The organism is Ensifer sp. 22521, from assembly GCF_052044795.1.
Classification (GTDB): domain Bacteria; phylum Pseudomonadota; class Alphaproteobacteria; order Rhizobiales; family Rhizobiaceae; genus Ensifer.
The window spans coordinates 52,814-106,112 of the sequence record NZ_JBQENM010000008.1 but is presented as its reverse complement, the minus strand read 5'-3'; the positions used below and the strand labels follow the sequence as shown (position 1 = coordinate 106,112).

The window sequence follows — 53,299 nt, the reverse complement described above, 5'->3', positions numbered from 1 at the left end:
CGATTGCCAGACGTTCCCCAGCGACGCAGTAACGCTGAAGTCCTTCGAGCGCGGGTTCGGTGAGCGGGTCGCGCATCACGCGGACATGCACGCGCGTGGCATCCTCTTCGCCTTCGTCGTGAAATGGATTGGATGCCGCGAGCTTCAGCCAACCGGCACCGGAACGAACAATGATGTCGACATGCCGACCGAATGTCTCGGAGAAGGCCTTCTCAAGCGGCGATTCTAAGTCGCCGATGGACGTTTGTCCGGTCTCGAACACGAGATTGCCTGTCGCAACCAGGGTTCGCGGCGAGCGATAGCCGAGGCCTTCGGCCATCTCTCTGAGATCGACCATCACGACACGTCGCCCGGCACCAAGAACAATGCTGTAAAGCAAGGCAACGTAGCTGTTCATCCACCCTCCCTTCAGGCTCGCCAGAAATCGGCAGCGCCTGCCGGAAGCCGGGCAAGAACCCGGTCGAGCTTCACCTCATCGAGGTTGCGACGCAAGGCGCCAGCCACGTCGGCAATGGCGCTGTCGGGGGAAATATTGTGATCCGGCCGCAGCGACTGCACCTCGCGGGTCATGGCGATGCGGCCCGAAAACGGGACCCTCGGTTCTTCGAGGTCCCATTCAGCCACGAAGATCGCGCGTAGCACCGGCGGCAAGACATCCGCGAACAGGATGGCATCCTCCAGCTCCAGCCGCCGGCGAAACGTCTGCAGCACGGCCTGCACCATCGTGTAGGCCTGGTTCGTCGTCTGCAGCCCGGCAAGGTCGCGCGCGTCGACGATGAAACGCTCGAAATCCGCGGAGGCCTGACGGTATTCCATCGGCATGGTCATGGGGGTCATCCAGCCTTCGGCCGCGGCCGCCAGTAGCGCCACGGCGCGTACCAGGTCAGGCGAGCTTCAAGCCGCTCCGGCACCGGATCGAAGCCGTGCGTCCCGCCCGGGCCGCAGCGCGCCACGCGAAACAGCGTCATCCACCCTCCGGCCCAGAAGCCATGGCGGGCGATTGCCTCATAGCCGTATTCCGAACAGGTCGGCAGGTGCCGGCACGAATTGCCGATGAAGCTCGAAAGCGTGAGCTGATAGACGCGGATCAGCGTCATCCCGATCAGCCGCCCTGGCGTCTTGCGAAACGGACCATCCCAGTTTCGGCCACGCACTGCAGGCTTCGCACCGTTGTCCGGCGTATGCCGACAATTCGGTTCGCCGCACATGTCAGACGGCCGCGAGCAGTCGCTTGGCCTCGATCTGCTCGATGGCATCGACGACGGCATCAAAGGTCAGCATCGTCGACGCGTGACGCGCCTTGTAATCCTTCACCGGACGCAGGAAGCGCATATCCTCGAAGCGCCCGGATGGGCCCTCGCCGTCCGCCTTCAACATGGCAAGCATGTCCGCGCGCGCCTGTCGGATTTCTTCCGCGCCGGCGCCGACGACATGGCGCGCCATGATCGAGGACGAGGCTTGGCCGAGCGCGCAGGCCTTCACGTCATGGGCAAAATCGGTGACCACGTCGCCGTCCATCTTCAGCCAGATATGCACTTTCGAACCACAGAGCTTCGAGTGCGCGGTCGCGTCCGCGTCGGCGTCGGCAATCGTTCCGATGCGCGGAATATTGCCGGCAAATTCGAGAATTCGGCTGTTGTAGATGTCATCCATCATTTGACGCGATCCGGCTGATTTTTCGCGGTTTTGAGTGATCGACGCATGATTTTCTCCGGTAGGCAGGAAAAAAGCACGACGCGACACGCTCCGCCTCTTTCATCTCTGTGGCACCATACTATATGCTATGTCGTGTTGGGGCGACAGTTCCGCAAGAGGAACAATGTCGCCTGTTGTTTGGGAAACCGTGCCGGAAGGTCCAGTGCACTGCTAAGCCAGGACCGGAAAGCCCCGGAGCCCGCCGACGGAACCCAAGCCTGCAGGGTTAGGCGAATGGCCAGTGGCGAGTTGTCCGAAAGATAAAACGTCAAGCAATCCCGTATTGCTAAAAGAGGCCATTATGGACGCCATAGTGAAGAATTTTCCCGTGCTCGACGATGCGAGCGGCCGCCCGACCCAGAAGGAGGCCGAGGAAGCCGTGCGCGTTCTCCTGCGCTGGGCCGGTGAAGACCCGGAACGCGAAGGGCTGCTGGACACGCCGGCGCGCGTCGCCAAGTCCTACCGCGAGCTTTTCAGCGGCTATGATCTCGCTGCCGAAGACGTACTCGGACGGACCTTCGAGGAAGTCGCCGGCTACGACGACATGGTACTCGTCAAGGACATCCCGTTCTATTCGCATTGCGAGCATCACATGGTGCCGATCATCGGCAAGGCGCATGTCGCCTATCTGCCGAATGGCCGCGTGCTCGGCCTTTCCAAGATCGCCCGGGTGGTCGATATCTATGGCCGCCGGCTGCAGACGCAGGAATCGATGACGGCGCAGATCGCCAAGGCGATCGACGAAACGCTTGCCCCGCGCGGCGTCGCGGTGATGATCGAAGCCGAACATATGTGCATGGCGATGCGTGGCGTGCAGAAGCAAGGCTCGACAACGCTAACCACCACATTTACGGGTACGTTCCAGACGGAACCGGCTGAACAGGCCCGGTTCATGACGATGCTCAGGGGCTTCAAGTAAGGCTCCGACAGACGGAGCCTTTCCATGACGCTCACCTTCGACGCTCCCTCCTCCAACAAGGCTGAACTGGAAACCGGTCCGGCCTTCACCCCGCGCTTCGATGAAAAGGGGCTGATCACGGCTGTCGTCACGGATGCGCGGGACGGTGAGCTTTTGATGGTCGCCCACATGAACGCCGAGGCCCTGGCTTTGACGATCGAGACGGGTGTCGCGCACTATTACAGCCGTTCGCGCAAGAGCCTCTGGAAGAAGGGCGAAAGCTCCGGCAACCTGCAGACGGTCAAGGAGATCCGCACCGATTGCGACCAGGATGCGATCTGGTTGAAAGTGTCCGTCGCCGGTCACGACGCCACCTGCCATACCGGCCGCCGGTCCTGCTTCTACCGCATGGTCGGCGCCGAAAACGGCAAGGCCATGGTCGAAATCACCGACGACCATAGGCACTTCGACCCCGCAGAAATCTATGATAAAAATTAAGCATCGCGCATCTTTTTGGTGCGGGCACATGCTATATTTATCTTTTGGAAACCAAGCGAGCGCCTAATCCTTTGGCAAGGATGCGGCGCTACGAGGGAACGGCAACGTTCCCGGCTGTATTGCAAACTGTATCCAATGTTTATCGATCCTGCCGCAATCGGCGACGGGATCGGTGATATACCTAAGAACGGTGCCAGTCTTTCAGCAATGGACAGGACGAGGCCGGCACCTGCGCCGGCTTGGCGGAGCCTCCCCAGGACGCGTGCAAGAAATTGCGTTCCTTCAGGATCGAATCCGATCCCTGAAAGTTAAGTCAGTCGTGAATTACCACAGCGACCTTCGCGCATCTTCATCGACGTGTCGCGCTGCGGAGTATTCGGCGGTGTTGGAGGTGCCGGATGTTGAATTGGACTTTTACGCGTAGCAACCAGATTGCAGATCTGTCCGGCCCGGACGGCACATCGATTTCAACAACACCACCAGAACCTGCGACACCTCCGCAGAGACCGAAGATCGCAATTGCCCTTGGGGGCGGCGCCGCGCGCGGCTGGGCCCATATCGGCGTGCTGCGAGCGCTCGACGAAGAAGGCATCGAAGTTGGCATGATTGCGGGCACCTCGATCGGCGCGCTCGTCGGCGGTTGCTATCTTGCCGGCAAGCTCGACGAACTCGAGACCTTCGCACGCTCCCTCACCGTCCGGCGGATTGCGGGACTGCTCGATTTCGCTATTGGCGGCGGCGGTCTCTTTGGCGGACTGAGGCTGACCAAGCGCATGCAGGAGCATCTGCAGGGACTTAGCATCGAAAGCCTCGACAGGCCATTCATTGCCGTTGCGACCGAAGTGCATAGTGGGCATGAGGTTTGGCTCGAAAAAGGATCGCTCATCACCGCGATCCGCGCTTCCTACGCCTTGCCCGGCATCTTCGAGCCGATCAAGGCGAACGGACGCACGCTCATCGACGGCGCGCTCGTCAACCCCGTCCCGGTCTCTGTCTGCCGCGCTCACGAGCAGCAGCTCGTCGTCGCCGTGAACCTCAACTACGAGCTCTATGGCCGCTCAGCCGTCGTCAAACACAGCGCCGGCATGGGGACGCCGGATGCCCCGGCGCAGGAAAAGGAAGCGACCCTTCACTCCCGCCTCGGCATGACCGGCGTGATGGTTCAGGCCTTCAACATCATCCAGGATCGTATTTCCCGTGCTCGTCTTGCCGGCGACCCTCCGGACCTGGCTTTGCACCCCAAGCTCAACGATATCGGCCTATCGGAGTTTCACCGTGCAGGTGAGGCGATCGACCGAGGCTACCACGAAGCGAAGGCCAAGCTCGTGGAGATCCGCCGGATGCAGGACGCCCTCGTGCGCTGACGAGCGATCTTCCGTCGATCTGTTGCGGGCTATCCGCGCAGCGATTGTGCGCGGGGTCGTTGTCCCATTACGGGGAATGCGTCGCGAACCGCAAGCAGGCCGCATCGCGCCATAAGACCTTGCCGCCCGATCGCTACAGCGCCGCGCGCCTTATCAGACACGCAAAGGTCGCTGCAGCACTTTGATTTTCTGCATGTCTTTGTCCTTAAATCGAGGTCGATTTAAGGAGACATGCAGTAGGCACGAACAGGGCAAAGTACCTGAGGTGGATAAGGGGGCGGCGCAGGCTGCCTTCCCATTTAGCCGGCGATATAGGCCTTGATCTGCTCGGTCTCGTGCTCGATCGCACGGATGTGGTGTTTGATCACGTCGCCGATCGAAACAATGCCGGCGAGCTGGCCATTTTTTTCGACCGGCAGGTGGCGGGCCCTGAGCTTGCTCATCATTTCCATCAGGGCCTGAACGGACATTTCCTCGGTGCAGCAGTAGACATTTTGCCACATGACGGCCGCGACCGACCTTTCGAGACAGGTCGCTCCCTGCTTGGCGATCGCTGCGACGATGTCGCGCTCGGTGAGGATGCCTGCGATCTGATCATCCGCATCGACGATGATGACCGCACCGATATGATTGTCACGCAAGAGAATGGCAGCCTGTTGGACTGTCATCTGCGGGCCGACCGTTACGACGTTGCGACCCTTTTCATCGAGTATTGCTTTTACTGACATGCGCACATCTCCCGTTGCGACAACTCCGGGTCGGCAGGGCAAGGTCCAGCCGTCTCTCGTGCGGTACGGTCGGGCGATGGAACCTGTACCCTGGCCGCTTATGATCGCCTGCCCGCGTGCTCCTCAGACGCGGACGGGCTTTCTATACCCGGCCTTCACGGGCCGCCTAGCCTTTCGACAATCGGCGACCGTAACAAATGGTGCGCCAGCGCTCCGGGGAAATCAAGCGCTCACAAGCGCCGTCCGCCGATCTTTCGACGTCGTCAGTCGCGGGGGTCGAAAAGGCCGAAGAGAAGGAAGCCGAAGAGGAAGCCGCCGATATGCGCTTCCCAGGCGATGCTACCCGCCCCCTCAGGCGTGAACATGCCGAGCCCGATCAGAAAGTTGGTGAGGAACCAGATCCCGGCGAACATCACGACAGAGCGATTTGCCAGCGCCTCACTGACGGGCAGCCGCCGGTTGAGATGGGCAAATTGCCGGCTGATCCGCCCGCTTGGCGAAAAGACGAAGCGCGCCGCCGCGCCCATGAAACCGGAAACGACGCCCGAGGCACCGACGACCACGATCATCTCGCCCCAGTGAAATGCCGTGTGCAGCGCAACTGCGGCCGCAGCCGAAAGGCACCAGAATACCGCAAGCCGTCCCATGCCGATGCGGCGCACGAACGGCGCACCGAAAGCGACCATCCAGAAGATATTGAAGATCAGGTGCTCCCAGCTGCCATGCAGGAACGAATAGGTAATGGGGCTCCAGAGCCAGGCGAGCCCCTGCTCGGCCAGGGGATGATCGTAGCGCGCCGGCAGAAAGGCGAAGTTGAAGATGATCTCCTGATCGATCGCAGGCGGCAGAACATAGGTGCGCAAGGCATGAATGGCGATCAGAAACAGCAGAATGCCGGTAAGTCCGGCCGGCAGATTGAAGGCAGGCTCACGTGACGGACTGGCGGCGCTGTCCCGGTCCGTCTCCGGTGGCGTTGCCGTCTGATCTCGTTCCATGGTTGCTGCTTTCTCCATCGATTGGCCCGTTCGATCGCATTCGATCGAGGCGATGGCATGACATCGCGGGATTCGGACCGGACTGGGGCGACCAGCCATAAGCAAACAAAAAAAGACCGTCCAGTAAAAACTGAACGGTCGCCAAGCTCAGATCCGAGCTCCAGTTCAAGTGCCGAAGCCAACGCTTCGTGAAGTCATGTCTTTCAGTGCCAGTCGCAGTGCTCCAGCGCAATCGAAACCATTCGTTAACCTTAATTTCGAGCTGGCATGCTTTTCGCTCCATTGATCTCAAGACCGCAATGATCGGCCAAACATGTGCCAGACCGGCACAAGCGGGCCGCAGAAATGGAATGAACGCAAGATGCGCAGCAAGACGACCATGGAGCTTTTCCGATACTGGAACACCATTCGCGGCAAGCGCGACCTTCCCTGTCGGGACGAACTCGAGCCGGGGGACATCCGCGCACTGTTGCCCAACCTGTTCATTCTCGAGCGTGATCGCAACGGCATCTCGTTTCGTCTTGGGGGAACCCATGTCTGCGCACTCTTCGGCCTTGAACTGCGCGGGCGACAATTCGGCATGCTGTGGCTGAACTCGCAGGCTGCCAAGACGCAGCGCATCGCCGGCCAGGTGATGACGCACCGGGTGCCTGTGATGCTGTCCGCCAAGGGGCGCACAGCCGATGCGCGCGAGGTCGAGGTCGAAATGCTGCTGTTGCCGCTCGCCTCAACCGAGGGTGCAAGCGACCGAATCCTTGGCGCGCTCTCGCCACTTTCCCGCCCGTACTGGTTGCATGCGACATCGGTGGAAGGCCTCGACGTCACCGGCATGAAAATCCTCGACCCCGACCGCACAGCCGTGTTTCGCGAAGAGCCGGCGGTGGAACACGTCTCCCCGCGTGCAGAATCCCGCGCTGGCGAAGGGTTTTTGGGAGAGTCCCGTCGCGTCGGACATCTTCGCATTCTGGAGGGCGGACGACGCGAATGATCGCTGCTGCTGTCCCGGGTTGGCCACGCGGACCAACCGCAGGACGAACATTCTATTAACCCGAACGTTCTAAACTCTGCCTGCCAAAATACGTCATGCAGAGTCACCATGTTCTCATTCCAGCACGCTCAGAATACCGCTCCGAAGCCGCATCACGAAGGTGCGTTCCAGCGCGTTTCCGTGAACCTTGCTGGACGGCTGATGCTGGCCAATCGCGACGAATATGATTGCACCGCCGTCGACATGTCGCCGGGTGACGTGCTGCTTTCCTCCCCGGCACGGCCGCGGGCGGGTGAGCGCATCATCGCCTATATCGACCATGTCGGCCGCCTTGAAGGCACCGTGTCGCGCATCGCCGACGATGCCTTCGTGATTCAGCTCAACGCCACCGAACGCAAGCGCGAGAAGTTGGCTGCGCAGCTCACCTGGATCGCCAACAAACACGAACTCGGTCTGCCCGAGGATCGGCGCCACGACCGCCTTGCGCCGCGCAAGACGTCAACCGAGCTGACGCTGGACACCGGCGAAAAATTCCCTTGCCGCATCATCGACCTCTCGCTCTCCGGCGCGGCCGTCGATATCGAGAACCGCCCGCCGATCGGCACCCCGGTCCTGCTCGGCAACATGAAGGGCAAGATCGTTCGCCATTTCCAGGAAGGCTGCGCCATCGAGTTCTCGGGCGTACAGTCGCGCGAAGCATTGACGGAATTCCTCTAAGGGCGTGTCCGCGCGACCCTCACTGGCCTACCCCGATCAAGATCGTTGCCTTGTCACCCCGATCGCGCACCAGCCCCCTGAGGCTCCGCGCCACTTCTTACGCGTGATTGCGGGCCGCCCCGATATGCGCAACGACAGACCAGCCAATCGCTGGCCCGATCCTGCGGCACGAAACCAACCTTGGCTTTCACAGTAGACCTGCCCCACGGGCCGCGACGACGCTGTCCGCGCGGACTGGGCGACCGGCATCGCCTCGCTGACGACGACTGCTTCATTTCGGAACATCTCGATCCGACCGCGACTTCTGACCGCAAATATTTTTTCGAACAAATTCAAGGCGCGACGCTTATTTGAAGTCGAAAAGCGACGACAAGATCGACGTCATCCGCCCCTGGCGCGACGCATCGCGACCGCGATTTTCCGGCAGCCACTGCTCCTGTCGCTCTGCGGATCGGCATAGGTCTATTGATTACAATCGCTTACATCGTCAAGGAAACATGAATGGAAGATCGCTCCGTCGAGAAATCGATAAAATTTGACTCAAATTCGATTTAAATAAAAATCAAATTCTATTCTTGTTTTATTCTTATACGACTTTCATTTGTACTTGTTTTTAGTTCGCAAGTTCGCGAGCGATAAAAACGTCTGTGCCATTGTCGAACCACAACGGGGAGACAATCATGCTCAAGACAATCACCAAGATGATCGCGGTTGCGGTCCTTTTCACCGGCGGTCTGATCGAAACGGCGCTGGCGCTTCCGGCCAACATGGTCGTCACCGGTGCAACCAACCCGCCGATCGGTCACTACGAGTTCTGCAAGATCTATCCGTCGGAGTGCACCTCCAACGGTAAGGACCGCGGCCCGATGATGCTGACGCGCGAAGGCTGGCAGAAGATTCTCGAGGTCAACTACGACGTCAATCAGGCGGTCACCCCGATGACCGACATGGAAATTCATGGCGTCGAGGAGAAGTGGTCCTATCCGGACACGGTTGGCGACTGTGAAGACTATGTCCTCTTGAAGCGCCGCAAACTGATCGAGAACGGTTTCTCTCCGTCGGACCTCCTGATCACCGTCGTTCTGCAACCGAACGGTGATGGCCATGCCGTTCTCACCGTGCGCACTGACCGTGGCGACTTCATTCTCGACAACATGCGCAACAAGGTGCTGCTGTGGTCGGACACCGAATACACCTACCTCAAGCGCCAATCGACCGAACACTCCGGTCGCTGGGTCAAGCTCCAGGACGGCCGCACCGTCGCCGTCGGCAGCGTACGGACGCAGTAAGCACAGAAGACATCGGAGGCGGCGCGCCTTTCGCAGCAGCCTCCACCATTCCAGGGCACCGGTCATAAACATCCCCGTCCAGACCGAGCCTCGGCCGGTTCCGCGTCCCTCGGAACCGGCCGTTTTTATGACCGGCATTCCCGGCGCTAAACCGTGTCGCGATCTTTCTTTAAGTTTTTGATGTTTCGCAGCTCGAGGGGGAATTCACAGAAAATTAACCATCCTCGACCAGCGTCGGGCAAGCGACGTCGTCCATCCTACGATGCGCGGGAATGCGTGAGCCGAACAACGGACCGCCGGGGTTCGGCCATCGCGACGGGACAGCCCAACGATGAGCAGCTCTTCAAACGACATTCACGAACCGGAGCTCCGACCGCTGCTGTCGCCCGGCTTCGTCTACCGGGTGATGGCAGCGGTCGCGGTGCTTGCGGCGCTGACCGCTGCCATCTCATTTGCAGGGCGCTGGTTCGGCGAAAACCTCGCCCTTGCCGGCCACACCGCGAGCAACGAGCTTTTCGACATCTTCATCGGCCAGGATCACTTGCGCCTGCCGGCCAACATGATCCGCTTCGAGGCACAACGAGCCACCTCGATCGTCGAGCGCGTCGATCTCTACCTGACCTGGCCGGGGCTCGAAGGTTACAGCGCCCGGAGCCGGGCACTCTTCAACAATGTTGACGCACCCGAAAGCCTCCTTTTCCTGCAGATTTCCCAAAGCACGATGTCGCGCGACATGTCCGGGCGGCTGGAGCCGATCTATTCGCAGGTCTTCGACGGCGCGCCCACGGCTGGCCCGGCCGGGCTGACGGAGCACGCAGTCAAGCCGACATCCAGCTATGCGGGCGAAGTGTTCTTTACCGCTGAGACGAGCACCCAGGCGCCCTACGTGGTGCGCTGCCTCGGCCCACAATCCATCTCGACCAGCGCCGATTGCCAGCGCGACATTCACGCCGGAAAGGACCTCGCCGTGCTCTACAGATTCTCCAACAAACTGCTGCCGCAGTGGCGCGAAATCGACCAAGCGATCACCGCCTTCGTCAAAAACCGTCTCGTGCCCTGATTTCGTCTAACTGGTGTGGTGCAGGCAGCCTGCCGCACCATTGCGCTACACCGGCATCGCCCTTGTACAAATGCGTTCGATTCCGGAAACCAATCATTCATCATAAACCGATTGGTAACGCTATGCCGATACTGTCTCGAGAACGGTCGTTCCCGGAGGCGGCGTCCGGACAACCCCATGACATGAGAATAAAGAGTAGCGTAGTGTCCCAATCCGGTTTTTTTGATCTCGCGAAGCGCCCGTTCGGTGCTCTTTCAAAGATGGTAGGACGGGTCGTCCTTGCGGGCGCCATTGCATCGGCCGCCTTTGCCGCACCGGCCTTCGCCGCCTCGAACTATGCCAATCCGAAATATTCGGGCATCGTCGTCGATGCCAAGACCGGCAAGATTCTTTACGGCGAGGATGCCGACGAACTGCGCTATCCCGCGTCTCTCACCAAGATGATGACGCTCTATCTGACCTTCGAAGCGCTCGAAGCCGGTCGGATCACGAAGTCCACCTCCATCCCCTTTTCGAAAAACGCTTCCGCCGAGCCGCCATCGAAGCTTGGTGTGCGTGCCGGACAGTCGATCACCGTCGAACAGGCGATCCTTTCGCTCGTCACCCGCTCGGCCAACGATGCGTCGACGGCGCTCGGTGAATATCTCGGCGGTTCGGAGCAGCGTTTTGCCCGCATGATGACGAACAAGGCCCGGGCGCTCGGCATGACGCGCACGACCTATCGCAATGCCAACGGCCTGCCCGACCCGGAACAGCGCACGACCGCGCGCGACCAGGCTCGTCTCGGCCTCGCGCTTCGCCAGCATTTTCCGCAGTATTACGATTACTTCTCCACCCGCAGCTTCCGTTTCGGCAAGCAGACGATCGGCAATCACAACCGCCTGCTCGGCAATGTCCGCGGCGTGGATGGCATCAAGACCGGTTACACCCGCGCGTCGGGCTTCAATCTCGTGACCTCGGCTCAGCTCGAGGGTCGCAGCATCGTCGCCGTCGTCATGGGCGGCAGCTCCGGCGCCAGCCGTGATGCGCAGATGCGCCGGCTCGTCGCCAAGTACATGCCGTCGGCATCGCGGCGTGGCGACGGCAATCTGATTGCCGAGACCAAGCCTACTCCCGTTCCGGCTGAAGAGACCCAGGTTGCAGAGGCGGCTCCCGTTGCGGATACGCCTGTCGTCGCGGCCGCGGCCAGCGGTCACGACCTGCCCAACACCGGACCGGTTCCTGGCATCCGCTATAACGGCGAAAGCGCGAGCAGCGTACAGATGGCCTATGCCGGCAACAAGCGCGCGTCGGACAACCCCGTTCTTTCCCCGAAGATCGTTCCCAACACGCTCGACGCACAGAGCCTGAAACTCCGTCAGCCTGTCGCCGCCGGCATGGTTGACACCCAGATCACCAATTCCGTTCCGAAGAAGGCCGACGCGGTTGCGAAGGCCGAACCGGCCGAAGCCGCAAAAGCCGAACCGATGCCGGCGCAGCCGCAGGGCTGGGTCATCCAGATCGGCGCAACGCCGGACAAGGATCAGGCCATGACCCTTCTCGGCAACGCCAAGGACAAGGGCGGCAAGGCACTTCGCGATGCAAAACCCTTCACTGTCGCTTTCGGCCAGGTCTATCGCGCCCGTTTCGGCGGCTTCGACGACCAGAATGCAGCGGTCAATGCCTGCAAGGCCCTGAAGAAGAAAGGCATCTCCTGCTGGGCGAGCCAGCAGTAAGGTCAAAAGATTTGGCGGCCGGATGTGTTTGTTTTCCGGCCTCCTTCCTCGGATTTGTACAGCGTAACGAGGTTAATCATGGCGATGAACGAAAACGTTCCGGGTGTCACCCCGCTGCCGGGACGGCGCGCCAAGCCGTCGCGCATCAACCTGCATCCCCTGCACGAGGCGGCCATGCGCATTGCCGATCTCGGGCTGAACCGATCGAAGGCGAAGACGCGCGATCTGGTCGGGATGCTCCTGACGCACGGCGCCCGCGCCTGGCGGTCGACGCAGCCGCGTGCCGGCATTCATCTTCACGTGACGGGGCCGAACCGGCGCCATCCCCTGAAAATGCGGATCACCTGAACGTTCATGAAATTCCGAAAGGCGGCCTGTGCCGCCTTTTTTCTTGTTGCGACACCGCCGCAACCATGCGCGTGCCAGCATCGCAACCTGCCCTGTGATGGGTCGTCAGGTCATCCATATTGAAGATTAGAGAAGTCCGAGTTCCGCCAATTCGCGGCGCAGCTCGAGCGGCATCTCGGCACCGCCACCGGAAAGCGACGCAAGGTCGCGCGGCGCATCCTTGTCGGTGAGATAGCGCCAGCCCTGGAAGGCACGCCGCGGCTGCAACTCCGTCTCGACCACTTCAGGGCCAAGCAGCAGATTGCAGCGGCCGATACCCTCGCCATCCGTGAAGGTTTCGATACCGATCAAGGACTGTCGCGCCTGCACGGTCCCCTTGATCACCCAGTAGAGCGAACCGCCGCTCAGCAGTTCCTCCACCCGTTTCGGCACCATGCGGGTCGTGTGGAAGGAATGGGGCTCGAGGCCAGCGGCCATGGCGGCCATAGCCTTGCGCGAAACCCATTCGCGCAGGTCCTCGATCGATTCCGCTCCGACGCAGAGCTTTATGAGATGCAGAGACATAGCTGTTTTGAACACCCGTCCGGCCGTTGCGGTCAAGCGGCCAGACGCTGTTCATCCACAATCACCGTGGCGGCTCAACATTCGACGACGTTGACCGCGAGACCGCCGGTCGATGTTTCCTTGTACTTCTCGTTCATGTCGACGCCGGTTTGGCGCATCGTCTCGATGCAGGCATCGAGCGGCACAAAATGCTTACCGTCGCCCTTGAGCGCCAGCGAGGCTGCCGTCACCGCCTTGACCGCACCGAGCGCGTTGCGCTCGATGCACGGAACCTGAACCAGGCCGGCGACCGGATCACAGGTCATGCCGAGGTGGTGCTCGAGTGCGATCTCGGCGGCATTTTCGATCTGCTCGGGCGTACCGCCCATGACGGCAGCAAGGCCGGCAGCGGCCATGGCGGACGCTGAGCCGACCTCACCCTGACAGCCGACCTCGGCACCGGAGATCGAGGCGTTGTGCTTGATGATGCCACCGATTGCGGCAGCCGTCAGCAGATAGTCGCGGATGCCCTCCTGATCCGCGTCGTCATGGAAATGCATGTAGTAGCGGATAGTGGCGGGGACGACGCCTGCTGCACCGTTGGTCGGCGACGTGACGACGCGGCCGCCGGCGGCATTCTCTTCATTGACCGCCATCGCGTAGACGCTCAGCCAGTCGTTGGCGAGCAGCGGGTTGGTCTTGTTGGAGCGCCATTCTTCCTGCAGCTTGTCGTGGATCGAGCGTGCGCGGCGGCGGACCTTCAAGCCACCGGGCATGATGCCCTCCTGGCTCAGCCCACGGTCGATACAGTTGCTCATCGCGCCCCAGATGCGGTCGAGCCCGGCATTCAGCTCATCCGGCGACATGGTCGCTTCTTCGTTCGCCCGTTTCATCTGGGCGATCGTCATCCCGGAGCGGGCCGCCATGTCCAGCATCTCCTGGGCCGACGAGAACGGGAATGGCACCTTGACGCCGGCCGCCTTGTTCTTCGAGGCACGCATCGCCTCGAGTTCCGTATCGGTCACGACGAAGCCGCCGCCGATCGAATAATAGATCCGCTTCAGCAGCAGCCGGCCGTCGCGGTCGAACGCGGAGAAGGACATGCCGTTGGCATGGCCGGGCAGCGGCACCTTCTTGTCGAAGACCAGGTCCGTCTTCGGCTGGAATTCATAGGACGGATGTCCCGGCGGCGAAATGCGGCCGCTGCGCTCGACCTCGTCGATCAAGCCGTCCATGCGATCAGGATCGACCAGGTCGGGGCGTTCGCCGACGAGACCAAGGACAACCGCCCTGCCCGTGCCGTGGCCGATACCGGTATGGGCCAGCGAACCGTGCAGGCTGACCTTGATCGCCGCAACGGCAGCATGGGACGGGCGCGGCCAGTCGTCGGAAAGAATGAGTTCGAGAAAGCGGTTGGCGGCCGACATCGGCCCCATCGTATGCGAGCTCGAAGGCCCGATACCGATCTTGAACACGTCGAAGACGGAAAGAAACATAAGTTTGCCTGCCCCGGAGACTGACTCGCGGCGCACCGGCATGATTGCCCGAGCACCGCATTCACGATTGCCTCGATATCACGCTTCACGGTCTGTGCGAACCGGCGCGCTATCCTCATATTTACTGCGCGATTTTATCCTCAGATCGGCACCGATTTAAGGAAATCCGCAACAAATATAGGAACGAAGCCTAAGCGATCCCATAGCAGACGGTCAGGCGGTCAACCGACATTCGATCCCATCCGTGCGACATTGTCATCCCGCAAAGGCTCCGGGGTGTCGAGATTGGCTGCCTGGAATCAAAAACGGCGCGGCTTTTGGGAAGCCGCGCCGTCAATCAGTGGTCTTTTCTAGATACCAGATATCAAAGGCCGCCGAAAAGATAAGCAAGAACAAGAACGCCAGCGAAACCAGCCACGGCGCGTGCAGTTACGCCCCAGCAAGATTTCTGAATTGTATTGTCCATGATGTCTCCGAAAACACTCTCAACGGCCGCGAGCAGCACATTGGGTGCCCGCGTCTGGGGCCTTGCATATTGAAGAAAGTGTTACTGCGCAATGGGGAAATATGGCGGAAAGGTGTCAGGCCCTCGCCGCTCAGTACACTAAGCTGGTGAAAACCGCGCAATTGGCCGGCGGGAGCGGAGAAAAATTCCGCCGCAATTTCATCACAGTAGTTGACGCGCCGTCGATTCCCGCGCCGCCGCGCCCACCTTGCATTTTCCAAAAGCCATGCCAAAAACACGTGTATGACCTTCGAAGATTACATAGCGCTTGTCGTGTTTATCCTGCTTTGGGCGGGTTTCAGCTGGGCGACCGACGGCACGCGCGGCTTCAAGCGGGTGAGTCTCACCCGCCTCATGAACGAGCATCGTGGCCGCTGGATCCGCAATTCGCTCAACCGCGATCTGAAGATGATCGATACGCAGATCATCGCGGGGCTGCAGGCCGGCACCGCCTTCTTTGCCTCGACGACGATCTTCGCCCTCGGTGGCTGCTTCGCTCTGCTCGGCGCAACCGAACAGGTGCAAGTGATCTTCGCGGACATGCCCTATGTCTTCCATGGCGGTCGGACCGCGTTCGAGCTGAAGGTCGGTGGCCTCACCTGTCTCTTCGGCTATTCCTTCTTCAAGTTCGGCTGGTCCTACCGGCTGTTCAACTATTGCTCGATCCTGATGGGCGGCATTCCAATGACCGCCGACATGCAACGCGACCTGCAGGCGGCGGAGAAGGCAGCCGAACGGGCGATCCGCATGAACGTGCTGGCCGCCAAGCACTTCAACGCCGGGCTTCGGGCGATTTTCCTGTCGATCGGATATCTCGGCTGGTTCATCAGCCCCTATGTCTTCGTCGGGCTCACCGTCTTCGTCATCTTTGTGCTGACCCGCAGGCAGTTCTTCTCGGAGGCACGCGCGGCGCTGCTGCCGGACGCAACGCCCTGACAGCATGCGCGCCCATCGCGCTGAACGGAAACAGACCAGGCCTGACCACTTCCACCATCAGCCAACGACGCGTGTTTGGCACAAGCCAAACATGGCACTCTTCTTCACGCCCACAGGATGGCGAATGCCCATGTCCGACAGCAATGTGACTTCACCGACGACACCGATACCGGCTCAATCTGCCGCACGGGGGCGGCTCGCCTTCATCGACGTCGCGCGCGGCGTGGCACTGCTCGCCATGGCTACCTATCATTTCGTCTGGGATCTCGAGTTCTTCGGCTACGTCGCCGCGGGAACCGCCGGCACCGGCGGCTGGAAGATCTTTGCCCGGCTCATCGCCAGCAGCTTCCTGTTTCTCGCCGGGTACAGCCTTGTGCTCGGACAATGGCCGAAGCTTCGCCTCGACGCGTTCATGCGGCGCTTTGCCAAAATCGCCGGTGCGGCAGCGCTGATCACGACCGCGACCTATTTCGCGTTCCCGGACACCTTCATCTTCTTCGGCATCCTGCATGCGATCGCCGCGGCAAGCGTGATCGGCCTTGTCTTCCTGCGGCTTCCCGCCGTCGTTTCCCTTGTTGCGGCGGCAGCAGCCATCGCGGCACCCTTCTATTTGCGCTCGCCGGCCTTCGATGCACCCTGGCTCTGGTGGGTCGGACTGTCGGAAACCTTCGCGCGCTCCAACGACTATGTGCCGCTGCTGCCGTGGCTCGGGCCTTTCCTCTTCGGCCTTGCCGCAGCCAAGCTCTTCCATGCGCGGCTCGTCGCGGTCCTCGCAAACCGTCCGTCCACAGGTGGCAAGGGCAAGCTGTGGATGAGCCCGCTCGTCTTCGGCGGCCGTCACAGTCTGGCCATATACCTCATTCACCAGCCCGTGCTCATCGGACTGGTCTATCTCTTCTCGCTGATTTCACCGCCGACATTGCCGGATCCCAAGCAAGCCTACCGCAGCAATTGCGTCGCGGCCTGCAACCAGGGGAACCCGGCCGTGCCGTGCGAGGCCTTCTGCGGCTGTACGCTCGACCTTCTGGTACAACAGAACCTGTTCGATAGCCTGAACAGGGGAGAGATCAACGTCAGCACCGATGAACGCATTGCGCGAATCGCGCGACAGTGCACAATGGACGTGCAATCAGGGGACTAGGACATGAATGCCTATCGTGCCAAGCCGCTGAATTTCCCGTGGCCCGCCCTGCTCTACGGCGTCGCCACGCTCGCGGCCCTTGTTCTGGCGCGATATTCCCCCATCCCCGTCGCACACGGACACAGCTGGTTTCCCTGGATCAGCGGCGGCACACTGATCATCGTCGCCATCTGGCTGGATCTCTGGGCAGTCAAGACCTTGCTCGACCGGCACACGGCCGTCATGCCCTACCGGTCGGCGACCTGCCTCGTCACCTACGGCCCCTTCCGCTTCACACGCAACCCGATCTATCTCGGCTACACCCTGATGATGGTCGGCTTCGGTCTGGCGACGCTCAATCCTTGGTTCTTCATCACGGCGATCGCAGCGGTGATGCTGACGACCGTCTTTGCCATTCGCAACGAAGAGCGGCATCTGCTGTCGCGCTTCGGCTTCGAGTTCGAGCGTTATTGCCGGCACACCAGCCGCTGGATCTGACCAAAAGACCGCACAGCCCAAAACCAAAAAGGGCAGCGCGGACGCCACCCTTCGAAACTTTCGCTTTTAAGAATACGCCCGCCTGCTCAGGTACCGACGCCGATCTCCGCGAGACGCGTCAGGCAAGCCTCCTCGACATTGTCGAGCTCTGCCAGCGTGTCTTCGATATCCTTGCGCTTCTGCCGAAGCTCCTCGCGCTTTTCCTCGACACGGTTCATCAAGAGCCGAAGCTGGCCCATCTCGCCGGGTGGATCCTTGTAGACCTGGATGATTTCGCGGATTTCGGCAATCGTGAAGCCGATGCGCCGGCCACGCAGAATTTCCTGGATCAGCCGCCGATCCGCAGGCCGGAACAGGCGCGTGCGTCCACGGCGTTCAGGATGAATGAGGCCCTCGTCCTCATAGAACCGCAGCGTTCGGGTGGAAATGCCGAATTCCCGCGTCAATTCGGTGATGCTATAATATTTATTCACGCTGCCATTCCATGATTTACTGCATCGTTCCTAAAATCGGTATCGATTTAAGGTCAAAATTATGCAGCAGGTCAAAGTGTTACAGCGATCTCAGCGTGTCATGGAAGACGCGCGCGCTGTAATGCGTATACACTATCGTTGACCTTGACGTAAAAGTCAAACAACGGCGTTCACCTCACGTAACGTGAAACCACCACGTGGCGATGCCGAGAAAACTGAAGAAACCGGTTATGTCGGTGATGGCCGTCACGAAAACGGCAGAAGACACGGCCGGATCGGCACCGAAGCGGTCCAGGCAGAGCGGGACGAGGATGCCGCCAAGTGCTGCGGCCATCATATTGATCAGCATGGCCGTGGCGATGATACCGCCGATGTTCGGGTCCTGAAACCAGAGACCGGCGAGCAGGCCGATTAGCGTGCCGAAGATCATGCCGTTCAACAGCCCCACGCCCGCTTCGCGCCGGATAATGCGCGGCGCGTTGTGAATGTCGAGGCCGCGGGTCGCAAGCGCGCGGACGGTAACGGTCATGGTCTGCGAGCCGGCATTGCCGCCCATTCCGGCGACAATCGGCATCAGAATGGCGAGCGCCACGATCTGCTGAATGGTCGCATCGAACAGACCGATGACCGAGGCGGACATGCACGCCGTCATCGAATTGATGAACAGCCACGGCACGCGCGAGCGCGATGCCTCGGCAACCGAGTCCGAGAGCTCTTCATCGCCGACACCGCTCAAGCGCAAGAGGTCTTCTTCCGCTTCTTCCTGAATGACGTCAACGACGTCATCGATGGTGAGCACGCCGACGAGCCTTCCATTGTCATCGACGACCGCCGCGGAGAGAAGGTCATATTGCTCAAACAGTTGCGCTGCCTCTTCCTGGTCCATCTCGGCCGGAATCGCATGGCTCGTGTCATGCATGATCGCGTCGACCTTGACCGAGCGCTTGGTCCTGAGGATGCGGTCGAGGTCCATGGCACCGAGCAGCTTGAAGGTCGGGTCGATGACAAAGATCTGCGTGAAGCTCTCGGGCAGGTCCTCGTCTTCGCGCATGTAGTCGATCGTCTGGCCAACGGTCCAGAATGGCGGCACCGCCACGAACTCGGTCTGCATGCGCCGGCCGGCGGTGCTCTCCGGATAATCGAGCGAGCGGCGAAGGCGAACCCGTTCCGTAAAGGGAAGCTTCGCCAGGATCTCGTCCTGATCTTCCTGGTCGAGGTCCTCGAGAATGTAGACGGCGTCGTCGGAGTCCATTTCGCCGATAGCCTCGGCGATCTGCTCGTTCGGCAGATGCTCGACGATATCGAGACGGATGGCCTCGTCGACCTCCGTCAGCGCCGAAAGGTCGAATTCCTTGCCGAGCAGTGAGACCAGCGCCAGGCGCTGGTCAGGCTGGATCGCTTCAAGCAGGTCGCCGAGTTCCGACGAATGCAGGCCGGCGACGTGCTGGCGCAGATAGATCGTATCGCGATCGGCGATCGCGGCCCCGACATGCATGAGGAAATCGGAACGGACCGAACCGTCGTCGGCATAGATGTCCGAGCCGTCAAAGGTCTTGACGTCTTCGATACCGCTGTCGTCGTCGCCGATATTGCTCATGGGCGCCCTCGAAACGATTGCTGCTTTCCGGTGCTCCATCATACGGACCGGAAAGAATGCGTCACTGACGGTTGGTGCCTCTTCCGCTGCCGTGCTCCGGAAGTTGGGTCCTACAGCCCTGCTAGCGCAAAGCCCCGCCGAGGTCCACAGCACAGATAGCACCCTGTGCGCGGCGATAACAGATTTATTCAAGCTGTTGCAAATACATGAGAAACCGGCTGCATCTCGATACTGTCGACATCGATCGCGCGATCGGCTAGCACTTCTCTTCGTTCCCTGGAACCGGAATCGATATCAGAGAACGAAACAGCAGCCCAAGGTTTACGGCGCCCCTTGCGCTCCTCAACGGGACGCACGGCGCCGCAAACGCTGCAGCCGAGGAACATCTGATGGCGATCCGTCCCATTGTCCGTTTTCCCAGTCCCTTACTGAGCCAGAAGGCGGACACCGTTACCCACTTTGATGCGGCGCTCGAAGCCCTTGCGGACGACCTGCTCGACACGATGCGAGCGGCACCGGGTATCGGCATCACCGCTCCGCATGTCGGTGTCCTGCAAAGGGTGACGGTGATCGAGCTCGACCGGGAGAGCGGCGTCAGGATTTACATCAATCCAGAGATTGTCTGGAACTCCGCCGAAGTCATGAAACATTCTGAAGGCAGTGTATCGATGCCTGGGGTTTCGGAGGACATCGAGCGACCGCAGACCGTCCGTGTTCGCTATCAAACCCTTTCAGGCGAAGAGGTCGAAGAGGAAGCCGAAGGGCTGATGGCCATTTGCCTGCAACACGAGATCGACCAGCTCGACGGTATTTTCTGGACCCAACGCCTCTCGCGCCTGAAACGCGATCGGGCGATCAAGAAATTCGAAAAGCTGACAAGGGAACAAACGCGCGTCTAGGACTTCCCGCCGACAGCATCAAATGCCTCCCAGTTTCACCAAGGATCGAACAATGAAGCCAACATATCTTGCAGTCATCGGCCTCCTGGCCCTCGCCGGTTGCAACAGTGCCCAACAGAGTCTTGAGCCCCTGCCCGAGAGCCTGACCTACGGCGAAAACGCCAGCAAAAGAAAGACGCAGGCCGCTCCCGGCACCATGGTTCAGCACCGTTTCATGTATGAAGGGCAGATGGTCTACGAAACCTATGAGGTTCAGCCCGATCACAGCTTCAAGCTTATCCGCCGCCGCATGGACCAGAGCGGACCGCAAGGCAACAGCTGACGACGTGGACGCAGGGCGGGGCAAGCGCGCGGCGCGCGGTGCAAGCGACCCAGGCTTGGCGTGTGCAATCAAATGTTTCGGCCGACTACCTTGGAAAGGCGGAGTAGACCGCCGTTTCGAAGTCAAGGTAGCCCCCGATCGAGGCCGGGTCGACGAAGGGCAATATCTGCGTCGCCCAGAGGCCGCCGAGACCATTTTGGCGGTCTATCCAGTAATAGAGGTTTGCAAGCCCAGCCCAGGCCAGCGCGCCGGCCGGTCGGCCTGTCGGCGCGGCTTCATCATTGATCATGAAGCTAAGCCCCCAGGATTTCGGCATTCCGGGGAAAAATTCGACGTCGTGCGAAAGGCTCGGTATCACCCCGGGAAGCTTTTTGATCTTCTTTTCTCCGAGGCCATTCTTTTCCGCCATTTCGACGGTTTCGGGTTTCAGCACGCGGCCGCCGGGTGCCACCCCGTCGTTGAGCCACATGCGAATAAATTTTGAGTAATCGGTAGCTGTCGAGTAGAGGCCATGCCCACCCATTTGGACCTCGGGTTCCTGGGGGAACCGGAAATCGGGCACCGGCTGCAATCGCCCTGCATCGTCCCGCTGATGCAGCGTGACCACGCGTGAGGCCATCGCTGGGGTCAATGCAAAACCGGTATCGTCCATGCCGAGCGGCTGAAGGATTCGCTCGGTCATCACCTCGCCCAATCGCTTACCGGCTATGCCCTCCACCACCTGTCCGGCCCAGTCCAGGTTGCTTCCATATTCCCAGTCATCGCCTGGGTCGAACAGCAATGGGGTGCGGATGGACGCATAGGAGCTCGTGATCACGCTCGGCTGCCCATGCTGCCGGGCCAACCTGGCGTAGGTCTCATTGAAGAAGTCGTATCCAAAGCCAGCCGTATGCAAAAGCAGCATGCGCGTCGTGATATCCCGCTTGGGCGGGCGGAGCTTCGGGTTCCCGGAGGAATCAAAGCCATCGATCACCTGCAGCTTGCCGATCTCGGGAGCGTATCGCCTGGCTGGAGCATCGAGATCGAGCCTGCCCTCTTCGACCAGTTGCAGGCAGGCAGTGCCGGTGATCGCTTTCGTCATCGAGAAGAGCCCGAAGACGCTGTCGGCGGTCATGTCCGCATCGCCACCCAATGCTCGCTTTCCGGCTGCACCGGTGTAGATATCGCCCCGTCTATCGGTGGCAATCGCGACGACGCCGGGCACGCCATCCGCGGCGCTGACGACGGTATTGAGGATTGCATCGGCAACAGCCCTGAGATCGCCGCCCAAAGGAACCTCCCAAGCAAACAGGCTTCGTCATTGGTGCAGGTCGCCCAGCCACCGCCGCGCCCAGAAAACTGCTCCAGCCCGGCCCTCGTTCTGGAATACCGCGCCAAGGTTAGCACCAAATAACATTCCAAGCCATTTCGCCTGCAACGTGGCGGTGCTCGTTCACTCTTTTTCCGCGGCGGCAAGCGCTATGCACGCCGAAGTGCGGTCGGAAGATGTATTGAGGTTTGCGGGCTTGCAGCTTCGGCCCGAGGCTGAGCCGCGCGGTGGGCACAAGACCTAAGCGTTGGAGATAAAAACGAAAAAACCGGCCGAAGCCGGTTTTGGTGCGGTCGAGAAGACTCGAACTTCCACGGGTTGCCCCACAGCGACCTCAACGCTGCGCGTCTACCAATTCCGCCACGACCGCATCGTGGTAGATGCCGACCTGCGCCAGCGGGGGTGCATGTAGCAAAAGCCCCCGCAGTGCACAAGAGATGGCTGTGCACAATTCGGGCGATCATGACAGAACTCAGCGGCCCGTCGCATTGCGAGCGAACCGGCCAGGTCGCCTTTCCGCGCATCAAGCGCGCGCACCTTGTCGGCCACCGCGCCGAGACCGATTGTTGGGCGCGGGATCCCGTTCGTCTTCGGCCATTCGCCAGCAAAGAGAGCGCGCTCCTTCCCACCGTGCCAAACGCCTACGCTTGATTGGAAACGTCCAGAAAAGGGATGTGTCAGCGACGCGATTCCGCGCAGCTCGCGTGTTCGCTAGGCAGGATAAAAACAAAAAACCCGGCCAAAGCCGGGTTTTTTTGGTGCGGTCGAGAAGACTCGAACTTCCACGGGTTGCCCCACAGCGACCTCAACGCTGCGCGTCTACCAATTCCGCCACGACCGCATCGTGGTAGGTGTCGACCTGCGTCGACGGGGCTGCATGTAGCAAAAGCCCCTGGGGGGCACAAGGGGATGACGACAGAAATTTGACGGGAAATGAAACTATTTCAACAGCCCGCTGGGGAAGCGTTGGAAACGCTGGACTCTTGTCACGCGCCATCCCATTTACAAGCTCTGAAAACAGGAATGCAGACCGAATGCAGCGTGAGAATCTGAGCCAGACCATGTTCGCCCCCCCGGAATCACCCCCGGTTCGCTGGCGGATTGCCTCTGATCTGGTGGATTATCCACAGGCAGTCGAACTGATGGAACAGGAAGCTGCCGCGATCGCCGCCGGCACCGCGGACGAACTCGTCTGGCTGGTCGAACATCCGCCGCTATACACAGCCGGTACCAGCGCCGATGTTGCTGATCTGGTGATGCCGGATCGCTTTCCGGTGTTCTCGACGGGTCGCGGCGGTGAATACACCTATCACGGGCCGGGCCAGCGCGTCGTTTACGTTATGCTCGACCTCAAGCGCCGAAAGCAGGACGTGCGCGCCTTCGTCGCTGCGCTGGAAAGCGTCGTGATCTCCACGCTCGATTCGATGAATGTGAGAGGTGAGCGCCGCGAAGATCGGGTCGGCGTCTGGGTTCGCCGCCCGGAAAAGCCCGCCCTGCCCGATGGTTCGGTGGCGGAAGACAAGATTGCCGCGATCGGCATTCGCCTGCGCAAATGGGTAAGCTTCCACGGCTTCGCACTGAACGTCGATCCGGATCTCGACCATTTCGGCGGCATCGTGCCCTGCGGTATTCGCGGCTACGGCGTAACAAGCCTCGTCGACCTCGGCCTGCCGGTGATGATGCCGGATGTCGATATCCGGCTGCGCGAGGCCTTCGAGACGGTGTTCGGCCCGACAAAGACCGACGGAGCCTGAGCCCATTCAGCTTGCAGCTCGGCGTCCCGCCTGCCGCTCGCGCCAGATAATAAAGAGGCCCGAGCCGACGATTATGGCGATGCCAAGCCATTTGGAGAGCGACGGGAAGTCTCCGAAGATGAGATAGCCGAGCGCCGTCGCCGTGACGATCTCGAAATAGTGGAATGGCGCCAGCAGGGAAACGGGTGCCGCTCTGAAGGCTTTGACGACCAGCAGATGGCCGTAGCCGGAGAGCGCGCCGAGGATAACCACCAGCGTCCAGCCAAGCGGCGACTTGGGCAAGGACGGCACAAAGTCGGGGCTGCCCATGCCGTTGCCGATCAGGATCACCATCGCCATCATCAATGTGCCGCCGATACCAGCGATGGTCTGCATTGTCAGCGGCGAGTCGCCCGTACCGACCGCTCGATTGAGAAGCAGATAGCAGGCAAAGACGAAGGCGCAGGCCACCGGCAGCAAAGCCGTCACGCCGAAAGCCGCGAAACTCGGCTGGATGACGATCATCGCCCCACCGAAGCCGACGACGATGGCAAGCCAGCGCCGCCAGCCGACGCTTTCCTTCAGGAACACCGCCGAAAGGCAGGTCAGGATGAAGGGCTCGACGAAATAGATGGCAAAGGTATCTGCCAGCGGCATGTACTTCACGGAAATGAAAAAGAACAAGGCCGCGGTCGCCAGCAGCACGCCGCGCAGCAGATTGGCCCACGGACGCTTCGGCTTCAGCGCCCGCAGGCCGCCGGCGCCAAGCAGCATCGGCAACGTCGCCACCAGCTGGAAGAAGAACCGGTAGAAGGTCACCTGGCCGGGCGACATGCCTTCGTAGACGGCCATATACTTCGCGATCACGTCCATGCCGGGCAGGATGACCATCGCAAAAAGCATGATGGCGACACCTTGCATGACGGTATCGGCAGGCTCGGCAGCCGCAGTTCGGGCGTCGGACATGGGGCAAGCTCCGGTTGGCCGCCGCAGATTAGAGCCTAGGCTACGGTTTTCAACGGCCGAGGATACTCCGGAGGCCGAACTATCCGCGCCTTAGCCGCAATTGACGGTGTTTTTGGCGCTTCGGGGTGGTCCCTCGCTGGCCGAATGCCTATAAGCTCAGGACCATCTTCCGCCCCGGAAGTCAAAAGCGGCTTCCTGCCGTCTCTCCGGGACCTTTGAACGTAACCGTGGCAAAGGAGATATCCATGCGCTTGTCCACCGAAACGATGATTGCCCGCCTGCGCGACACCAGCGACGGTGATACGCTGGGAGGACGCATCTGGAGGGCGCGCGACGCCGCCAACATCAGCACCAAGGACCTGGCAGACCAACTCGGAGTCCGCGCTGAAACGGTCGCCGCCTGGGAGCGCGACCGCGCCGAACCCCGGACGAACCGGCTCTTCATGCTGGCCGGCGTGCTGGGCGTTACCCCGGCCTGGCTGATCGCCGGCCTCGGCAAGGCGCCGGATTCGGACGCGGTCGATGACGAGCGCGACGGCCTTCGCGAGCAGCTTGCCCTGGTCAAGAAACTGCACGAACAGACCGGCAAGGCCATCGCCGCACTTGAGATGGAACTCAATCGCGTTCAACAGAACATTCGTTAGCTTATTGTCGATTCCAACGGGCCGCCGCCCTGGCGGCCCGAAGCCATTTTTGTCCAAGGGAGAAATTAGATGGATGTACGCGCCGCCGTTGCCGTTCAGGCAGGCAAGCCGCTTGAGGTCATGACGGTTCAACTCGAAGGCCCAAAGGCCGGCGAAGTGCTGATCGAGGTCAAGGCCACCGGCATCTGCCACACGGACGACTTCACGCTGTCCGGCGCCGATCCGGAAGGCCTGTTCCCGGCGATCCTCGGCCATGAGGGTGCCGGCATCGTCGTCGACGTCGGCCCGGGGGTCACCTCGGTGAAGAAGGGCGATCACGTCATTCCGCTCTACACGCCCGAGTGCCGCTCCTGCCCGTCGTGCCTGTCGCGCAAGACCAACCTGTGCACCGCGATCCGCTCGACGCAAGGGCAAGGCCTGATGCCGGACGGGACCTCGCGCTTCTCGATCGGCAAGGACAAGATCCACCACTACATGGGCTGCTCGACCTTCGCCAACTACACGGTGCTGCCCGAGATCGCCGTTGCCAAGGTCAACCCGGACGCACCCTTCGACAAGATCTGCTACATCGGCTGTGGCGTCACCACCGGCATCGGTGCAGTCATCAACACAGCCAAGGTGGAGATGGGCGCGACCGCGATCGTCTTCGGTCTCGGCGGCATCGGCCTCAACGTCATCCAGGGCCTGCGTCTCGCCGGCGCCGACATGATCATCGGCGTCGACCTCAACAACGACAAGAAGGCCTGGGGTGAGCGCTTCGGCATGACCCACTTCGTCAATCCGAAGGAGGTCGGCGACGACATCGTGCCCTACCTCGTCAACATGACCAAGCGTGGCGCCGACCAGATCGGCGGCGCCGACTACACCTTCGACTGCACCGGCAACACCAAGGTGATGCGCCAGGCGCTCGAGGCCTCGCATCGCGGCTGGGGCAAGTCGGTCGTCATCGGCGTCGCCGGCGCCGGCCAGGAGATCTCCACCCGGCCGTTCCAGCTCGTCACCGGCCGCAGCTGGATGGGCACGGCCTTCGGCGGCGCGCGTGGCCGCACCGACGTGCCGAAGATCGTCGACTGGTACATGGAGGGCAAGATCGAGATCGATCCGATGATCACCCACACCATGGCCCTCGAAGACATCAACAAGGGCTTCGAGCTGATGCATTCCGGCGAAAGCATCCGTTCGGTCGTTCTTTACTAAGCTAAGCTGGCAATGGCGCAATTCCGGGAAAATCGCTTCGCACTTTTCCTGGAATTGCTTCACAATCCGATTCAGAACGGCGTCGGAGTCGATTGATTTCCGGCGCCTTTTCAGTCCCGTTGAGAAACTGATTCAAGATGATCTATGTCGATGCCGATGCCTGCCCGGTGAAGGCGGAAATCCTGAAGGTGGCCGAACGCCATAGAATAGAGGTGACTTTCGTCGCCAATTCCGGCCTGCGCCCCTCGCGCGACCCGATGGTACACAACGTCATCGTCTCGGCGGGTTTCGATGCGGCCGACAACTGGATCGCGGAACGGGCGCAGGAGGGCGATGTTGTCGTCACCGCCGATGTACCGCTGGCCGTGCGTTGCGTTGCCGCCGGCGCGTTGGTTACCGGCCCTTCCGGACGCATCTTCGACAAGGGCAATATCGGCATGGCTTCGGCGATGCGCGATCTTGGGCAGCATTTGCGTGAAACCGGCGAGAGCAAGGGCTACAACGCCGCCTTCACGCCGCGCGATCGATCCGCCTTCCTCGAAACGCTTGACCGACTCGCACGGCAGGCGAAAAAGTGACGGTGCGGCAGCCGCTTCCGCTGCAGATCGCAGGGGTATCTGGATGACAGCGACGACGACGAAGCTCAGGCACTGGCCCTTCTACACCGCCATTCTATGCGCGCTCGCAAGCGTGCCCGTCCTCTGGTTCGTTGCGCGACGCTTCGCACTTGAAGGCGCTGCGATCACCTTCTTCTGCGTCTATCTCGTCATGTGCTGGCGGCGATTGCGGATGATGACCGGGCGGCACCTGAAGACCCATGCCAGAAACACCGACGAGCCCGAGTTCGTTATCCTCCTCGTGACATTCGGTGCGGCTGCGAGCTCGCTCATCTCGCTGTTCTTTGCGCTCAACGCCCAGCAAACAGGATCCGCACTCGCGCTCGGCCTCGCCTTTGCCTCGGTCGTGCTCGGCTGGGCGACGATCCATATGATGGCCGCGATGCATTATGCGCACATATACTGGGTGCCTTCCGCGGATGCGCAAACGCCGGAGCCGGCACGCGGCCTCGACTTTCCCGAGACACCCGAGCCCGGCGGTTTTGATTTCCTCTACTTTTCCTTCGTCATCGGCATGACCGCGCAGACCTCGGATGTCGCCATCACCACAACAGCTATGCGGCGCATCAATCTGATGCACGCCATCGTTTCTTTCTTCTTCAACACCGTGCTCGTCGCCGCCGCCGTCAACGCGGCCGTGCAGCTTGCCGGTTGAGCAGCATTATCCAAGGAGCAGTCCATGAAAGTCCTTTCGCAGAACACCGCGTTCGGCGGCATGCAGGGCGTCTTTTCGCACGAGTCCGAGGCTTGCAAGGGCGAGATGACCTTTGCCGTCTTCGTGCCGCCGCAGGCGATCAAGGAACCGAAACCAGTGCTCTGGTACTTGTCCGGCCTCACCTGCACGCACGCGAACGTCATGGAGAAAGGCGAATACCGGCGCATGGCCGCCGAGCTCGGGCTTATCATCGTTTGCCCCGACACGAGCCCGCGCGGCGCCGACGTGCCGGACGAACTGACAAACTGGCAGATGGGCAAAGGCGCGGGTTTCTATGTCGACGCCACCGAGAAGCCCTGGGCCGAGCACTACCAGATGTACAGCTACATCACCGAAGAACTGCCCGCTTTCGTCAGCCAGCACTTCCGCATGGACATGAGCCGCCAGGGCATTTTCGGCCATTCCATGGGCGGCCACGGCGCCATGACCATTGCGCTCAAACACCCGGATCGCTTCAAGAGCTGCTCGGCTTTCGCGCCGATCGTCGAGCCCTCGACCGCCGACTGGTCGGTCGGCGCCTTCGAAAAGTATCTCGGCACAGACCGCGCCGCCTGGCGCCAATATGATGCCTGCGCCCTCGTCAAGGACGGTGCGCGCTTCCCGGAATTTCTGATCGACCAGGGCAAGGCGGACAGCTTTCTCGAAAACGGCCTGCGCCCGTGGCTGTTCGAGGATGCGGTCAAGGGAACCGGCATCGATCTGACGCTCCGCATGCATGAGCGCTACGACCACTCCTACTACTTCATCTCCACCTTCATGGACGATCACCTGAAGTGGCATGCCGAACGGCTGGCCTAGGCCGATTTTGTCCCGGAGCGACTGATGACCCACCTCCTTCTCGTTGGAGCCGGCGGCGCGATCGGCTCGATCTTGCGCTACCTTGTCGGCCTCTGGACCGTCCATCGCTTCGGGGCGGGCTTCCCGTGGGGCACACTCGGCGTCAATATCACCGGCTCGTTCCTGATCGGCGTGCTGGCAGAGGTGATCATGCGCAAGTTCGGCGCATCGCCGGAAATGCGCGTGTTCCTCATTACCGGGGTTCTCGGCGGCTACACCACCTTTTCCGCCTTTTCGCTGGATGCGATCACGCTCTTCGAGCGTGGTGATGTCATGCTTTCCGTCATCTATGTCGTTGCCAGCGTCGCGCTTTCGCTCCTTGCGGTCTTCAGCGGGCTGGCTCTGATGCGCGCAATAGTCTAAAGGCTGCTTCTACGAGCGCTGCGTAGCCTGAGGGAAACGCGGTGCGTTGCTGCATTGCTCTTCAACCGTCATCGCTTCAGGGGCATTGTCATGCAGCCGTTAAAGGATTGCGGCAGCCCTTGCGCACCTGAAGCGTTTTCTTGCGTCCATCCCAACGTAAGAGCTTCAGATTGACGCGCGCCGCTGCAGGAACAGAAAGCAGGTTCGCTCAAATGGCAGGCATAGAACACAGGCAAGTGGACGGTGACGAGGCAGGCATGCGCCTTGACCGCTGGTTCAAAGTGCATTTTCCGGGGCTGGGTTTCGGTCCGCTGCAGAAGCTTTTGCGTTCGGGCCAGATCCGTGTCGACGGCGGCCGCGTCAAGTCCGACACGCGCCTACAGCCGGGCCAGACGGTGCGTGTCCCTCCCCTTGGCGTCGATGCGAAGGAGACGAAGACGGGCCCGATTGCCGGTCGCGACCTTCGCCACTCGCCCGATGGCGAATTGCTGTCGCGCATGGTGCTGCACGAGGACGCCAAGGTCATCGTGATCAACAAGCCGGCCGGTCTCGCCGTACAGGGCGGTTCCGGCGTCAACCGTCACATCGACAAGATGCTCGAGGCCTGGACCAACCAGCGTGGTGAAAAGCCCCGCCTGGTGCACCGCCTCGACCGCGATACCTCGGGTGTTCTGGTCATCGCCCGCACACGTGGCGCCGCGCAGAAGCTGACGGCCGCCTTCCGCGAGCGCGACACCAAGAAGACCTACTGGGCGCTGGTGAAGGGTGTGCCGCGCAAGCGCGAAGACCGGATCTCGACCTGGCTGGTCAAGGAACAGACGCCGGACGGCGACCGCATGCGCATTGCCAAGCATGGCGAGGACGGCGCTGACCACGCGATTTCCTACTACCGTATTCGCGAACAGGCCGCACAGAACCTCGCCTGGCTTGAGATGGAGCCCTATACCGGGCGCACCCATCAGCTGCGCGTGCATGCGCTGCACATCGGCCACCCGATCCTCGGCGACCCAAAGTATTTCGACGCCGATATCAACTGGAGCCTGCCCGGCGGCATGCAGAACCGTCTGCATCTGCACGCGCGCCATATCGATATCCCCCATCCGGATGGCGGTCGCCTGCGCGTGACCGCGCCGTTGCCGCCGCATATGGTCCAGAGCTGGAACCTACTGGGCTTTGAAGAGAACGAGCCGGGCGAGGACGACTGATGAAACTGGCGCTTTTCGATTGCGACGGGACGCTGGTCGATAGCGGCGGGCTGATCCATGAGGTGATGGCGCGCACCTTCGAGGCGTTCGATCGCGAGCGCCCGCCGCTTTCAGCAACCAAGGGCATCATCGGCCTGACACTCGACATCGCCATTGCCCGCCTGCTTGGCCGCGAGCACGTCGACGACCTGGCACTGGCGATGACGGCGCACTACAAGTCGATCTTCGCAGGCGTGCGCAGCGAAGCCGGCTTCCAGGAGCTTTTGTTTCCGGGCATCGCCGACATGATGCAGACGCTCTCGTCGCGGGACGCGCTGCTGATCGGCGCCGTCACCGGCAAGTCTCGGCGCGGCCTCACCCACATCTCCGAAACCCACGGTTTCGACAGGATTTTCTTCGTTTCGCGCACCGCCGACGACTGCCCCTCCAAGCCGCACCCGGCAATGGTGACGGAATGCTGCTCGGAAGCCGGTATCGACGCGAAGGATACGGTCGTCATCGGCGACGCGATCTACGACATGCAAATGGCCAAGGCCGCGGGTGCGGCCGCCATCGGCGTTGCCTGGGGCTATGCATCCGTTCCCGATCTCATCGAGGCGGGTGCGGATTTCGTTGCCCAGACGCCGGCAGACATCATTGAATGGATGGAACACAATCATGCCTGATATTCGCGACGAACTCAGCGGTGCGATGAGCCACGAAGATCCGGTCCGCCGCGCGCAGATTCAGATGCTGAAGCCGCTGCCGAAGCGCTTCTACAAGGAGGTCAGCGTCGCTGCGGCGGAAGGCGACACCCACGCCGTGCTGCTCGACGGCCGCACGGTGCGCACGCCAGCAAAGCAACCGCTTGCCGTGCCGACGCGCAAGCTTGCCGATATGCTGGCCGCCGAATGGGAGGCACAGGCCGAGGTCATCGATCCCGCCCGAATGCCGGTCACCCGCATCGTCAACACGGCGCTCGATGGTGTTGCGAAAGACCAGCGCTCGGTGTTCGACGACATCCTGCGCTTCGCCGGAACCGACATGATCTGCTATCGCGCCGACAGCCCGGAAGGCCTGGTCGCACGCCAGAACGAGATCTGGAACCCGGTGCTCGACTGGGCGCGGCAAACGCTCGGCGCCCGCTTCATCCTCGCCGAAGGCGTGATCCATCAGGAGCAGCCGGAGGAAGCCCTTTCGGCCTATGCCGAGGGCCTGCGCGCTTTCGCCACTCCGCTCGGGCTCACCTGCGTTCATACGGTGACCAGCCTGACGGGTTCGGCCCTGCTGGCGCTTGCCTTCGCCTCCGGCAGGTTCACGGCCGAAGAGGCCTGGACGGCCGCGCATGTCGACGAAGACTGGCAGATCGAGCATTGGGGAACCGACGAGGAAGCCTTCCGCCGCCGCGAAAACCGCTGGCAGGAAATGCTGGCGACTGCTGCGGTTCTGGACGCCTTGCGGTAAACGGAGACAGCGAAACATCTCTGAATACGATTGCGGGCTGCGCGTCCTTNGCCCGCTTCGTTTTTTCGACGGTGGCAGCAGCTTCAAAGCAAGGTCGCTGGTGTACTTTACGCTACGTCAGCGCGATCACGTCCCGTTAGGCAGCTAACTTCAGCCCGGCGATGCCGCTGACGATCAAGGCGATGCAGCCGAGGCGAACCAAGGTCGCCGGCTCTGCGAACAGGAAGATCCCGAGGATCACCGTGCCAACGGTACCGATGCCCGTCCAGACCGCATAGGCCGTGCCGAGCGGCAGGGTGCGCACGGCAAGGCCGAGCAGCGCGATGCTGAGGATCATCGACCCGACGGTCAGGATCGTCGGCGTAACGCGCGTGAAGCCATCCGTGTATTTGAGACCGATTGCCCAGCCGATTTCGAGGATACCGGCAAGCAAAAGAAGGAACCAGGCCATGTCAAACTCCTAATACTGGAGCGAGGCCGTCCCCGCGGATGTTCGGTTTCGACTTCGCGAACCGTGCAGCCGTCTGCAATGCCGGTTCTATCTCACACTCCCGTGCCGACGGCAAGGCAGCCACGGGCAGATCAGCCTTGCACCGGTGGCAAGGCTAGGCCACATCCCGCATTCCTTGAAACCGAGAAAACGACGGGGTGCCCTCTGGGCCAAGCACAAGGAAGGGCCGTCTTACAGATTCCTGGGCATTCTAGGGAGCATTGCGCTCCCGGCGGAGTTTCGCCCACCATTCCAGCCGCTTGCGGATTTCTCGCTCGAAACCACGCTCCGGCGGATCATAGTAAGTCTGGCGCCCCATCTTTTCCGGAAAATAGTCCTGGCCGGAAAAGGCATCCGGCTCGTCGTGATCGTAGCGATAGCCGTCGCCGTAGCCTTCGCCCTTCATCAGCTTGGTCGGAGCGTTGAGAATATGCTTCGGCGGCAGCAGCGAGCCGTTCTCCTTGGCCGACCGCATCGCCGCCTTGTAAGCGGTGTAGACGCCGTTCGACTTCGGCGCGGTGGCCAGATAGACGCAGGCCTGCGCCAGCGCCAGTTCGCCTTCGGGCGAGCCCAGATAGTCGTAGGCATCCTTGGCGGCATTGCAGATCACCAGCGCCTGAGGATCGGCAAGGCCGATATCCTCCACCGCCATGCGCACAAGCCGTCGCCCGAGATAAAGTGGGTCCTCGCCCGCATCGAACATGCGGCAGAGATAATAGAGCGCGGCATCCGGATCGGAACCGCGTACCGACTTATGCAGCGCCGAGATCAGATTGTAGTGGCCGTCCTGGCCCTTGTCGTAGACCGGCGCTCGGCGCTGGACGACATTCTGAAGTGCTGCCGCATCGAAGATCTCGTCGCGCCGCGCGGCCCGCCAGACTTCTTCCGCCAGCGTCAGCGCCGCCCGGCCATCGCCATCGGCCATGCGGATCAGGCTCGCGCGTGCATCCGCATCAAGCGGCAACGCCTTGCCTTCTGCCTGCTCGGCGCGGGACAGAAGCTCCTGGATGCTGTCCTCACCGTGTGGCTTGAACGTTAGCACGCGAGCGCGGGACAACAGAGCGGCGTTGAGCTCGAAGGACGGGTTCTCCGTCGTCGCACCAACGAGGATGACGGTGCCATCCTCCATCACGGGCAGGAAGCTGTCCTGCTGGGCGCGATTGAAGCGGTGGATCTCATCGACAAACAGCAGGGTCTGCCGGCCGGACATGCGCCGCGCACGGGCCGATTCGAACACCTTCTTGAGATCGGCGACACCGGAGAAGATGGCCGAGATCTGCTCGAAGGCGAGCCCCGCCTCCCCCGAAAGCAGACGCGCGACGGTCGTCTTGCCGGTGCCTGGTGGTCCCCAGAAGATCATCGACCCGAGAGAACCCGACGCGATCATGCGCGACAGCACGCCATCATCCCCGGTCAGGTGCTCCTGGCCGGTGACTTCGGCGAGCGTCCGCGGGCGAAGCCGGTCGGCAAGCGGTCTTGCGGACGCCATCTCAGGTGGTTCGTGTGCTGTAAACAGATCGCTCATCGGAAGAACTGACGGATAAGTTGGCCGTCCCGCTCGATCTCGACACGCCAGAAGGAGGCGTCGTCGGCCATCACATGCTCCAGCGTCTTGGACGTGTCGATCGCCGTGCCATTGACAGAGCGCACGATGTCCTTCGGCTCAAGGCCGATGCGTGCTGCCGGCGAACCGCGGTTGACCTGCATGACGATGACGCCCTGGAGCGAAGTCGACACGCGCAGTTCCTCGGCTAGACGTGGCGACAGATTGGCGACGACCGCGCCGGCGAAGGGATTGCGACCTTCGATCAGCCGTTCGTCACGCGGCGAGGTCTCCGGCGCCCGATCGAGCTTGAGCATCACCTCACGCGGCTTTCCGTTTTCCGACACGGTAACGCGCGCCTCGTGGCCGATGCCGACCGTCGTCAAGCGGTAGCCGAGCGCATCAGGATGTTCGACTTCAATGCCGTTGACGGCGGTGATCACTTGCCCCGGCTTGATGCCTGCCAGTTCGGCCGGGCCACCCGCCACGACAGCCGTCACCAGCGCACCGCGGGCGCGGTTGAGGCCAAGGGCTTCGGCCACTTCCGAGGTCACCGGTTCGAAGCTTGCGCCGATGAAGGGACGGACGAAGGCGCCATTGCCGCCGTCAGCGGACGCGACGAAGACCTTTACCAGATTGGCGGGGATAGCAAAGCCGACGCCGTTCGAGCCGCCACCCTTGGAGAAGATCGCGGTGTTGATGCCGATCAATTGACCGTTCATGTCGATGAGGCCGCCGCCGGAATTGCCCGGATTGATCGCCGCATCCGTCTGGATGAAGAAGCCGAAATCCCCTGAAGAAACCTGGTTGCGCGCGAGAGCCGAGACGATGCCGCTCGTGACCGTCTGGCCGACGCCGAACGGGTTGCCGATCGCCAGCACGAGGTCGCCGACTTCGACCGCATCCGAGTCGCCGAGCGGGACGATCTCGAACGGGCCTTCCGACTGGATCTTCAGCACCGCCAGGTCGAGTCGGTCATCCTTGAGCACGATCTTGCAGGGAAACTCGCGCCCGTCCGCCAGCGCCACCTTGATGTCGTCGGCGCCCTCGATGACGTGATTGTTGGTCACGACGATCCCGTTCTTGCCGACGATCACGCCGGAGCCGAGCGACGATTGCTTTTCCGAGCGGTTCGGCATGCGTTGGCCAAAGAACTCCTCAAAGAAGGGATCGCCGGAAAAGATCGAGCGGCGCTCGACCACGCGTTCGGCGTAGACGTTGACGACCGCATTTGCCGTCTGCTTGACGAGCGGCGCGAAGGAAAGCTGCATTTCGGTGCGCGACTGCGGAACCGTCTTGGCCTCCTCAGCCCATGCCGGACAGGCAAGAGACACAGCAATGACGAGCGCAACAAGCGCTCTTTGACCAACGATCATGTGAAGCATTCTCCTATTCGTCACGGCTACGTTCAGATAGGATTTCGCGCGAAAAAAGGCAAATGTTGGCGCAGGATACGCAAAGTTGCCGGCTTCACGCGCTACGCACGAAAACGTGGTTCCGCACCCCTTTCACGGTGATCGAAAGTCTGCTGAGTTCGTACAAGACAAGGCTCATAAACCACTCTCGGATAAGACCATGCCATCCTACCGTCCACCACGAATCGTTTCCTCCGAAATCACGCCGGAGAACATCTTCATCAATCGCCGCGCATTCCTGGGCGCCGCGGTCGGCGGCGTCCTTCTTGCCGGAAGCGGCACAGGTATGGCGGCGGCGCTTAGCGCACCAAAAGGCAAATACGTCGTCGACGAGGACCTGACCCCCGAAGCTGACGTCACGGGCTACAACAACTTCTATGAATTCGGGACCGGCAAGGGCGATCCGGCCGCCAATTCGAGCGGCTTCAAGCCGACCCCCTGGACAGTGAAGGTCGATGGCCTCGTCGGCAAACCGAAGGAGTTCGGGCTGGAGGAACTGCTGAAGTTCCCCATCGAGGAACGCGTCTATCGCATGCGCTGCGTCGAGGCGTGGTCGATGGTGATCCCCTGGACCGGCTTCCAACTTTCGACCCTGCTCGACAAGGTGGAGCCGCTGGGCAGCGCCAAATATGTCTCGTTCGAAACGGTCGTTCGCCCGGCGGAGATGTCGGGCCAATCCGGCTTCTTTCAGCCGTTGCCCTGGCCCTATCGCGAAGGACTGAGGCTCGATGAAGCCCGTCACCCGCTCACTCTGCTGTCCGTCGGCGTCTACGGCAAAACGCTTCCCAATCAGAATGGCGCACCGATTCGGCTCGTCACCCCCTGGAAGTACGGCTTCAAGGGGATCAAGTCGATCGTGCGGATCTCGCTCACCGAGGCGCAGCCGCCCTCCACCTGGAACCTCTCGGCCCCCAACGAGTACGGCTTCTATGCCAACGTCAACCCGGCCGTCGATCACCCGCGCTGGAGCCAGGCGACGGAGAACCGCATCGGGGGCGGAGGCTTCTTCGGCTCCAACCGTCGCGACACCCTGCCCTTCAACGGCTATGCCGACGAGGTTGCCAGCCTCTATGCCAGCATGGATCTGAGAGCGAACTACTGACGATGGCCGGCCTGCCCACACTCCCGAAACGCTTTCATTCGGCCTCGGTCTGGGCGCTCTATGGCTTTGGCCTGGTGCCGGCGGCGTTTGCCTTCTATCTCGGCGCTACCGGGCAACTGCCCGGCAATCCGGTCAAGGGATTCGAGCATCTGCTCGGGATCTGGGCGCTGCGCTTTCTCGTGGCCACGTTGGCAATCACCCCGGTCCGCGATCTCTTCGGCATCAACTGGCTACGCTACCGCCGGGCACTCGGGCTGCTGGCATTCTACTACGTGCTGATGCACTTCCTGGCCTACATGCTGCTCGATCAGGTGCTGAACGTCCCGGCGATCCTCGCCGACGTCGCGCGCCGTCCGTTCATCACCATCGGCATGGCGGCCCTCGTCATGCTGATCCCGCTGGCGTTGACGTCCAACACCTGGTCGATCCGCAGGCTTGGCACCCGCTGGAACACGTTGCACAGGCTCGCCTACGTGATTGCTGCCGCCGGCGCCCTGCATTTTGCCATGTCGGTGAAGGTCGTTGGCCCCGAGCAGATGCTCTATCTCGGCTTGGTCGCCGCGTTGCTTCTCTGGCGGTTGGCGCGCAAACCCTATCTCCGTCGCAAACGTCAGACGGCGAGCGCGCCGGCCAGGGCGATCCCAGGAAAAGTGTAATTTTCCCATTCGCTCGGAGCAGCCGGATACTCGGTCGCTCAAGCGCTCGACCAAGCATTGAAATGGTGCAAAGCACCGCCCATAGAAAAATGGCCGGGTGATGAACACCCGGCCATTTCGATTTCACTGCCTTCGATCGGCTTAGGCTGCTTCAGCAGCTTCAGCTTCAGCGGCAACACGGGCGAGATCCTTCGCACCCTTTGCCGAGACGTCGCGGTCAACGAATTCGATGACGGCGAGCGCGGCGTTGTCGCCGTGACGGAAGCCGGCCTTCATGATGCGCAGGTAGCCGCCGTTGCGGGTGGCGTAGCGCGATGCAATCGTGTCGAACAGCTTCGAAACGACAGCGGCGTCGCGGATCTGCGAGATCGCCTGGCGGCGAGCGTGCAGGTCACCGCGCTTGCCGAGCGTGACGAGCTTCTCGACGATCGGGCGGATTTCCTTGGCCTTCGGCAGGGTCGTAACGATCTGCTCGTGTTCGATCAGCGAAGCTGCCATGTTGGCAAACATCGCCTTGCGGTGGCTGGCGGTTCTATTCAGCTTGCGGCCGGCTTTACCGTGGCGCATGGCTATTCTCCTTCACTTGCAGGCATCCGCCCGCAGTCTAATGGTTAGTATTGGTCTTCGTAACGCTTGGCGAGATCTTCGATGTTCTCAGGCGGCCAGGACGGCACTTCCATGCCGAGGTGCAGACCCATGGAAGCGAGAACTTCCTTGATTTCGTTCAGCGACTTGCGACCAAAATTCGGCGTGCGGAGCATTTCTGCTTCGGTCTTCTGAATGAGGTCGCCGATGTAGACGATGTTGTCGTTCTTCAGGCAGTTGGCCGAACGGACCGAAAGTTCCAGTTCGTCGACCTTCTTGAGAAGCGCCGGGTTGAAGGCGAGTTCGGTGACTGCCTCTTCCTCTGCTTCCTTCTGCGGCTCGTCGAAGTTGACGAAAACCGACAGCTGGTCCTGAAGGATGCGGGCCGCAAATGCGATCGCATCTTCACCGGTGACGGAACCGTCCGTCTCGATGGACATCGTCAGCTTGTCGTAGTCAAGAACCTGGCCTTCACGGGTGTTTTCCACCTTGTAGGACACCTTCTTGACCGGCGAGTACAGGCTGTCGACCGGGATCAGGCCGATCGGAGCATCTTCCGAACGGTTGCGATCAGCCGGCACGTAGCCCTTGCCGTTGTTGACGGTGAACTCCATGCGGATCTCGGCGCCCTCGTCGAGGGTGCAGATCACATGGTTCGGGTTGAGGATTTCGATATCGCCAACCGTCTGGATGTCACCGGCGGTTACAACGCCCGGACCCTGCTTGCGCACAACCATGCGCTTTGCGTCGTCGCCATCCATCTTGATGGCGATTTCCTTGATGTTGAGCACGATGTCCGTCACATCTTCCCGGACGCCCGGGATAGAGGAGAACTCGTGCAGGACGCCGTCGATCTGCACTGCGGTGACAGCAGCACCACGCAGCGACGACAGAAGCACGCGGCGAAGCGCGTTGCCGAGGGTCAGACCGAAGCCGCGCTCAAGCGGTTCCGCAACCAGCGTTGCCTTGGTGCGGCCGGAGGAGACGAACTCCACCTTGTTCGGCTTGATCAGTTCCTGCCAATTCTTCTGGATCATGTTTTCTGCCTTCCGTTCGTTGCCACCATCCAATCGTGACAACCGAGCCCCGAAGACCGGGAGAGAGCGGATGCCCCCTCACCGGCATGTTGAACGCAAATGATCAGACGCGGCGCTTCTTGCGCGGGCGGCAACCGTTGTGCGGGATCGGGGTCACATCGCGGATCGAGGTGATCATGAAGCCCGCAGCCTGCAGCGCGCGAAGAGCGGATTCACGGCCGGAACCCGGGCCGCAAACTTCGACTTCCAGCGACTTCATGCCGTGTTCCTGAGCCTTCTTGGCGCAGTCTTCAGCGGCGATCTGAGCGGCAAACGGGGTCGACTTACGCGAACCCTTGAAACCCTTGGCACCGGCAGACGACCAGGCAATCGCGTTGCCCTGTGCGTCGGTGATGGTGATCATGGTGTTGTTGAACGACGAATTGACGTGAGCAACGCCAGACGTGATGTTCTTGCGTTCGCGACGGCGAACGCGGGTGGCTTCCTTGGCCATAGGATCCCTTTCTTAGATCTCTGCACCGCCGTAATTCCAGCGGCTCCACCGGGAAAAGGATTTGTCGTCCCCTGCCCTGCATCTTCATTCTCCCGCCGAGAGGATATCCACTCCGCGGACTTCACACCCGGTCATTGGACCGGACGGCGGTCAGGCAAGCGCCTTTCCAAACTGCAAAAGGAGGCCGGCGCTTGACGCCAGCCTCCCAATCTCCCTTTTCGGGAAATTACTTCTTCTTACCGGCAATCGCCTTCGCCGGACCCTTGCGGGTGCGAGCGTTGGTGTGGGTGCGCTGACCGCGAACCGGCAGGCCACGACGGTGACGCAGGCCGCGGTAGCAGCCGAGGTCCATCAGGCGCTTGATGTTCATCGAGGTCTCGCGACGCAGGTCACCTTCGACCTGGTAGTCACGGTCGATCGCTTCGCGGATCTGCAGGACTTCAGCATCCGTCAGCTGATGCACGCGACGATCAGCCGGGATACCGACCTTCTCGATGATTTCCTGTGCGAATTTCGGGCCGATCCCGTGAATGTAGGTCAGCGCGATAACTACGCGCTTCGCCGTCGGGATGTTGACGCCAGCGATACGTGCCACGTCTATTCTCCTTGCGTTCCAGTTGCCATCCGGCAATAGGTGCTTCGTTACGCGACCTCGAAGAGCCGCACGTTGATTGAGGTTCGAGACACGTCAAAAACGACCGTACTCGGACTTCATTTTCTTTGAAGACCGCGCCGATCGCTCTCATGTCGCGAGTTGGCGCTGTCTTTGGCGGAATCGGCCGGAAAAGTCAACTCCCCGGCGGTTCCTTTTCGGCAAAGACCAGTGTCTAAGCCAGAATCTTCTCGATCTCGGCAGTAACGGTGTTCACATCCGCCATGCCATCCACCGTTCTCAGCTGCCCCGTACCGGCATAATGCTCCGACAACGGTGCGGTCTTTTCACGATACTCGGTCAGCCGGCGCTTGAACGCCTCCGGATTGTCGTCCGAACGGACCGTGCCTCCCGCAGCGATGGTTTCCGCTACGCGATTCTCCATCCGCTTTACAAGGGCTGCCTCGTCGACCTTCAGCTCGATGACTGCGTCGAGCTTCAGACCTTTGCCCTCGAGCATCTTGCCGAGCGCAATCGCCTGCGGAACGGTACGCGGGTAACCATCAAGGATGAAACCCTTTGCACAATCCGGCTGGTCGATGCGATCCGACACGATTTCGTTGACGATCTCATCGGATACCAGCTGACCGGCATCCATGACGGCCTTGGCACGCTTGCCGACCTCAGTCGCCTGGGCAACGGCCGCCCGCAGCATATCGCCTGTGGAAAGCTGCGGAATGCCGTATCTCTCCGTCAGAAGCTTGGCTTGCGTCCCCTTGCCAGCGCCCGGCGGTCCCAAAAAAATCAGTCTCATCGTCCCCTCTTTCCTCCGCGCAGCTTCGACTTCTTGATCAGCCCCTCATATTGCTGTGCGATGAGGTGGCCCTGGATCTGTGCTACCGTATCAAGGGTCACGCTGACAACAATCAAAAGCGACGTACCACCAAGGTAGAACGGCACGCCGGTCTGCGAAATCAGAACTTCCGGCAGAATGCAGACGAAGATCAGGTAGACCGCACCGATGACGGTGATGCGCGTCAGGACGTAATCGATGTATTCCGCGGTGCGCTCACCCGGACGAATGCCCGGAATGAAGCCGCCGTGCTTCTTGAGATTGTCGGCCGTGTCCTTCGGATTGAAGACGATTGCCGTGTAGAAGAAGGCGAAGAAGGCAATCATCGCACCGTAGAGGACCATGTAGAGCGGCTTGCCGTGAGCAAGTGCGCCAACGATGGTGGTGGCCCAGCCCGGCAGCGCCGCCGTGTTGGCAAAGCCCGCGAGCGTTGCCGGCAAGAGCAGCAGTGAGGATGCGAAGATTGCCGGGATGACGCCCGAAGTGTTGAGCTTCAACGGTAGGTGCGAGGTGTCGCCCTGGAACATGCGGTTGCCGACCTGGCGCTTCGGATACTGGATCAGAAGTCGGCGCTGCGCCCGTTCGACAAAGACGATAAGGGCGATGACGGCAACGACCATGATGATGATCGCCAGGATCAGCGGCGTCGAAAGCGCGCCGGTGCGGCCGAGTTCGAGCGTACCGGCGAGAGCCGTCGGCAGGTGCGCGACAATACCAGCGAAGATGATCAGCGAAATACCGTTGCCGATACCGCGCGAGGTGATCTGCTCACCGAGCCACATCAGGAACATGGTGCCGCCGAGCAGGGAAATGACAGTCGAAATGCGGAAGAACCAGCCCGGATCGTTCACAAGGCCATTGCCGCTCTCGAGGCCGACGGCGATGGCGTAAGCCTGCGCCGTGCCGAGAAGCACCGTGCCGTAGCGGGTGTACTGGTTGATGATCTTGCGTCCCTGCTCACCTTCCTTCTTCAGCTGTTCCAGAGCCGGAACGACCGAGGTCATCAGCTGAACAATGATCGAGGCAGAGATATAGGGCATGATGCCGAGCGCGAAGATCGCCATGCGCTCAACTGCACCGCCCGAAAACATGTTGAAGAGGCCGAGAATGCCGCCGCTCTGGCCGCGGAATGCCTGGGCAAACGCTTCCGGGTTAAGACCGGGCAGCGGAATATAGGTGCCAAGACGGTAAACCAGAAGCGCACCAAGCGTGAACCAAAGCCGTTTCTTCAGATCTTCCGCCTTGGCGAAAGTCGAGAAATTCAGGTTCGAGGCGAGCTGTTCCGCTGCAGAAGCCATGCAATTCTCCGCGTACCAAATCTCGGAATCAGCGGGAACACCCGGTCCGTTCCGGAAGGAGTAACTTTTCGTATTGAAAACCGGACGCGAGGCGATTGTGTCTGCAATCGGATGCCTCACCGTGGTTTCCGCTATGTCCGCTTGCGGCAAGCGATTCGCCGGCTGCGGACGTGAGGCTCACATATGGGAGCAAAACCGCCCGGAGTGAAGCACCCCGGGCGGTTCATCAATAATATTATTCAGCAGCGGCTGCGAGCAGCTTGACCGAACCGCCGGCCTTTTCGATCTTTTCGATCGCCGACTTGGAAGCGCCAGCGACTTCGATCGAAACCTTCGCCTTCAGTTCGCCGTCAGCGAGAACGCGGACGCCGTCCTTTTCGCGACGGATGACGCCGGCAGCCTTGAGGGCAGCCGCATCGACGGTCTTCGAAGCGTCGAGCTTCTTGGCGTCGATTGCCGTCTGGATACGGCCGAGCGACACGACAACAAACTCCGAAGCGAAGATGTTGTTGAAGCCGCGCTTCGGCAGACGACGGTAGATCGGCATCTGGCCGCCTTCGAAGCCGTTGATAGCAACGCCCGAACGAGCCTTCTGACCCTTGACACCGCGGCCGGCCGTCTTGCCGGAACCCGAACCGATACCACGGCCGAGACGCTTACGGCTGTGGGTAGAGCCTTCGTTGTCCTTGATTTCATTCAGTTTCATGAGCTTATCCCCCTCACTTCTCGTCGACGACGCGAACGAGGTGCTGGACGGTCCGGATCATGCCGCGAACAGACGGAGTGTCTTCGAGCGTGCGAACCCGGTGCATCTTGTTGAGGCCCAGACCGATGAGCGTCTGACGCTGCACGGCCGGACGGCGAATGGGGCTACCGATCTGCTCGACGGTAACCGTCTTCTTGGCAAGTTCTTTCTTAGCCATCTGTCAGCTCCCTTATTCTTCGGAAGCAGCGCCGGAGGAAACACGACGAGCCTGGAGCGTGGCGTACTTGATGCCGCGCTGAGCTGCGATGTCCTTCGGGTGCATCTGGTTCTTGAGGGCGTCGAAGGTTGCGCGAACCATGTTGTAGGGGTTCGACGAACCGGTCGACTTGGCGACGACGTCATGAACGCCGAGCGTTTCGAAGACGGCGCGCATCGGGCCACCAGCGATGATACCGGTACCGGCCTTGGCCGAACGCAGCAGCACCTTGCCGGCGCCGTGACGGCCATGAACGTCGTGATGCAGGGTACGACCACCACGCAGCGGGACGAAAATCAGGTCGCGCTTGGCAGCTTCCGTCGCCTTGCGGATGGCTTCCGGCACTTCGCGTGCCTTGCCATGGCCGAAGCCGACGCGGCCCTTCTGGTCGCCAACGACGACGAGAGCGGCGAAACCGAAACGACGACCGCCCTTCACCACCTTGGCGACGCGGTTGATTGCTACGAGCTTGTCGACAAATTCGCTGTCGCGCTCTTCGCGGTTCTGGCGATCTTCGCGAGAACCCTTTCTTTCTTGTGCCATTGTCCTTTTCCTTTTTCTTTTCCGGGTGCAATCGGCAGATTGACAAAAGTCGCCTCCGTCTTTCCGACTGGAAGCGACCGGAAACCACTGATCGTCCAGGGCGGACTCGAGGCCCGCCCTGTGATCGATCAGAAGTTCAGACCACCTTCACGTGCAGCTTCGGCCAAAGCCTTGATGCGGCCGTGATAGATGAAGGCGCCACGATCAAAGACAACGTCCTTGACGCCAGCCTTTACGGCGCGCTCAGCGATGAGCTTGCCGACGGCAGCAGCAGCTGCCGCGTCAGCGCCCGTCTTCAAAGACGAACGCAGATCGGTATCGAGCGTGGAGGCAGACGCAAGCGTCTTGCCGGCAACGTCATCGATAACCTGTACGTAGATGTTCTTCGACGAGCGATGAACCGACAGGCGCGGACGGCCATTGGCGACCGCCTTGATTTGACGGCGCACGCGGTTGGCGCGACGCACAAGAGTATCTTTCCTGCTAGCCATTTCGCGTGATCCTTACTTCTTCTTGCCTTCTTTGCGGACAATCCGCTCTTCGGCATACTTGACGCCCTTGCCCTTGTAGGGCTCGGGGCCACGGTATTCGCGGATTTCCGCGGCAACCTGGCCGACCTGCTGCTTGTTGATGCCGGACACGATGATTTCGGTCGGCTTCGGAACAGCAATCGTGATGCCTTCCGGCGTCTGGTAGACGACGTCGTGGCTGAAACCGAGCGCCAGTTGCAGGTTCTTGCCCTGCAGCGACGCACGATAACCAACGCCGTTGATTTCGAGCTTGCGCTCGTAACCGTCCTTGACGCCCTTCAAGATGTTCTCGATCATCGTGCGGGACATGCCCCACTTCGAACGAGCATCCTTGCTCTGGCTGAGCGGCTGTACGACAACCGCATTATCTTCGAGCTTTACCGAAACTTCGTCGTTTGCAACAAAGAACAGTTCGCCCTTCGGGCCCTTCGCCGTTACCTTCTGGCCATCAACGCTTGCCGTGACGCCTGCCGGAACCTGAACGGGCTTCTTACCGATACGAGACATTTTTATACCTGTCTGTTCGCTATGGAGAACTTGCTACGCCTTAGAAGACGGAGCAAAGAATCTCGCCACCAACATTCTGTTCGCGTGCCTGGTGATCGGCCATCACACCCTTCGGGGTCGAAAGGATGGTGATGCCGAGGCCGTTCGCGACCTGCGGAATGGACTTAACCGAGACATAAACTCGGCGGCCCGGCTTGGAAACGCGTCCGATCTCACGGATTACGGAAGCGCCTTCGTAGTACTTCAGTTCGATGTTCAGCTCGGCCTTGCCGTTGCCAAACACGACTTCAGAGTATCCACGGATGTAGCCTTCAGCCTGAAGGACATCCAGAACGCGTGCGCGGAGCTTCGAAGCCGGCGTGGAAACGCTCGACTTGCGGCGAGCCGCGCCGTTACGGATACGGGTGAGCATATCGCCCAGCGGATCAGTCATTGCCATGTGCCCGTCTCCTTACCAGCTCGACTTGACGATGCCCGGCACCTTGCCGAGATTGCCCAGTTCGCGAAGCGCAATACGCGACATACGAAGTTTACGATAGTAGGCGCGCGGACGGCCGGTGACTTCGCAGCGGTTGCGAATGCGGGTCTTGGATCCATCGCGCGGCAGACCTGCCAGCTTGATGGTTGCCTTGAACCGCTCTTCGATCGGCAGAGACTGGTTCATGATGATTGCCTTCAGCGCGGCACGCTTTGAAGCTTGCCCGGCAACCAGTTTGCGGCGGCGCTTGTTCTTTTCAACTGCGCTCGTTTTCGCCATAACAGTTATCCTTCTTTACGCTTGTCGTTACGGATTACTGACGGAACGGGAAGTTGAACTCTGTGAGCAGAGCGCGTGCTTCGTCGTCGTTAGTAGCCGTCGTGCAAACGATGATGTCCATGCCCCACATCTGATCAACCTTGTCGTAGTTGATCTCAGGGAACACAATGTGCTCCTTGACGCCCATGGCGAAGTTGCCACGGCCATCGAAGGACTTCGGATTGAGGCCACGGAAGTCGCGAACGCGCGGAAGAGCGATGTTCACGAGACGATCCAGGAACTCATACATCCGAACGCCGCGCAGGGTAACCTTGGCACCAATCGGCATGCCTTCGCGAAGCTTGAAGCCTGCGATGGAGTTGCGAGCGCGGGTGATTACCGGCTTCTGACCAGCAATCGCAGCGAGGTCGGCAGCAGCAACGGTCGGCTTCTTCGAGTCGCCCGTCGATTCGCCAACACCCATGTTGATGACGATCTTGTCGAGGCGCGGGATCTGCATTTCGTTGGCGTAGGAGAACTTCTCCTGCATCGCCTTGCGGATGCGCTCTACGTATTCCTTCTTGAGCCGCGGCTCGTAAGCGGACTTAGCCATCGATCACTACTCCCGAACGCTTGGCCACGCGGACCTTCTTGTCACCGTCGATCTTGAAACCGACGCGAGTCGGCTTGCCGTCCTTCGGATCGGCAATCGCGATGTTCGAAAGATGGATCGAGGCTTCCTTGTTGATGATGCCGGCTTCCTGGCTCTGGGTCTGGCGCTGGTGACGCTTCACCATGTTGACGCCACGCACAACAGCCCGGTCTTCCTTCGGCATAACCTGGACGACTTCGCCGGTACGGCCCTTGTCCTTACCGGTGAGAACGACAACCTTGTCGCCTTTGCGAATCTTTTGCATCTCTCTACGCTCCTTTAGAGTACTTCTGGAGCCAGCGAGATGATCTTCATGTGGTTCTTGGCGCGAAGTTCGCGCGGAACCGGTCCGAAGATACGGGTGCCGATCGGCTCTTTCTTGTTATCGATAAGAACGGCTGCGTTGGTGTCAAAGCGGATGACAGAGCCATCCGGACGGCGGATGTCCTTCGCAGTGCGAACGACAACAGCCTTCATGACATCACCCTTCTTTACGCGGCCGCGCGGAATGGCTTCCTTGATCGAAACGACAATGATGTCGCCGACCGACGCATACTTGCGCTTGGAGCCGCCCAGCACCTTGATGCACATGACACGACGTGCGCCGGAATTATCCGCCACGTCGAGGTTTGTTTGCATCTGAATCATGTCAGGTCGCCTTCTTGTTGTTACCCGGCCGGTTGGGTCGAAACCCCCTCGCCTGGCTTATAGTGCTCATCTCAAAGCAAAAGAACGCCCGGACTCGAGCGTTCCCCTGCTTCAATTGCGTGCTTCATACAGGTATTTGCCCAAGACGCAAGGGTCTTCAGGTCAAAACCTGCAGAAATCAAGCGTGGACGGCTACAACCGTCCAGCGCTTATCCTTCGAGATCGGCGCACATTCCTCAATGGAAACGACGTCACCAACCTTGAACTGGTTGTTTTCGTCGTGCGCCTTGTACTTCTTCGAGCGACGGACAGTCTTCTGGAGGATCGGGTGCGCAAAACGGCGCTCGACCCGGACGACGACGGTCTTGTCGTTCTTGTCGCTGACAACAGTGCCCTGCAGAATGCGTTTCGGCATATTTTCTGGTCCTTAGGCCTTGGCTTCTGCCGCCTTCTGGCGGGCAATGGTTTTGACGCGTGCGATGTCCTTGCGGACTTCGTTGATACGCGAAGACTTCTCGAGCTGGCCGGTTGCCTTCTGGAAGCGCAGGTTGAACTGCTCCTTCTTCAGCTTGGCAAGCTCTTCGTTGAGTTGATCGGCGCTCAGAGCGCGAACTTCTACGGCTTTCATGAGTTCACTCCTTACTCTGCGATACGCTGCACGAAGCGCGTCTTGACAGAGAGCTTGGCAGCGCCAAGACGAAGTGCCTCACGGGCAAGTTCTTCGCTGACACCATCGATCTCAAACATCATACGGCCGGGCTTGACCTTGCATGCCCAGTATTCGACCGAACCCTTACCCTTACCCATGCGGACTTCCGTCGGCTTGGCGGTTACGGGAACGTCGGGGAACACACGGATCCACACGCGGCCGGCGCGCTTCATGTGACGCGTGATCGCGCGGCGGGCCGCTTCGATCTCGCGCGCATTGACGCGGTTCGGCTCTTGAGCCTTCAGGCCGAATTCGCCGAAGGCAAGATCAGAACCGCCCTTGGCTACGCCCTTGATGCGGCCCTTGAACTGCTTGCGATACTTCGTACGCTTTGGCTGCAACATTTTTTTACTTCTCCGATATTGGCTGCCAAACGCGAGTGTTACGCGTTTTCACGACGGCGGTCACGATCGCCACGGTCGCGATCACGGCTGCCAGGGCCCTGGTTGTCACTTTCGATCGCACGGCGCTCGGAAGCCATCGGATCGTGCTCAAGGATTTCGCCCTTGAAGATCCAGACCTTGATGCCGCAGATACCGAAAGCGGTTTCCGCTTCGGCCGTGCCGTAGTCGATGTCCGCACGCAGCGTGTGCAGCGGAACGCGACCTTCGCGGTACCATTCGGTACGAGCGATTTCGGCGCCACCGAGACGACCGGCGCAGGTGATCTTGATGCCTTCGGCGCCAAGACGCATGGCCGACTGAACAGCGCGCTTCATCGCACGGCGGAAAGCCACGCGGCGCTCGAGCTGCTGGGCGATCGACTGGGCAACGAGCGTTGCGTCAACTTCCGGCTTGCGCACTTCAACGATGTTGAGGTGCGTTTCGGAGTTGGTCATCTCGGAAAGCTTCTTGCGGAGCTTTTCGATGTCAGCGCCCTTCTTGCCGATGATGAGACCCGGGCGAGCCGAGTGGATCGTGACGCGGCACTTCTTGTGCGGACGCTCGATGACCACCTTGGCGATGCCGGCAGCCTTCAGCTCTTCCATCAGGTAAGCGCGGATCTTCAGGTCTTCATGAAGCAGCTGGCCGTATTCGGCGTTGTCTGCAAACCAACGGCTATCCCAGGTCCGGTTGATACCGAGACGGAAACCGATCGGATTAATCTTCTGACCCATTATGCGGCCTCCCCTTTGGCTTCCACTTCGCGAACGACGATCGTCAAGTGCGAGAACGGCTTTTCGACGCGCGATGCACGGCCGCGACCACGGGCGTGGAAGCGCTTCATGACGATCGACTTGCCAACGTAAGCTTCTGCAACGACGAGCGAATCGACGTCGAGATCGTGGTTGTTCTCTGCGTTTGCGATGGCAGATTCAAGGGTCTTCTTGACCGTTTCTGCAATGCGCTTGCGGGAGAACTCCAGTTCGGCCAGAGCGCGGTCGACCTTCTTGCCGCGGATCATCGCGGCAACCAGGTTGAGCTTCTGGGGGCTGACGCGGATCGTGCGCGCAATTGCCTGCGCCTCATTATCCTTCAGCCGGCGTTCGGCTTTTGCCTTGCCCATTGTTACTTCCTCTTTGCCTTCTTGTCCGCGCCATGACCGTAGTAGGTCCGGGTCGGAGAGAATTCGCCAAACTTGTGACCGACCATGTCTTCATTGACGCTGACCGGAACGTGCTTGCTGCCGTTGTAGACGCCGAAGGTGAGGCCGACAAACTGCGGAAGGATCGTGGAGCGGCGGCTCCAAATCTTGATCACTTCGTTACGACCGCCTTCGCGGACCTTCTCAGCCTTCTTGAGAAGATAACCGTCAACGAACGGACCTTTCCATACTGAACGAGTCATTCGAGACTTCCTCTCTTACTTCTTCTTCTGGTGCCGCGAGCGCATGATGAACTTGTCGGTCGACTTGTTCGAGCGCGTACGCTTGCCCTTCGTGGGCTTGCCCCACGGGGTAACCGGGTGACGACCACCCGAGGTACGGCCTTCACCACCGCCGTGCGGGTGGTCAACCGGGTTCATGACGACGCCGCGAACGTGCGGACGCTTGCCGCGCCAACGCGAACGACCAGCCTTACCGTCATTGATGTTGCCGTGATCGGGGTTCGATACGGCGCCGATCGATGCGAGGCAGGAACCGTGCACGAGACGCTGTTCGCCCGAGTTCAGACGAAGGATCGCCATGCCCTGGTCGCGACCGACGAGCTGCGCGTAGGTACCGGCCGAGCGGGCCATCTGGCCGCCCTTGCCCGGCTTCATTTCCACGTTGTGGATGATGGAGCCGACCGGGATGTACTGCAGCGGCATCGTGTTGCCGGGCTTGACGTCAACGGCCTTCTCCGAAGCGATGACCTTGTCGCCGGCAGCGAGGCGCTGCGGAGCGAGGATGTAGGCCTTTTCGCCATCGGCATAGTTGACGAGCGCGATGAACGCGGTGCGGTTCGGGTCGTATTCCAGACGCTCGACCGTGCCTTCAACGTCGAACTTGCGACGCTTGAAGTCGACCAGGCGGTAGGTACGCTTGTGACCGCCGCCCTGGAAGCGAACGGTGATGCGACCGAGGTTGTTGCGACCGCCCTTGGAGGACAGGCCCTCGGTCAGCGCCTTGACCGGCTTGCCCTTGTAGAGGCCAGCCCGGTCAACGATGACCAGCTGGCGCTGGCTCGGGGTCGTCGGATTGAAACTTTTCAATGCCATTTTCTTGTTCCCTTTTGGGTTTTTACCCTAATGGGCCTATCCGTTAGAGACCGGTGGAGACGTCGATGGACTGACCGTCGGCGAGCGTAATGATCGCCTTCTTCACGTCCTTCTGCTTTCCGGCAAAGCCGCGGAAACGCTTCGTCTTGCCTTTGCGGACGAGCGTGTTCACGGCCGTAACCTTGACGCCGAACAGAGCTTCGACAGCAGCCTTGATTTCAGGCTTCGAAGCGTCCTTGGCGACGTTGAAGACGACCTGGTTCTGCTCGGAAACCAGCGTCGACTTTTCAGTGATCGAGGGAGACACGATCACGTCGTAGTGGCGAAGATCCGTCATTTGAACCGCTCCTCCAGAGCTTCCACGGCAGCCTTGGAAAGCACGAGCTTGCCACGGCGCAGAATGTCGTAAACGTTGATGCCCTGAACCGGCAGAACGTCCACGTTCGGGATGTTCTGGGCTGCGAGCTTGAAATTGTTCTCGATCTCGGCGCCGCCGATGATGAGAGCGTTGGTGAGGCCGAGCGATGCGAATACGCCGGCGAGAGCCTTGGTCTTGGCTTCCTTGGCAACGAGATCGTCGATGACGATGATCTCTTCAGCCTTCAGCTTGGCCGACAGCGCATGACGCAGGCCGAGGGCGCGAACCTTCTTCGGCAGATCATGCTCGTGGCTGCGGACGACCGGGCCATGGGCCTTGCCACCGCCGCGGAACTGCGGAGCGCGAGCGGAGTGGTGGCGGGCGCGGCCCGTACCCTTCTGCTTGTACATCTTGGCGCCGGTGCGCGAAACTTCTGCGCGGCCCTTGGCCTTGTGCGTGCCCTGCTGCTTCTTGGCGAGCTGCCAGCGAACGACGCGGGCAATGATGTCTTCACGGGGTTCGAGGCCGAAAATGGCGTCAGAAAGGGAAACCTTTCCCGCGTCCTTGCCCTCGAGGGTTTTGACGTTGAGATCCATTACTCGGCTCCCTTACTTCGATGCTTCGGCGCGCACAGCGGCCGGGCGCGGAGCGCCTTCCGGGGTGCCCGACTTGATGGCGTCACGAACGACGATCCAGGCACCCTTGGAGCCGGGGACTGCGCCCTTGACCAGGATCAGACCGCGGTCTTCATCGGTCGATACGACTTCGAGGTTCTGGGTGGTGACGCGGGTCTGACCCATGTGACCAGCCATGCGCTTGCCCTTCCAAACGCGGCCCGGATCCTGGTTGGAACCGGTCGAACCATGCGAACGGTGCGATACGGAAACGCCGTGCGTTGCACGCAGACCACCGAAGTTGTGGCGCTTGATCGCACCAGCAAAACCCTTACCGATCGTGGTACCGGTGACGTCAACGAGCTGGCCGGCAACGAAATGGTTGGCCGTCAGTTCTGCACCGATGTCGATCAGGTTGTCCGCGGAAACGCGGAACTCGACGAGCTTCGCCTTCGGCTCGACGTTGGCAGCAGCAAAATGGCCGCGCATTGCCTTCGGCGTGTTCTTGACCTTCGAACGGCCGGCGCCCAGCTGGACAGCCACGTAGCCGTTCTTCTCTTCCGTACGCTGGGCTACCACCTGGCAGTTCTCCAGCTTCAATACTGTAACCGGGATATGCTCACCGGCGTCGTTATAGACGCGGGTCATTCCCACTTTCTGTGCAATCACACCTGAACGCATCGGTTCATTCCTCTTGAGAGTTAGTGATGGGGCGAGCCCCCTCACATCTCTGGTTTAAGGTTTCCTTGAGATCATCCGATCTTGAGGTCGCCCGTTTTCGGAAGCCGTTGGACCGGGGTCCACGTACCTTCCTTGTTATTAAAGCTTGATTTCCACGTCGACGCCGGCAGCCAGGTCGAGCTTCATCAGCGCGTCAACGGTCTGCGGGGTCGGGTCTACGATATCGAGAAGGCGCTTATGGGTGCGCATTTCGAACTGTTCACGGCTCTTCTTGTCGACGTGCGGCGAGCGGTTGACCGTAAACTTTTCAATGCGCGTCGGCAGCGGTACGGGACCGCGCACGCTTGCACCGGTACGCTTTGCCGTCGACACGATTTCGCGCGTCGAGGCGTCGAGGATCCGGTGATCAAACGCCTTGAGGCGGATGCGGATGTTCTGGCCGTTCATACGACTTATCCTTGTTCATGTTGTCTGCGGTTTCCGTGGAAAAACACGCATTGAACTTCGTTTAATGTTCGGCCAGTCCGCTAATTTTCAAAGATCGGAGGGACAGAGTTTCCCCTGCCCCTTCCTATTTGAGCGGCCGTGGCCGGCCTGTCTTTTTGTGAGCGCACAACGTCGAAGCACCGTGCAAATCACGCGTGGGCGCCATTTGCACTATTTCGTCGTCTTCGGCAAGCCGTGCGACCAACTAATTCTTTCGGGGCGGGTATGTTCGAGGCGCATAGCACATGCGCCTCGAATTTCTCCGCCCTCAGTCTCGTCGATTACTCGACGATCGAGGCAACGATGCCTGCGCCGACGGTACGGCCGCCTTCGCGGATCGCGAAGCGCAGCTTTTCTTCCATCGCGATCGGAACGATCAGCTCGACGGCAACGGTGACGTTGTCGCCCGGCATGACCATTTCCGTGCCTTCCGGCAGCGTCACGATGCCCGTCACGTCCGTCGTGCGGAAGTAGAACTGCGGACGGTAATTCGTGAAGAACGGCGTATGACGGCCGCCTTCTTCCTTCGTCAGGATGTAGGCTTCGGCCATGAACTTCTTGTGCGGCTTGACCGAACCCGGCTTGCACAGGATCTGGCCACGCTCAACGCCGTCACGGTTAACACCACGGATCAGCGCGCCGATGTTGTCGCCGGCCTGGCCCTGGTCGAGCAGCTTGCGGAACATTTCAACGCCCGTAACCGTCGTCTTCGACGTGTCGCGGATGCCGACGATTTCAACTTCTTCGCCGACCTTGACGATACCGCGCTCAACGCGACCGGTCACAACCGTACCACGGCCCGAGATCGAGAACACGTCTTCGATCGGCATCAGGAACGGCTGGTCGATCGGACGCTCCGGCGTCGGGATGTAGGCGTCAACAGCGGCCATCAGCTCGCGGATCGCGTCTTCGCCGATCTTCTTGTCCGAATCTTCCAGAGCTGCAAGAGCCGAGCCCTTGATGATCGGAATGTCGTCGCCCGGGAATTCGTAGGACGACAGAAGTTCGCGAACTTCGAGTTCGACGAGCTCGAGAAGCTCGGCGTCGTCAACCTGGTCGACCTTGTTGAGGAACACGACGATTGCCGGAACGCCAACCTGGCGGGCGAGCAGGATGTGCTCGCGGGTCTGCGGCATCGGGCCGTCAGCAGCCGAGCAAACCAGGATCGCGCCGTCCATCTGAGCCGCACCGGTGATCATGTTCTTGACGTAGTCGGCGTGGCCGGGGCAGTCAACGTGAGCGTAGTGACGGTTCGGCGTCTCGTACTCAACGTGGGCCGTCGAAATGGTGATACCACGGGCCTTTTCTTCCGGCGCAGCGTCGATCTGGTCATACGCCTTGAACTCGCCGAAGTACTTCGTGATCGCTGCGGTCAGCGACGTCTTGCCATGGTCAACGTGGCCAATCGTGCCAATGTTAACGTGCGGCTTGTTGCGCTCAAATTTGCTCTTTGCCAT

Annotated in this window: 69 protein-coding genes and 2 tRNA genes (1 of these 71 only partly in view); 26 read left to right on the top strand and 45 right to left on the bottom strand. The window is 60.8% G+C overall.

Annotated features, from left to right (window positions below):
* The 4 genes in view from ACTJKE_RS13865 to ACTJKE_RS13850 are tightly spaced (at most 11 nt apart) and all read right to left on the bottom strand, a layout consistent with a single transcriptional unit that may run on beyond the window.
* Positions 1-397: the 5' portion of a DUF1697 domain-containing protein gene (locus ACTJKE_RS13865; protein ID WP_057255625.1), read on the bottom strand. It extends 143 nt beyond the left edge of the window; the window shows 397 of its 540 coding nt (coding positions 1-397); its start codon is at positions 395-397; the stop codon falls past the left edge of the window.
* A gap of 11 nt (positions 398-408) precedes the next feature.
* A complete protein-coding gene (locus tag ACTJKE_RS13860) occupies positions 409-837 on the bottom strand; it encodes a DUF2267 domain-containing protein (protein WP_057255624.1) in 429 nt (142 codons plus the stop codon).
* Positions 834-1,208: a membrane protein insertion efficiency factor YidD gene (gene yidD / locus ACTJKE_RS13855; RefSeq protein ID WP_057255623.1), complete on the bottom strand. Its 375-nt coding sequence runs from the start codon at positions 1,206-1,208 to the stop codon at positions 834-836. The genes ACTJKE_RS13860 and yidD overlap by 4 nt, the downstream gene beginning before the upstream one ends.
* Position 1,209: 1 nt before the next feature.
* Positions 1,210-1,656: an iron-sulfur cluster assembly scaffold protein gene (locus tag ACTJKE_RS13850; RefSeq protein ID WP_057255622.1), complete on the bottom strand. Its 447-nt coding sequence runs from the start codon at positions 1,654-1,656 to the stop codon at positions 1,210-1,212.
* Between the two features lie 340 nt (positions 1,657-1,996).
* Between ACTJKE_RS13850 and folE the strand changes: the two genes are divergently transcribed.
* The 3 genes from folE (at position 1,997) to ACTJKE_RS13835 (ending at position 4,455) form a co-directional block, all read left to right on the top strand.
* Positions 1,997-2,614, top strand: a complete 618-nt coding sequence (gene folE / locus ACTJKE_RS13845; protein WP_057255621.1) for a GTP cyclohydrolase I FolE — start codon at positions 1,997-1,999, stop codon at positions 2,612-2,614.
* 24 nt (positions 2,615-2,638) lie between these two features.
* Positions 2,639-3,091, top strand: a complete 453-nt coding sequence (gene hisI, locus ACTJKE_RS13840; protein WP_057255620.1) for a phosphoribosyl-AMP cyclohydrolase — start codon at positions 2,639-2,641, stop codon at positions 3,089-3,091.
* A 398-nt stretch (positions 3,092-3,489) separates the two neighbouring features.
* Complete coding sequence (locus ACTJKE_RS13835; protein ID WP_057255619.1) at positions 3,490-4,455, top strand: patatin-like phospholipase family protein; 966 nt, start codon at positions 3,490-3,492, stop codon at positions 4,453-4,455.
* A gap of 299 nt (positions 4,456-4,754) precedes the next feature.
* Here the strand turns inward: ACTJKE_RS13835 and ACTJKE_RS13830 are convergent, their stop codons facing one another.
* Positions 4,755-5,183: a CBS domain-containing protein gene (locus ACTJKE_RS13830; RefSeq protein WP_057255618.1), complete on the bottom strand. Its 429-nt coding sequence runs from the start codon at positions 5,181-5,183 to the stop codon at positions 4,755-4,757.
* Between the two features lie 263 nt (positions 5,184-5,446).
* On the bottom strand, positions 5,447-6,178 hold the full coding sequence (locus ACTJKE_RS13825) for a rhomboid family intramembrane serine protease (RefSeq protein WP_440639705.1): 732 nt from the start codon (positions 6,176-6,178) through the stop codon (positions 5,447-5,449).
* A 361-nt stretch (positions 6,179-6,539) separates the two neighbouring features.
* On the opposite strand from ACTJKE_RS13825, the gene ACTJKE_RS13820 reads away from it, so the two are divergent.
* The 6 genes from ACTJKE_RS13820 (at position 6,540) to ACTJKE_RS13795 (ending at position 12,295) form a co-directional block, all read left to right on the top strand.
* Positions 6,540-7,166, top strand: a complete 627-nt coding sequence (locus ACTJKE_RS13820; RefSeq protein ID WP_063891421.1) for a PAS domain-containing protein — start codon at positions 6,540-6,542, stop codon at positions 7,164-7,166.
* 108 nt (positions 7,167-7,274) lie between these two features.
* Complete coding sequence (locus ACTJKE_RS13815; protein WP_057255615.1) at positions 7,275-7,883, top strand: PilZ domain-containing protein; 609 nt, start codon at positions 7,275-7,277, stop codon at positions 7,881-7,883.
* A 680-nt stretch (positions 7,884-8,563) separates the two neighbouring features.
* On the top strand, positions 8,564-9,172 hold the full coding sequence (locus tag ACTJKE_RS13810; RefSeq protein ID WP_058328550.1) for a transglutaminase-like cysteine peptidase: 609 nt from the start codon (positions 8,564-8,566) through the stop codon (positions 9,170-9,172).
* Positions 9,173-9,503: 331 nt separating this feature from the next.
* Positions 9,504-10,232 carry a hypothetical protein gene (locus ACTJKE_RS13805; RefSeq protein WP_058320550.1) on the top strand — a complete coding sequence of 243 codons (729 nt, stop codon included), beginning with the start codon at positions 9,504-9,506 and terminating at the stop codon, positions 10,230-10,232.
* Positions 10,233-10,414: 182 nt separating this feature from the next.
* Positions 10,415-11,947, top strand: coding sequence for an SPOR domain-containing protein (locus tag ACTJKE_RS13800; protein WP_058320549.1), 1,533 nt, complete (start codon positions 10,415-10,417; stop codon positions 11,945-11,947).
* Positions 11,948-12,025: 78 nt separating this feature from the next.
* Positions 12,026-12,295: a hypothetical protein gene (locus ACTJKE_RS13795; RefSeq protein ID WP_058320548.1), complete on the top strand. Its 270-nt coding sequence runs from the start codon at positions 12,026-12,028 to the stop codon at positions 12,293-12,295.
* Between the two features lie 126 nt (positions 12,296-12,421).
* Here ACTJKE_RS13795 and ACTJKE_RS13790 read toward each other — a convergent pair whose 3' ends face one another.
* Together ACTJKE_RS13790 and ACTJKE_RS13785 are read right to left on the bottom strand one after the other, a co-directional pair.
* Positions 12,422-12,859: a DUF1489 family protein gene (locus tag ACTJKE_RS13790; protein ID WP_057255610.1), complete on the bottom strand. Its 438-nt coding sequence runs from the start codon at positions 12,857-12,859 to the stop codon at positions 12,422-12,424.
* Between the two features lie 74 nt (positions 12,860-12,933).
* Positions 12,934-14,334: an L-serine ammonia-lyase gene (locus tag ACTJKE_RS13785; RefSeq protein WP_057255609.1), complete on the bottom strand. Its 1,401-nt coding sequence runs from the start codon at positions 14,332-14,334 to the stop codon at positions 12,934-12,936.
* 748 nt (positions 14,335-15,082) lie between these two features.
* On the opposite strand from ACTJKE_RS13785, the gene ACTJKE_RS13780 reads away from it, so the two are divergent.
* From ACTJKE_RS13780 to ACTJKE_RS13770, 3 genes are all read left to right on the top strand, one after another.
* Positions 15,083-15,775 (top strand): DUF599 domain-containing protein, encoded by a 693-nt coding sequence (locus ACTJKE_RS13780; protein ID WP_058328549.1) that lies wholly within the window; start codon positions 15,083-15,085, stop codon positions 15,773-15,775.
* 130 nt (positions 15,776-15,905) lie between these two features.
* Positions 15,906-16,916: a DUF1624 domain-containing protein gene (locus ACTJKE_RS13775; RefSeq protein WP_112995926.1), complete on the top strand. Its 1,011-nt coding sequence runs from the start codon at positions 15,906-15,908 to the stop codon at positions 16,914-16,916.
* A gap of 3 nt (positions 16,917-16,919) precedes the next feature.
* A complete protein-coding gene (locus ACTJKE_RS13770) occupies positions 16,920-17,393 on the top strand; it encodes a methyltransferase family protein (RefSeq protein WP_057255606.1) in 474 nt (157 codons plus the stop codon).
* Between the two features lie 86 nt (positions 17,394-17,479).
* Here the strand turns inward: ACTJKE_RS13770 and ACTJKE_RS13765 are convergent, their stop codons facing one another.
* Entirely contained in the window at positions 17,480-17,866 is a 387-nt protein-coding gene (locus tag ACTJKE_RS13765) for a MerR family transcriptional regulator (protein WP_057255605.1), read from the bottom strand.
* 175 nt (positions 17,867-18,041) lie between these two features.
* Positions 18,042-19,463 (bottom strand): magnesium transporter, encoded by a 1,422-nt coding sequence (gene mgtE / locus ACTJKE_RS13760; RefSeq protein ID WP_057255604.1) that lies wholly within the window; start codon positions 19,461-19,463, stop codon positions 18,042-18,044.
* A gap of 389 nt (positions 19,464-19,852) precedes the next feature.
* Here mgtE and ACTJKE_RS13755 point away from each other — a divergent pair, with 389 nt between their 5' ends.
* Together ACTJKE_RS13755 and ACTJKE_RS13750 are read left to right on the top strand one after the other, a co-directional pair.
* Positions 19,853-20,362: a peptide deformylase gene (locus tag ACTJKE_RS13755; protein WP_112995927.1), complete on the top strand. Its 510-nt coding sequence runs from the start codon at positions 19,853-19,855 to the stop codon at positions 20,360-20,362.
* Positions 20,363-20,414: 52 nt separating this feature from the next.
* Positions 20,415-20,684: a hypothetical protein gene (locus tag ACTJKE_RS13750; RefSeq protein WP_057255602.1), complete on the top strand. Its 270-nt coding sequence runs from the start codon at positions 20,415-20,417 to the stop codon at positions 20,682-20,684.
* 85 nt (positions 20,685-20,769) lie between these two features.
* Here the strand turns inward: ACTJKE_RS13750 and ACTJKE_RS13745 are convergent, their stop codons facing one another.
* The 3 genes from ACTJKE_RS13745 to ACTJKE_RS13735 form a co-directional block, all read right to left on the bottom strand.
* Positions 20,770-21,954 (bottom strand): serine hydrolase domain-containing protein, encoded by a 1,185-nt coding sequence (locus tag ACTJKE_RS13745; protein WP_113131791.1) that lies wholly within the window; start codon positions 21,952-21,954, stop codon positions 20,770-20,772.
* A gap of 324 nt (positions 21,955-22,278) precedes the next feature.
* A tRNA-Leu gene (locus ACTJKE_RS13740) sits at positions 22,279-22,363 on the bottom strand.
* 386 nt (positions 22,364-22,749) lie between these two features.
* Positions 22,750-22,834, bottom strand: a tRNA-Leu gene (locus ACTJKE_RS13735).
* Positions 22,835-23,027: 193 nt separating this feature from the next.
* On the opposite strand from ACTJKE_RS13735, the gene lipB reads away from it, so the two are divergent.
* Complete coding sequence (lipB, locus tag ACTJKE_RS13730; RefSeq protein WP_057255599.1) at positions 23,028-23,747, top strand: lipoyl(octanoyl) transferase LipB; 720 nt, start codon at positions 23,028-23,030, stop codon at positions 23,745-23,747.
* A 6-nt stretch (positions 23,748-23,753) separates the two neighbouring features.
* Here the strand turns inward: lipB and ACTJKE_RS13725 are convergent, their stop codons facing one another.
* Entirely contained in the window at positions 23,754-24,692 is a 939-nt protein-coding gene (locus ACTJKE_RS13725; RefSeq protein WP_440639697.1) for a DMT family transporter, read from the bottom strand.
* Positions 24,693-24,937: 245 nt separating this feature from the next.
* Here ACTJKE_RS13725 and ACTJKE_RS13720 point away from each other — a divergent pair, with 245 nt between their 5' ends.
* From ACTJKE_RS13720 to ACTJKE_RS13680, 9 genes are all read left to right on the top strand, one after another.
* A complete protein-coding gene (locus ACTJKE_RS13720; protein ID WP_057255598.1) occupies positions 24,938-25,336 on the top strand; it encodes a helix-turn-helix domain-containing protein in 399 nt (132 codons plus the stop codon).
* A 69-nt stretch (positions 25,337-25,405) separates the two neighbouring features.
* Positions 25,406-26,533: an S-(hydroxymethyl)glutathione dehydrogenase/class III alcohol dehydrogenase gene (locus tag ACTJKE_RS13715; RefSeq protein WP_440691921.1), complete on the top strand. Its 1,128-nt coding sequence runs from the start codon at positions 25,406-25,408 to the stop codon at positions 26,531-26,533.
* 137 nt (positions 26,534-26,670) lie between these two features.
* Positions 26,671-27,111 (top strand): YaiI/YqxD family protein, encoded by a 441-nt coding sequence (locus tag ACTJKE_RS13710; protein WP_440636638.1) that lies wholly within the window; start codon positions 26,671-26,673, stop codon positions 27,109-27,111.
* Between the two features lie 43 nt (positions 27,112-27,154).
* Positions 27,155-27,805: a DUF1345 domain-containing protein gene (locus ACTJKE_RS13705; RefSeq protein ID WP_440636640.1), complete on the top strand. Its 651-nt coding sequence runs from the start codon at positions 27,155-27,157 to the stop codon at positions 27,803-27,805.
* Positions 27,806-27,829: 24 nt separating this feature from the next.
* A complete protein-coding gene (fghA, locus tag ACTJKE_RS13700) occupies positions 27,830-28,663 on the top strand; it encodes an S-formylglutathione hydrolase (RefSeq protein ID WP_057255594.1) in 834 nt (277 codons plus the stop codon).
* Positions 28,664-28,687: 24 nt separating this feature from the next.
* Complete coding sequence (crcB, locus tag ACTJKE_RS13695; protein WP_057255593.1) at positions 28,688-29,065, top strand: fluoride efflux transporter CrcB; 378 nt, start codon at positions 28,688-28,690, stop codon at positions 29,063-29,065.
* A 212-nt stretch (positions 29,066-29,277) separates the two neighbouring features.
* The gene (locus ACTJKE_RS13690; RefSeq protein ID WP_440636643.1) at positions 29,278-30,270 is read left to right on the top strand and encodes an RluA family pseudouridine synthase; all 993 of its coding nucleotides are present in this window, start codon (positions 29,278-29,280) and stop codon (positions 30,268-30,270) included.
* Entirely contained in the window at positions 30,270-30,935 is a 666-nt protein-coding gene (locus ACTJKE_RS13685) for an HAD-IA family hydrolase (protein WP_057255591.1), read from the top strand. Before ACTJKE_RS13690 ends, ACTJKE_RS13685 begins: the two co-directional genes overlap by 1 nt.
* Positions 30,928-31,713 (top strand): ATP12 family chaperone protein, encoded by a 786-nt coding sequence (locus ACTJKE_RS13680; protein ID WP_440636645.1) that lies wholly within the window; start codon positions 30,928-30,930, stop codon positions 31,711-31,713. Before ACTJKE_RS13685 ends, ACTJKE_RS13680 begins: the two co-directional genes overlap by 8 nt.
* Before the next feature lie 136 nt (positions 31,714-31,849).
* Here the strand turns inward: ACTJKE_RS13680 and sugE are convergent, their stop codons facing one another.
* The 3 genes from sugE to ACTJKE_RS13665 form a co-directional block, all read right to left on the bottom strand.
* Positions 31,850-32,164: a quaternary ammonium compound efflux SMR transporter SugE gene (sugE, locus tag ACTJKE_RS13675; protein WP_058324765.1), complete on the bottom strand. Its 315-nt coding sequence runs from the start codon at positions 32,162-32,164 to the stop codon at positions 31,850-31,852.
* A 250-nt stretch (positions 32,165-32,414) separates the two neighbouring features.
* Complete coding sequence (locus ACTJKE_RS13670; protein ID WP_440636647.1) at positions 32,415-33,728, bottom strand: replication-associated recombination protein A; 1,314 nt, start codon at positions 33,726-33,728, stop codon at positions 32,415-32,417.
* Complete coding sequence (locus tag ACTJKE_RS13665; protein WP_440636649.1) at positions 33,725-35,122, bottom strand: DegQ family serine endoprotease; 1,398 nt, start codon at positions 35,120-35,122, stop codon at positions 33,725-33,727. The genes ACTJKE_RS13670 and ACTJKE_RS13665 overlap by 4 nt, the downstream gene beginning before the upstream one ends.
* A 199-nt stretch (positions 35,123-35,321) precedes the next feature.
* Between ACTJKE_RS13665 and msrP the strand changes: the two genes are divergently transcribed.
* Positions 35,322-36,263 (top strand): protein-methionine-sulfoxide reductase catalytic subunit MsrP, encoded by a 942-nt coding sequence (gene msrP, locus ACTJKE_RS13660; protein WP_058324768.1) that lies wholly within the window; start codon positions 35,322-35,324, stop codon positions 36,261-36,263.
* A 2-nt stretch (positions 36,264-36,265) separates the two neighbouring features.
* On the top strand, positions 36,266-36,919 hold the full coding sequence (msrQ, locus tag ACTJKE_RS13655) for a protein-methionine-sulfoxide reductase heme-binding subunit MsrQ (RefSeq protein WP_440636651.1): 654 nt from the start codon (positions 36,266-36,268) through the stop codon (positions 36,917-36,919).
* Between the two features lie 141 nt (positions 36,920-37,060).
* Here msrQ and rplQ read toward each other — a convergent pair whose 3' ends face one another.
* The 28 genes from rplQ to tuf all read right to left on the bottom strand — a co-directional run.
* A complete protein-coding gene (rplQ, locus tag ACTJKE_RS13650; protein WP_057255585.1) occupies positions 37,061-37,486 on the bottom strand; it encodes a 50S ribosomal protein L17 in 426 nt (141 codons plus the stop codon).
* A 44-nt stretch (positions 37,487-37,530) separates the two neighbouring features.
* Entirely contained in the window at positions 37,531-38,541 is a 1,011-nt protein-coding gene (locus ACTJKE_RS13645) for a DNA-directed RNA polymerase subunit alpha (RefSeq protein ID WP_034795592.1), read from the bottom strand.
* A gap of 103 nt (positions 38,542-38,644) precedes the next feature.
* Positions 38,645-39,034: a 30S ribosomal protein S11 gene (rpsK, locus tag ACTJKE_RS13640; protein ID WP_003536496.1), complete on the bottom strand. Its 390-nt coding sequence runs from the start codon at positions 39,032-39,034 to the stop codon at positions 38,645-38,647.
* A 226-nt stretch (positions 39,035-39,260) separates the two neighbouring features.
* The gene (rpsM, locus tag ACTJKE_RS13635) at positions 39,261-39,629 is read right to left on the bottom strand and encodes a 30S ribosomal protein S13 (protein WP_058329561.1); all 369 of its coding nucleotides are present in this window, start codon (positions 39,627-39,629) and stop codon (positions 39,261-39,263) included.
* Between the two features lie 232 nt (positions 39,630-39,861).
* Complete coding sequence (locus tag ACTJKE_RS13630) at positions 39,862-40,440, bottom strand: adenylate kinase (RefSeq protein ID WP_057255584.1); 579 nt, start codon at positions 40,438-40,440, stop codon at positions 39,862-39,864.
* The gene (gene secY, locus ACTJKE_RS13625; RefSeq protein ID WP_058324770.1) at positions 40,437-41,777 is read right to left on the bottom strand and encodes a preprotein translocase subunit SecY; all 1,341 of its coding nucleotides are present in this window, start codon (positions 41,775-41,777) and stop codon (positions 40,437-40,439) included. Before secY ends, ACTJKE_RS13630 begins: the two co-directional genes overlap by 4 nt.
* 235 nt (positions 41,778-42,012) lie before the next feature.
* Positions 42,013-42,483: a 50S ribosomal protein L15 gene (rplO, locus tag ACTJKE_RS13620; protein ID WP_057255582.1), complete on the bottom strand. Its 471-nt coding sequence runs from the start codon at positions 42,481-42,483 to the stop codon at positions 42,013-42,015.
* Positions 42,484-42,496: 13 nt separating this feature from the next.
* Complete coding sequence (gene rpmD / locus ACTJKE_RS13615; RefSeq protein ID WP_058329562.1) at positions 42,497-42,700, bottom strand: 50S ribosomal protein L30; 204 nt, start codon at positions 42,698-42,700, stop codon at positions 42,497-42,499.
* A 12-nt stretch (positions 42,701-42,712) separates the two neighbouring features.
* The gene (gene rpsE, locus ACTJKE_RS13610) at positions 42,713-43,282 is read right to left on the bottom strand and encodes a 30S ribosomal protein S5 (protein ID WP_057255580.1); all 570 of its coding nucleotides are present in this window, start codon (positions 43,280-43,282) and stop codon (positions 42,713-42,715) included.
* 128 nt (positions 43,283-43,410) lie between these two features.
* A complete protein-coding gene (gene rplR, locus ACTJKE_RS13605; protein WP_025426679.1) occupies positions 43,411-43,773 on the bottom strand; it encodes a 50S ribosomal protein L18 in 363 nt (120 codons plus the stop codon).
* A 12-nt stretch (positions 43,774-43,785) separates the two neighbouring features.
* Entirely contained in the window at positions 43,786-44,319 is a 534-nt protein-coding gene (gene rplF, locus ACTJKE_RS13600) for a 50S ribosomal protein L6 (RefSeq protein WP_057255579.1), read from the bottom strand.
* A 40-nt stretch (positions 44,320-44,359) separates the two neighbouring features.
* Positions 44,360-44,758 carry a 30S ribosomal protein S8 gene (gene rpsH / locus ACTJKE_RS13595; protein WP_025426677.1) on the bottom strand — a complete coding sequence of 133 codons (399 nt, stop codon included), beginning with the start codon at positions 44,756-44,758 and terminating at the stop codon, positions 44,360-44,362.
* A gap of 12 nt (positions 44,759-44,770) precedes the next feature.
* Entirely contained in the window at positions 44,771-45,076 is a 306-nt protein-coding gene (gene rpsN / locus ACTJKE_RS13590; RefSeq protein WP_057255578.1) for a 30S ribosomal protein S14, read from the bottom strand.
* 34 nt (positions 45,077-45,110) lie between these two features.
* A complete protein-coding gene (gene rplE, locus ACTJKE_RS13585) occupies positions 45,111-45,668 on the bottom strand; it encodes a 50S ribosomal protein L5 (RefSeq protein ID WP_057255577.1) in 558 nt (185 codons plus the stop codon).
* Positions 45,661-45,972, bottom strand: coding sequence for a 50S ribosomal protein L24 (rplX, locus tag ACTJKE_RS13580; RefSeq protein ID WP_025426674.1), 312 nt, complete (start codon positions 45,970-45,972; stop codon positions 45,661-45,663). The genes rplE and rplX overlap by 8 nt, the downstream gene beginning before the upstream one ends.
* Before the next feature lie 14 nt (positions 45,973-45,986).
* Entirely contained in the window at positions 45,987-46,355 is a 369-nt protein-coding gene (rplN, locus tag ACTJKE_RS13575) for a 50S ribosomal protein L14 (protein ID WP_034795548.1), read from the bottom strand.
* 178 nt (positions 46,356-46,533) lie between these two features.
* On the bottom strand, positions 46,534-46,770 hold the full coding sequence (gene rpsQ, locus ACTJKE_RS13570; RefSeq protein ID WP_057255576.1) for a 30S ribosomal protein S17: 237 nt from the start codon (positions 46,768-46,770) through the stop codon (positions 46,534-46,536).
* A 12-nt stretch (positions 46,771-46,782) separates the two neighbouring features.
* Positions 46,783-46,983: a 50S ribosomal protein L29 gene (gene rpmC / locus ACTJKE_RS13565; RefSeq protein ID WP_057255575.1), complete on the bottom strand. Its 201-nt coding sequence runs from the start codon at positions 46,981-46,983 to the stop codon at positions 46,783-46,785.
* 11 nt (positions 46,984-46,994) lie between these two features.
* On the bottom strand, positions 46,995-47,408 hold the full coding sequence (gene rplP, locus ACTJKE_RS13560; RefSeq protein ID WP_011975175.1) for a 50S ribosomal protein L16: 414 nt from the start codon (positions 47,406-47,408) through the stop codon (positions 46,995-46,997).
* A 38-nt stretch (positions 47,409-47,446) separates the two neighbouring features.
* A complete protein-coding gene (gene rpsC, locus ACTJKE_RS13555) occupies positions 47,447-48,181 on the bottom strand; it encodes a 30S ribosomal protein S3 (RefSeq protein WP_057255574.1) in 735 nt (244 codons plus the stop codon).
* Complete coding sequence (gene rplV / locus ACTJKE_RS13550) at positions 48,181-48,570, bottom strand: 50S ribosomal protein L22 (RefSeq protein ID WP_057255573.1); 390 nt, start codon at positions 48,568-48,570, stop codon at positions 48,181-48,183. The genes rpsC and rplV overlap by 1 nt, the downstream gene beginning before the upstream one ends.
* 2 nt (positions 48,571-48,572) lie before the next feature.
* Positions 48,573-48,851, bottom strand: a complete 279-nt coding sequence (rpsS, locus tag ACTJKE_RS13545; protein WP_018239488.1) for a 30S ribosomal protein S19 — start codon at positions 48,849-48,851, stop codon at positions 48,573-48,575.
* Between the two features lie 15 nt (positions 48,852-48,866).
* The gene (gene rplB, locus ACTJKE_RS13540) at positions 48,867-49,703 is read right to left on the bottom strand and encodes a 50S ribosomal protein L2 (protein ID WP_057255572.1); all 837 of its coding nucleotides are present in this window, start codon (positions 49,701-49,703) and stop codon (positions 48,867-48,869) included.
* A 43-nt stretch (positions 49,704-49,746) separates the two neighbouring features.
* On the bottom strand, positions 49,747-50,040 hold the full coding sequence (locus ACTJKE_RS13535) for a 50S ribosomal protein L23 (RefSeq protein WP_057255571.1): 294 nt from the start codon (positions 50,038-50,040) through the stop codon (positions 49,747-49,749).
* Positions 50,037-50,657: a 50S ribosomal protein L4 gene (gene rplD, locus ACTJKE_RS13530; protein WP_057255570.1), complete on the bottom strand. Its 621-nt coding sequence runs from the start codon at positions 50,655-50,657 to the stop codon at positions 50,037-50,039. The genes ACTJKE_RS13535 and rplD overlap by 4 nt, the downstream gene beginning before the upstream one ends.
* A 12-nt stretch (positions 50,658-50,669) precedes the next feature.
* Positions 50,670-51,356, bottom strand: coding sequence for a 50S ribosomal protein L3 (gene rplC / locus ACTJKE_RS13525; protein WP_057255569.1), 687 nt, complete (start codon positions 51,354-51,356; stop codon positions 50,670-50,672).
* Between the two features lie 138 nt (positions 51,357-51,494).
* The gene (rpsJ, locus tag ACTJKE_RS13520) at positions 51,495-51,803 is read right to left on the bottom strand and encodes a 30S ribosomal protein S10 (RefSeq protein WP_003507767.1); all 309 of its coding nucleotides are present in this window, start codon (positions 51,801-51,803) and stop codon (positions 51,495-51,497) included.
* Between the two features lie 320 nt (positions 51,804-52,123).
* Positions 52,124-53,299: elongation factor Tu (tuf, locus tag ACTJKE_RS13515; protein WP_034795467.1), on the bottom strand; the 1,176-nt coding region annotated here is incomplete at its 5' end.

Coding starts and splice junctions, on each gene's coding strand:
- ACTJKE_RS13860 (WP_057255624.1), bottom strand. CDS start 837: ATGACCCCCATGACCATGCCGATGGAATACCGTCAGGCCTCCGCGGAT.
- yidD (WP_057255623.1), bottom strand. CDS start 1,208: ATGTGCGGCGAACCGAATTGTCGGCATACGCCGGACAACGGTGCGAAG.
- ACTJKE_RS13850 (WP_057255622.1), bottom strand. CDS start 1,656: ATGATGGATGACATCTACAACAGCCGAATTCTCGAATTTGCCGGCAAT.
- folE (WP_057255621.1), top strand. CDS start 1,997: ATGGACGCCATAGTGAAGAATTTTCCCGTGCTCGACGATGCGAGCGGC.
- hisI (WP_057255620.1), top strand. CDS start 2,639: ATGACGCTCACCTTCGACGCTCCCTCCTCCAACAAGGCTGAACTGGAA.
- ACTJKE_RS13835 (WP_057255619.1), top strand. CDS start 3,490: ATGTTGAATTGGACTTTTACGCGTAGCAACCAGATTGCAGATCTGTCC.
- ACTJKE_RS13830 (WP_057255618.1), bottom strand. CDS start 5,183: ATGTCAGTAAAAGCAATACTCGATGAAAAGGGTCGCAACGTCGTAACG.
- ACTJKE_RS13825 (WP_440639705.1), bottom strand. CDS start 6,178: ATGGAACGAGATCAGACGGCAACGCCACCGGAGACGGACCGGGACAGC.
- ACTJKE_RS13820 (WP_063891421.1), top strand. CDS start 6,540: ATGCGCAGCAAGACGACCATGGAGCTTTTCCGATACTGGAACACCATT.
- ACTJKE_RS13815 (WP_057255615.1), top strand. CDS start 7,275: ATGTTCTCATTCCAGCACGCTCAGAATACCGCTCCGAAGCCGCATCAC.
- ACTJKE_RS13810 (WP_058328550.1), top strand. CDS start 8,564: ATGCTCAAGACAATCACCAAGATGATCGCGGTTGCGGTCCTTTTCACC.
- ACTJKE_RS13805 (WP_058320550.1), top strand. CDS start 9,504: ATGAGCAGCTCTTCAAACGACATTCACGAACCGGAGCTCCGACCGCTG.
- ACTJKE_RS13800 (WP_058320549.1), top strand. CDS start 10,415: ATGAGAATAAAGAGTAGCGTAGTGTCCCAATCCGGTTTTTTTGATCTC.
- ACTJKE_RS13795 (WP_058320548.1), top strand. CDS start 12,026: ATGGCGATGAACGAAAACGTTCCGGGTGTCACCCCGCTGCCGGGACGG.
- ACTJKE_RS13790 (WP_057255610.1), bottom strand. CDS start 12,859: ATGTCTCTGCATCTCATAAAGCTCTGCGTCGGAGCGGAATCGATCGAG.
- ACTJKE_RS13785 (WP_057255609.1), bottom strand. CDS start 14,334: ATGTTTCTTTCCGTCTTCGACGTGTTCAAGATCGGTATCGGGCCTTCG.
- ACTJKE_RS13780 (WP_058328549.1), top strand. CDS start 15,083: ATGACCTTCGAAGATTACATAGCGCTTGTCGTGTTTATCCTGCTTTGG.
- ACTJKE_RS13775 (WP_112995926.1), top strand. CDS start 15,906: ATGTCCGACAGCAATGTGACTTCACCGACGACACCGATACCGGCTCAA.
- ACTJKE_RS13770 (WP_057255606.1), top strand. CDS start 16,920: ATGAATGCCTATCGTGCCAAGCCGCTGAATTTCCCGTGGCCCGCCCTG.
- mgtE (WP_057255604.1), bottom strand. CDS start 19,463: ATGAGCAATATCGGCGACGACGACAGCGGTATCGAAGACGTCAAGACC.
- ACTJKE_RS13755 (WP_112995927.1), top strand. CDS start 19,853: ATGGCGATCCGTCCCATTGTCCGTTTTCCCAGTCCCTTACTGAGCCAG.
- ACTJKE_RS13750 (WP_057255602.1), top strand. CDS start 20,415: ATGAAGCCAACATATCTTGCAGTCATCGGCCTCCTGGCCCTCGCCGGT.
- lipB (WP_057255599.1), top strand. CDS start 23,028: ATGCAGCGTGAGAATCTGAGCCAGACCATGTTCGCCCCCCCGGAATCA.
- ACTJKE_RS13725 (WP_440639697.1), bottom strand. CDS start 24,692: ATGTCCGACGCCCGAACTGCGGCTGCCGAGCCTGCCGATACCGTCATG.
- ACTJKE_RS13720 (WP_057255598.1), top strand. CDS start 24,938: ATGCGCTTGTCCACCGAAACGATGATTGCCCGCCTGCGCGACACCAGC.
- ACTJKE_RS13715 (WP_440691921.1), top strand. CDS start 25,406: ATGGATGTACGCGCCGCCGTTGCCGTTCAGGCAGGCAAGCCGCTTGAG.
- ACTJKE_RS13710 (WP_440636638.1), top strand. CDS start 26,671: ATGATCTATGTCGATGCCGATGCCTGCCCGGTGAAGGCGGAAATCCTG.
- ACTJKE_RS13705 (WP_440636640.1), top strand. CDS start 27,155: ATGACAGCGACGACGACGAAGCTCAGGCACTGGCCCTTCTACACCGCC.
- fghA (WP_057255594.1), top strand. CDS start 27,830: ATGAAAGTCCTTTCGCAGAACACCGCGTTCGGCGGCATGCAGGGCGTC.
- crcB (WP_057255593.1), top strand. CDS start 28,688: ATGACCCACCTCCTTCTCGTTGGAGCCGGCGGCGCGATCGGCTCGATC.
- ACTJKE_RS13690 (WP_440636643.1), top strand. CDS start 29,278: ATGGCAGGCATAGAACACAGGCAAGTGGACGGTGACGAGGCAGGCATG.
- ACTJKE_RS13685 (WP_057255591.1), top strand. CDS start 30,270: ATGAAACTGGCGCTTTTCGATTGCGACGGGACGCTGGTCGATAGCGGC.
- ACTJKE_RS13680 (WP_440636645.1), top strand. CDS start 30,928: ATGCCTGATATTCGCGACGAACTCAGCGGTGCGATGAGCCACGAAGAT.
- sugE (WP_058324765.1), bottom strand. CDS start 32,164: ATGGCCTGGTTCCTTCTTTTGCTTGCCGGTATCCTCGAAATCGGCTGG.
- ACTJKE_RS13670 (WP_440636647.1), bottom strand. CDS start 33,728: ATGAGCGATCTGTTTACAGCACACGAACCACCTGAGATGGCGTCCGCA.
- ACTJKE_RS13665 (WP_440636649.1), bottom strand. CDS start 35,122: ATGATCGTTGGTCAAAGAGCGCTTGTTGCGCTCGTCATTGCTGTGTCT.
- msrP (WP_058324768.1), top strand. CDS start 35,322: ATGCCATCCTACCGTCCACCACGAATCGTTTCCTCCGAAATCACGCCG.
- msrQ (WP_440636651.1), top strand. CDS start 36,266: ATGGCCGGCCTGCCCACACTCCCGAAACGCTTTCATTCGGCCTCGGTC.
- rplQ (WP_057255585.1), bottom strand. CDS start 37,486: ATGCGCCACGGTAAAGCCGGCCGCAAGCTGAATAGAACCGCCAGCCAC.
- ACTJKE_RS13645 (WP_034795592.1), bottom strand. CDS start 38,541: ATGATCCAGAAGAATTGGCAGGAACTGATCAAGCCGAACAAGGTGGAG.
- rpsK (WP_003536496.1), bottom strand. CDS start 39,034: ATGGCCAAGGAAGCCACCCGCGTTCGCCGTCGCGAACGCAAGAACATC.
- ACTJKE_RS13630 (WP_057255584.1), bottom strand. CDS start 40,440: ATGAGACTGATTTTTTTGGGACCGCCGGGCGCTGGCAAGGGGACGCAA.
- secY (WP_058324770.1), bottom strand. CDS start 41,777: ATGGCTTCTGCAGCGGAACAGCTCGCCTCGAACCTGAATTTCTCGACT.
- rplO (WP_057255582.1), bottom strand. CDS start 42,483: ATGAAACTGAATGAAATCAAGGACAACGAAGGCTCTACCCACAGCCGT.
- rpmD (WP_058329562.1), bottom strand. CDS start 42,700: ATGGCTAAGAAAGAACTTGCCAAGAAGACGGTTACCGTCGAGCAGATC.
- rpsE (WP_057255580.1), bottom strand. CDS start 43,282: ATGGCACAAGAAAGAAAGGGTTCTCGCGAAGATCGCCAGAACCGCGAA.
- rplR (WP_025426679.1), bottom strand. CDS start 43,773: ATGGCTAGCAGGAAAGATACTCTTGTGCGTCGCGCCAACCGCGTGCGC.
- rplF (WP_057255579.1), bottom strand. CDS start 44,319: ATGTCTCGTATCGGTAAGAAGCCCGTTCAGGTTCCGGCAGGCGTCACG.
- rpsH (WP_025426677.1), bottom strand. CDS start 44,758: ATGGCAATGACTGATCCGCTGGGCGATATGCTCACCCGTATCCGTAAC.
- rpsN (WP_057255578.1), bottom strand. CDS start 45,076: ATGGCGAAAACGAGCGCAGTTGAAAAGAACAAGCGCCGCCGCAAACTG.
- rplE (WP_057255577.1), bottom strand. CDS start 45,668: ATGGCTAAGTCCGCTTACGAGCCGCGGCTCAAGAAGGAATACGTAGAG.
- rplX (WP_025426674.1), bottom strand. CDS start 45,972: ATGCAAAAGATTCGCAAAGGCGACAAGGTTGTCGTTCTCACCGGTAAG.
- rplN (WP_034795548.1), bottom strand. CDS start 46,355: ATGATTCAGATGCAAACAAACCTCGACGTGGCGGATAATTCCGGCGCA.
- rpsQ (WP_057255576.1), bottom strand. CDS start 46,770: ATGCCGAAACGCATTCTGCAGGGCACTGTTGTCAGCGACAAGAACGAC.
- rpmC (WP_057255575.1), bottom strand. CDS start 46,983: ATGAAAGCCGTAGAAGTTCGCGCTCTGAGCGCCGATCAACTCAACGAA.
- rplP (WP_011975175.1), bottom strand. CDS start 47,408: ATGTTGCAGCCAAAGCGTACGAAGTATCGCAAGCAGTTCAAGGGCCGC.
- rpsC (WP_057255574.1), bottom strand. CDS start 48,181: ATGGGTCAGAAGATTAATCCGATCGGTTTCCGTCTCGGTATCAACCGG.
- rplV (WP_057255573.1), bottom strand. CDS start 48,570: ATGGGCAAGGCAAAAGCCGAACGCCGGCTGAAGGATAATGAGGCGCAG.
- rpsS (WP_018239488.1), bottom strand. CDS start 48,851: ATGACTCGTTCAGTATGGAAAGGTCCGTTCGTTGACGGTTATCTTCTC.
- rplB (WP_057255572.1), bottom strand. CDS start 49,703: ATGGCATTGAAAAGTTTCAATCCGACGACCCCGAGCCAGCGCCAGCTG.
- ACTJKE_RS13535 (WP_057255571.1), bottom strand. CDS start 50,040: ATGACGGATCTTCGCCACTACGACGTGATCGTGTCTCCCTCGATCACT.
- rplD (WP_057255570.1), bottom strand. CDS start 50,657: ATGGATCTCAACGTCAAAACCCTCGAGGGCAAGGACGCGGGAAAGGTT.
- rplC (WP_057255569.1), bottom strand. CDS start 51,356: ATGCGTTCAGGTGTGATTGCACAGAAAGTGGGAATGACCCGCGTCTAT.
- rpsJ (WP_003507767.1), bottom strand. CDS start 51,803: ATGAACGGCCAGAACATCCGCATCCGCCTCAAGGCGTTTGATCACCGG.